Raw genomic sequence first — 57671 nt, forward strand, 5'->3', positions numbered from 1 at the left:
TCTGGAAAATAACAAGCACGCGGGCTTGATTTTTTCCGGGACCGATGTGACCCTGTAACCGACCGCAGCACCGAGGCTGCGCCGACCGCGCTGTGACAGCGCAGGTGCACAGGGAGGCCCGCCATGAGTCAGCTCGCCGACACTCCGGATCTGATTCGGATCGGCAACTGTTCCGGGTTCTACGGCGATCGCCTCAGCGCCATGCGGGAGATGCTCGAGGGCGGGCAGCTCGACGTGCTCACCGGCGACTATCTGGCCGAGCTCACCATGCTGATCCTGGGACGCGATCGCATGAAGGACGCGAACCTCGGCTACGCCAAAACCTTTGTGAAGCAGCTGGAGGGCAGTCTCGGCCTGGCCCTCGAGTCCGGGGTGAAGATCGTCGCCAATGCGGGCGGGCTGAATCCGGCCGGGCTGGCCCAGCGGGTGCGGGAGGTGGCCGAAAAGCTCGGTCTCGCACCGAAGGTCGCGTACGTGACCGGTGACGATCTGCTGGCGCGGGCCGGAGAGCTGGGGCTGGGTGCGCCGCTCACCGCGAACGCCTACCTGGGCGCGTGGGGCATCGCCGAATGCCTGACCGCGGGCGCGGACATCGTGGTGACCGGGCGGGTCACCGACGCCTCGGTGGTGGTCGGTCCCGCGGCCGCGCATTTCGGCTGGGGCCGAACCGATTACGACGCGCTGGCCGGTGCGGTGGTGGCGGGGCACGTCATCGAGTGCAGCACCCAGGCCACCGGCGGCAATTTCGCCTTCTTCACCGAGATCGCCGATCTGGGGCGGCCGGGCTTCCCGATCGCCGAGGTGCGGCGCGATGGCAGCAGTGTCATCACCAAGCATGCGGGCACCGGCGGCGCGGTCACCGTGGACACGGTGAAAGCCCAGCTCATGTACGAGATCCAGAGCGCGCGCTACGCCGGGCCGGATGTCACCACGCGACTCGACACCCTCGAGGTGAGCCAGGAGGGCCCCGACCGGGTGCTGATCAGTGGCGTGACCGGGGAGGCCCCGCCGCCGCAGACCAAGGTGTCGACCAATACCATCGGCGGATTCCGCAACGAGATGGAGTTCATCCTCACCGGTCTGGATATCGAGGCCAAAGCCGAACTGGCGCAACGGCAGCTGGAGTCGTGGCTGCCGGCGTGGCCCGCCGAGCTGGAGTGGACCCTGGCGCGGCTGGACCGGCCCGACGCCGACACCGAGGAGCAGGCCAGCGCCCTGCTGCGCTGTGTGGTCCGGGACCCGGATCCGAACAAGGTGGGCCGCGCGTTCTCCAGTGTCGCAGTGGAATTGGCTCTGGCCAGCTTCCCCGGCTTCTCGCTGACGGCCCCGCCCGGCAATGGCGGTCCGTACGGGGTGTTCACGCCGGGATACGTGGATTCCAAGGAGATTCCGCATACGGCGGTCCTGGCGGACGGCACCGAGGTGGCGGTCGCGCCGGCCGGGGAAACCCTGGAGCTGGCTGCGGTCGCGGAACCGGAACTGCCGCAGCCGCTTCCGGCCGGAGCCACCACTCGCGCCCCGCTGGGCGCGATCGCGCTGGCCCGCAGTGGCGACAAGGGCGGCAATGCCAATATCGGCGTCTGGGTGCGCACCGAGGAGCAGTGGCGCTGGCTGGTGCACACGCTGACCGTCGACGAGCTGCGCCGCCTGCTGCCCGAGACCGCCGCGCTGCCGGTCACCCGGCACGTGCTGCCGAATCTGCGGGCGCTGAACTTCATTGTCGAGGGCCTGCTCGGCGAGGGCGTGGCCTATCAGGCCCGCTTCGACCCGCAGGCCAAGGGGCTCGGCGAATGGCTGCGCGCCCGGTACCTCGACATCCCCGCGGAGTTGCTGCCGTGAGGCGGCGCGGCGGACCTGCGCTACGGCCGTGGACCGGCCGAGCCGGCGACAGGCGAGGGTTCGGCCTCGCGGAAGGGAACGAGGCGGTATGAGCGCCGGATATGCAGACCCGTGGCAGACACCCGAACGCCGCGAATTGCGCGCCACCGTGCGCGGTTTCGCGGAGCGGGAGGTGCTGCCGTATCTGGACGAGTGGGAGCGCAACGGCGAGATCCCGCGTGAGCTGCACAAGAAGGCGGGTGCGCTGGGGCTGCTGGGCATCCAGTTCCCGGAATCCGCCGGCGGTTCCGGTGGCGACGGCATCGACGCCGCCATCGTGGCCGAGGAGCTGCACTACGCGGGCTGCTCGGGCGGCCTGTTCGCCTCCCTGTTCACCTGCGGTATCGCGGTGCCGCACCTCATCGCCTCGGGCAATGCCGAGCACATCGAGCGCTGGGTGCGGCCGACGCTGGCGGGCGAGAAGATCGGGTCGCTGGCCATCACCGAGCCGGGCGGCGGTTCGGATGTCGGGCATCTGCGGACCACGGCGGTCCGGGACGGCGACGACTTCATCGTGAACGGGTCCAAGACCTTCATCACCTCCGGTGTGCGCGCCGATTTCGTGGTGACCGCGGTGCGTACCGGCGGTCCGGGCGCGGCGGGTGTGTCGCTGCTGGTGGTGGAGAAGGGCACGCCCGGGTTCACCGTCAGCCGCAAGCTGGAGAAGATGGGCTGGCTGTGCTCGGACACCGCCGAACTGTCGTATGTCGATGTGCGAGTGCCGGTCTCGAATCTGGTGGGCCCGGAGAACAGCGGATTCGCCCAGATCGCACAGGCTTTCGTGAGCGAGCGGGTGGGGCTGGCCGTGCAGGGGTACGGGCACGCCCAGCGCTGCCTGGACCTGACGCTGCAGTGGTGCCGGGACCGGGAGACCTTCGGCCGCCCGCTGATCAGCCGCCAGGCCGTGCAGAACACGCTGTCGGAGATGGCGCGCCGCATCGATGTCGCGCGCGTGTACACGCACGCGGTGGCCGAGCGCGCCGCCCGCGGTGAGACCGATCTGATCGCCGAGGTGTGCTTCGCCAAGAACACCGCCGTGGAGACCGCGGAATGGGTTGCCCACCAGGCGGTGCAGCTCTTCGGCGGCCTCGGCTACATGCGTGAGTCCGAAGTCGAGCGCCACTACCGCGATGTCCGCATCCTCGGCATCGGCGGCGGCACCAACGAGATCCTGACCAGCCTCGCGGCCAAGCGATTGGGGTTCCAGTCTTGAGTATTCTGCGCACGTCCGTAGACCCGAATTCGGCGGACTATCAGGCCGCCGCCGAGGCCATGACGGCCAAGCTGGCCGAGGTGGAGGCCGAGTACGCCAAGAACATCGCCGGCGGTGGCCCGGACAAGATGGCCCGGCACCGCAAGCGCGGCAAGCTGACCGCGCGTGAGCGCATCGAACTGCTCATCGACGAGGATTCGCCGTTCCTGGAGCTGGCCCCGCTCGCGGCCTGGGGCAGCGACTTCCATGTGGGCGCCAGCGTGATCGCGGGCATCGGCATTGTCGAGGGCGTCGAGTGCATGATCGTGGCGCCGGATCCGACCGTGCGCGGCGGTACGTCGAATCCGTGGACGCTGCGCAAGAACCTGCGCATGAACGACATCGCGCTGGAGAACCGGCTGCCGGTGATCGGCCTGGTCGAGTCCGGCGGCGCGGATCTGCCGACGCAGAAAGAGGTCTTCGTTCCCGGCGGGCGCATGTTCCGGGACCTCACCCGGCTGTCGGCGGCCGGCATCCCCACCATCGCACTGGTTTTCGGCAACTCCACCGCCGGTGGCGCGTACGTCCCGGGCATGTCCGATTACACGGTCATGATCAAGGAGCGCTCCAAGGTGTTCCTGGGCGGTCCGCCGCTGGTGAAGATGGCCACCGGTGAGGAGTCCGACGACGAATCCCTCGGCGGCGCCGAAATGCACGCCCGCATTTCGGGTCTGGCCGACTACCTGGCCGTGGACGAGCAGGACGCGATCCGGCTGGGCCGTTCCATCGTCAAGCGGCTGAACTGGCAGAAGCAGGGTCCGACCGCGCGCCCGGTCGCCGAGGTGATCGAGCCGATGTACGACTCGGAGGAACTGCTCGGCATCGTGCCGACCGACCTCAAGATCCCGTTCGATCCGCGCGAGGTCATCGCCCGCGTGGTCGACGGCTCCGACTTCGACGAGTTCAAACCGCTCTACGGTTCCAGCCTGGTGACCGGCTGGGCGGAACTGCACGGCTACCCGGTCGGCATTCTCGCCAATGCCCGCGGCGTGCTGTTCTCCGAGGAAGCGCAGAAGGCCACCCAGTTCATCCAGCTGGCCAACCAGTCGAACACGCCACTGCTGTTCCTGCACAACACCACCGGCTACATGGTCGGCAAGGAGTACGAGCAGAAGGGCATCATCAAGCACGGCGCGATGATGATCAACGCGGTGTCGAATTCGAAGGTGCCGCACATCTCGCTGCTCATGGGCGCGTCCTACGGCGCCGGCCACTACGGCATGTGCGGGCGCGCCTACGATCCGCGTTTCGTGTTCGCCTGGCCCAGCGCCAAATCCGCCGTCATGGGCGGCGCGCAGCTGGCGGGCGTCATCTCCATCGTGGGCCGGGCCGCGGCCGAGGCCAAGGGCATGCCCTTCAACGAGGAGGCCGATGCCGGGATGCGCGCCATGATCGAGGCGCAGATCGAGGCCGAATCACTACCCATGTTCATGTCGGGCCGCCTCTACGACGACGGCGTCATCGACCCCCGTGACACCCGCACGGTGTTGGGAATGGCGTTGTCCGCCATCCACAATTCCCCGATCAAGGGCGCCGAGGGCTTCGGCGTCTTCCGGATGTGAGGCCAGAGATGAGCATTGCGACCCCAATGGGCACAGTGATTACCAACGTTCTGGTCGCCAACCGTGGCGAGATCGCACGACGGGTGTTCGCCACCTGCCGTCGCATGGGTATCGCGACCACGGCGGTCTATTCCGACGCCGATGCGAACGCTCCCCATGTGGCCGAGGCGGATGCCGCAATTCGCCTGCCGGGCAACACCCCTGGCGAGACCTACCTGCGTGCCGAGCTGATCATCGAGGCGGCCCTGGCCGCCGGTGCCGACGCCATCCACCCCGGCTACGGATTCCTCTCCGAGAACGCCGAATTCGCCAAGGCCGTGCAGGCCGCCGGCCTGGTCTGGATCGGCCCGCCGGTCGCGGCCATCGAGCAGATGGGCTCCAAGGTCGAGTCCAAGAAGATGATGGACGCCGCCGGTGTCCCGGTGCTGAAGCAGCTGGATCCGGCCGAGGTCACCGCCGACATGCTGCCGGTGTTGATCAAGGCGTCCGCCGGCGGTGGCGGTCGCGGCATGCGCGTCGTGCGCGAACTGTCCGAGCTGACCGGTCAGATCGAGGCGGCACAGCGGGAAGCCCAGTCCGCCTTCGGCGATCCGACCGTTTTCTGCGAGCGCTACCTGGAGACCGGGCGCCACATCGAGGTGCAGGTTATGGCCGACACCCACGGCACCGTGTGGGCGGTCGGCGAGCGCGAGTGCTCGATCCAGCGCCGCCACCAGAAGGTCGTCGAGGAGGCTCCGTCGCCGCTGGTCGAGAAGGTCGACGCCATGCGCGCGTCAGGCTCGGAGGAGCCGCTCCACCTCCCAGCGCTTGCGCAGCGTAACCACGGAGAGCCCGCGCGCATGGCCGATGGGCAGAGCATGCGGGCGCGGTTGTTCGAAGCGGCGCGGCTGGCGTCGGAGGCCATCGGCTACGAGGGTGCGGGCACCGTCGAATTCCTGGCCGACGAGAAGGGCGACTTCTTCTTCCTGGAGATGAATACCCGTCTGCAGGTGGAACATCCGGTCACCGAGCAGGTCACCGGCCTGGACCTGGTGCGCCTGCAGCTGCAGGTGGCCGCCGGTCGCGCGCTGCCCGCGCGGCAGCCGGAGATGCGTGGCCACTCGATCGAGGTGCGCCTGTACGCCGAGGATCCGGCCCACGACTGGCAGCCGCAGTCCGGGCCCGTCCACAAGCTCGACATCCCGGGCACCCTGGGCGAATTCACCGTGCTGACCGAGCCGGGTGTGCGCCTGGACACCGGCGTGGTGGACGGCTCGGTGGTGGGCGTGCACTACGACCCCATGCTGTCGAAGGTCATCTCCTTCGCCGAAACCCGGGACGAGGCGGCGCATCTGCTGGCGAGCGCGTTGCAGCGGGCCAAGATCCACGGTCTGGTCACCAACCGCGACCTGCTGGTGCGGGTGCTGCGGCATCCGGCGTTCCTGGCGGGCGACACCGATACCGCGTTCTTCGCGACCCATGATCTCGAGAAGCTTTCGGCGCCACTGGTTTCCGAGGCCGGCGAGCAGCTGTCCATCGTGGCCGCCGCGCTCGCCGACGCCGCCGCCAACCGGCGCGCGGCCCGGGTCGGCAGCGGCCTGCCCAGCGGCTGGCGCAATCTGCCGTCGCAGCCGCAGTCCAAGTCCTACGAGTCGCGCCTGACCGGCAAGCACGAGGTGCGCTACCGCCTGACCCGCACGGGTGTCGAGGTCGAGGGCCACGACGGGATCGAATTGCTGGAGGCCACACCGGATCTCGTGGTGCTCCAGGTCCCGGGGGAGCGCGGCCCGGTGCGCCGGCGCTTCGAGATCGCCCGCTACGGCGACCTGGTCGCGGTGGATTCCCCGCTCGGCCCGGTGGCCGTACGCCGCCTGCCGCGCTTCGAAGACCCGGCCGACCAGGTGGCCGAGGGCTCGCTGCTGGCCCCGATGCCGGGCGCGGTCATCCGCCTGGGCGCGGCGGTCGGCGACCGGCTCGAGAAGGGCCAGCCCATCCTGTGGCTGGAGGCGATGAAGATGGAGCACACCATTGCCGCACCCACCGCCGGCGTGCTCACCGAATTGAACGTTTCCGCCGGCCAGCAGGTCGAGGTCGGCGCGGTTCTCGCCGTGGTCCACAGCGAAGATCAGGAGTAGGCAATGAGTTTCATCGAGACCGACGAGCAGAAGGCGCTGCGGGCCGCGGTCGCCAAGCTGGCCGCCAAGTACAACTTCCGCGACTACGCCGGCCCCAAGGCTCGCCGCAACGAGCCCTTCGACGAGCTGTGGGACGAGGCCGGCAAGCTCGGCTTCCTGGGCGTGAACCTGCCCGAGGAGTACGGCGGCGGTGGCGCGGGCATCTACGAACTCGCGCTCGTGCAGGAGGAATTGGCGGCGCAGGGCTGCGGCCTGCTGCTCATGGTGGTCTCGCCCGCCATCTGCGGCACCATCATCACCAAGTACGGCACCGAGGCACAGAAGCAGTACTGGCTGACCAAGCTGGCCGACGGCTCGTCGAAGATGGTCTTCGGCATCACCGAGCCGGACGCGGGCTCCAACTCGCACAAGATCACCACCACCGCCCGCCGCGACGGCGAGGACTGGATCCTCAACGGCCGCAAGATCTTCATCTCCGGCGTGGACCAGGCCGAGGCGGTGCTCATCGTGGCCCGCTCCGAGAACGCCAAGACCGGCAACCTGCAGCCCGCCCTGTTCATCGTCCCCACCGACGCCCCCGGCTTCGTGAAGACGAAGCAGGAGATGGACATTCTCGAGCCGGACAACCAGTTCACGCTGTTCCTCGACGATGTGCGGCTGCCCGCCACCGCCCTGGTCGGCCAGGAGGACGCGGCCATCGCGCAGCTGTTCGCGGGCCTGAACCCGGAGCGCATCATGGGCGCGGCCATGGCGGTCGGCATGGGCCGCTACGCCATCGACCGGGCCGTGGCCTATGCCAAGGAGCGCGCGGTGTGGAAGGGCGCGCCGATCGGCGCGCACCAGGGCATCTCGCACCCGCTGGCGCAGGTGAAGATCGAGCTGGAACTGGCCAAGGTCATGATGCAGAAGGCCGCGTTCCTCTACGACTCCGGCGACGACTTCGGCGCCGCCGAGGCCGCCAATATGGCGAAATACGCTGCGGCCGAAGCCAGTATCAAGGCACTCGACCAGGCCATCCAGACCCACGGCGGTTCCGGCCTGACCTCGGACGTGGGCCTGGCGGGCATGCTGGCCGCCGCACGCATCGCCCGGGTGGCGCCGGTCAGCCGCGAGATGATCCTCAATTTCGTGGCCCAGCACTCGCTGGGTCTGCCCCGGTCCTACTGACCGGGGCGACGAGTGGCGGCGGTGTGCGCGGCCACCGCCACTCGTCCCTCCCGCACCCGAAAGCCACACAGCAGCAGGAGTATTCGATGACCGACACAGCCGGTGCCGCCACGGACGCGCCGTTCGTGCGCTACGAGGTGCGCGACGGATTCGCGGTACTGACCCTGGACTCCCCGCACAATCGCAACGCCCTGTCCTCCCGGCTGGTCACCGAACTGCTCGCGGGCCTGGCGCGGGCGACCGGGGACGACGCGGTGCGCGGGGTGGTGCTCACCCACACCGGCAACACCTTCTGCGCGGGCGCGGATCTCAAGGAGGCGGTGGACGCCGACCCGGCGGCCGCCGCCGACATCCGCACCCGCTGGATGATCTCGGTACTGCGCGACATCCTCGCCATGCCCAAGCCCGTGGTGGCGCAGGTGGACGGCAACGTGCGGGCGGGCGGCATGGGCATCATCGCCGCCTGCGACCTCGTGGTCGCCGGGCGGAACAGCAGCTTCGCGCTGACCGAGGTGCGGATCGGCCTGGCCCCGTTCATGATCTCGCTGACCCTGCTGCCGCGCATGACCGGCCGATCGGCGGCCCGCTACTTCCAGACCGGCGAGACCTTCGACGCGGCCGAGGCCGAACGCATCGGCCTCATCACCATCGCCGCCGACGACCCCGCGGCCGAGACCGCCCGGCTGCTCGGTGAACTCCGCAAGGGCGCACCGCAGGGCCTGGCCGAAGCCAAACAGCTCGTCAACGCGGACCTGCTCACGGCCTTCGACCGCGGGGCCGAGGACCTGGCCAAACGCTCCGCGAGCTTCTTCGGCACCCCCGAGGTGATCGAGGGCATCACGGCCTTCATGCAGCGCCGCCCACCCAGCTGGGCAGAATAGGCAACCATGGCGACACCCCACGAACCCAAGCAGGACCGCAGCCGGGCCACCCGGCAGCGGCTGCTGGAGGCGACCATCGACTGCCTGGCCCAGACGGGCTGGGCGGCCGCCACGGTCGCGGTGGTGGCCGAACGGGCCGGGGTGTCGCGCGGTGCGGCCCAGCATCACTTCCCCACCCGTGAGGATCTGATCACCGCCGCCCTGGAGTACATGTTCGACACCCGGATGGACCAGGCCAAGGCCGACGCCCTCGCGGTCGCCGACGTCGCCGAGGGCGTCGCGCGCACCGAGGCGGTGGTGGCCGGCCTGGTCGAGTCCTACACCAGCCCGCTGTTCAAGGCGGCGCTGCAGGTCTGGACCCACGCGGCCGCCGACCCGGCCCTGCGGGAACGAATCGTCCCCATGGAAGCCCGCTTCGGCCGCATCTCGCATCGGATGGCCGTCGAGGCGCTGGGCGTGGACGACTCGGATCCGGTCGCCCACCACCTGGTGCAGGCCACCCTCGACCTGGCCCGCGGCCTCGGCCTCGCCGATGTCCTCACCGACGACTCCCTGCGCCGCAAGGAAATCGTCCAACAGTGGGCCGCCACCCTCCACACCGCCCTGGCCGCCCGCCACTGACCATCCGCCGACGGCCGCCACTCGAGACCGAGCGCTGAACAGTGGCGATCCGGCTGCTGGGAACGGCGTTGATGGCTAGCGGTCCGGCTGTGCGGGGCGGTCGAGGAGGATCGCGGCGGCGCGGGCGAGGACCTGGGCGCGGGTGCGGCCGGGATGGTCGGCGGCGAGGAACTGGTTTCCGATGGCCAGGCAGAAGGCGAGCAGGCTGCGGGCCTCGATCTCGTCGGGGTCGGAGCAGAAGGTGCCGATGGTCTCGCGTAGCAAGGCCATTCGACGGTCGTCGACGCGGCGCAGCCGGGCGGCGACCGATTCATCGCGGCGGGCCCAGTCCCGGACGGCCAGGTCGATCGCCAGCAAACGGTTGGGCGACAAGGTCAATCGGCCGGCGAGCGTGATCCTGTCCCGCGGGTCGTCTTCGAGCGCAATGGTTTCGAGCACTTCGTCGGTGCTCTCGCGCTCCCAGACATCCAGCATTGCCTCCAACAGGGCGGCGCGGTCGGGGAAGTACCCGTAGAACCCGCCCTTGGTCACGCCCAGCTGCTTGGCCAGGACTTCGATGCGGACCGCTTCCACGCCGCTGTCGACGAGTGTCTGCAAGCCCTGCTCGATCCACGCCTCGCGCGGGGTGCGGGCCACGCCCATATGGTGACTCCTCTCACGCCTGGCCTTCTATACGGCACCGTATATCAGGGCTACTGTCGCTGTTGTACGCCACCGTATAACAAGACTGGCGGGGGAACGAGACACGCACCCCCGCAGGAGAAATGGGGAGTTCGGATGATCAAGTGGGCTGGTCGGCTCATCGTATTCTTCGGAGCCGCACACACCGTGGGCGCGTTGACGATCGAGCACGCGGCACGCCACGCCGGAGCGTGGTTCAGCGGGGAGCTGTGGGGTGACGACTTCGCCGCCATGAGTCCGGCGGACAGCGCCTACTGGCTCTCCCTGGACAGCTTCGGCATTCCGCTGATCGTGCTCGGCCTGACGGTGCTCTGGCTCGACAACCGGCACATCACGCCACCGCCCTTCATCGCGTGGATTCTGGGGATTTGGACGGTGATCGGCGCCATCGTCCTCGCGCCCACCCCCTGGCCGATCATGGCGCTCGCGACAATCCTTCTGTTCGTCGGAGCCCGCCGCACCGCACCCCACGACAGCCCGATAAATGCTGGATCGCGAGGGATCGGGTAGCGCGTATCTCGGTTGGGCACTCGGTGCTGGTCAGAAGGGGTGGAGCCAGAAGCGGCCTACGGTGATGAACAGGGCCAGGGCCAGGTAGAGCACGTTGGCGATCAAGGCGGCTCGGTCGCCGTGGCGGAGGTGGGTGATCATGGCGCCGATCATCAGGAGGATCCAGCAGATGGCGGTGACCGGGACCATGAACGGGGCTGTGTCCAGGGCTGCGGGGAGGGTGAGGCCCAGGGCGGCCAGGACTTCCAGGGCGCCGAGGGTTTTGACGAATGTGGCGGTGGCGTCGCCGGTCCAGCCGCCGCCGGGGGCGCCGGCCAGCTTCTCCTTGGGGACGATGATCTTCGTGAGGCCGCCGAAGAGGGCTACGGCTGCCAGTAGTCCGGCGCAGATCCACAGGGCGATGTTCATGGTGGCGACTCCTTTTCAGCGATTCGCACACAAGAGTCGGAATCGTCCGGTCTTGTGACATCACCTGCGAATGACCTGCGTCACGGGCGGCGGAGTCGATCGGGGCGTCGCCGCCGATTCGGATGGTCAGGCGTGGTAGTGGGATGGGTCCCACGAGGGGAAGGGGTCGGGGTAGCTGAGCCATTCCTGGTGGCCCGCAGCGAGTTCGGCGTCGGTGAGGAGGGCTGAGGTCAGGAGGTCGTGGACGTGAGGGCGGTCGAGTCTGATGCCGATGAAGACGATTTCCTGGCCGGGCTGCATGTCGAGCGCGTCCCAGTGGGCGCCGGCTTCGAAGGTCAGGTTCGGACCGGCCTGGGACCAGATGGCAGCCAGGTGGGGGCGGCTCGCCAGCCAGAAGAAGCCTTTGCTGCGGAGCAGTCTCTGTAACTGGGCGAGGGCGGCGTCGAGGCGTTCGGGGTGGAAAGGGCGGTCGGCGGTGAAGGTGAGGCTGCTGATGCCGTATTCCTCGGTTTCGGGGGTGTGGCCGCCCGCCAATTCCTCGTCCCAGCCCTCGAATTGGGCGGCGAGATCGGGGTGGTAGCGGCCGGTGCCGAGGACTTCGGCGAGGTCGACGACGCCGTGCGCGGCGCGCAGGATCCGCGCGCCCGGGTTCAATCGCCGGATCGTGGCCTCCACGGTTCCGACGGCATTCGCGCTCACCAGGTCGGTCTTGTTGAGCACCAGCACATTCGCGAACTCGACCTGATCGACCAGCAGGTCGGCAATGGTGCGCGCATCCCCTTCTCCCGCTTGCAGATTCCGCTCGGCCAGGGCCTGCCCCTTCACCACTTCGGCGAGGAAGGTGGAGCAGTCCACGACCGTCACCATGGTGTCCAGGCGCGCGAGTTCACCGAGCTGAAAGCCGTCCTCGAACTCCCACTCGAAGGTGGCCGCCACCGGCATCGGCTCGGAGATCCCGGTGGATTCGATGACCAGCTGGTCGAAACGCCCCTCCCGCGCCAGCTTTCCCACCGATTCGATGAGGTCCTCGCGCAGCGTGCAGCAGATGCAGCCGTTGGTGAGCTCGACCAGTCTCTCCTCGGTGCGGTCCAGGTGCCCCTGCCCCGCTACCAGCGCCGCGTCGATGTTCACCTCGCTCATGTCATTGACGATGACCGCCACCCGGCGGCCCTCCCGGTTGGCCAGGATGTGGTTGAGCAGGGTCGTCTTGCCCGCACCGAGGAATCCCGACAGTACGGTCACAGGCAGCTGAGTTGAAGTCACCATTTAATGATAATGATTTTCAATATCCGCGATCGATCGCCCCCAAGGTTCGAGACCTCCAGGGCCGCGAACCCGCCCGGAGCGAAGCGGAGGGCAAGATAAGCGCCGTGCAACTCTTACCGCTTGCCCCGAACGGCACCACCCCGGTCCGCGCCCTCACCATCGCGGGCACCGACTCCGGCGGCGGCGCGGGCATCCAGGCCGACTCCCGCACCATGGCCCTGTGCGGTGTGCACGCGTGCGTGGCGGTCGCCGCGGTGACCGTGCAGAACACCGTCGGCGTCAGCGGTTTCCACGAGATCCCGCCGCAGATCGTGGCCGACCAGGTGCGAACCGTGGTCGGCGACATCGGAATCGGCGCGGCCAAGACCGGCATGCTGGCCTCCACCGCCATCATCGAGGCCGTGGCGGCGGTCTGCCGCGAGGTCGGCATCGGACGCCAGGGCAGCATCCCGCTGGTGGTCGATCCGGTCGCCGCCTCCATGCACGGCGACGCCCTGTTGCACGCCGAGGCCCTGGATGCGGTGCGCCACACCCTGATTCCGCTGGCCACCGTGGTCACCCCCAACCTCGACGAGGTCCGTCTGATCACCGGCATCGACGTGATCGACGACGCTTCCGCCCGCAAGGCCGCCGAGGCGCTCATCGCGCTGGGCCCGCAGTGGGCCATCGTCAAGGGCGGCCACCTGCGCACCTCGGAGCAGTCCACCGACCTGCTCTTCGACGGTGACACCTTCCACGAGCTCCCCGCCCGGCGCCTGGTCACCGGCAACGATCACGGCGGCGGCGACACCCTGGCCGCGTCCATCTGCTGCGCGCTGGCCCACGGCTACTCGGTCCCCGACGCCGTCGCCTTCGCCAAGGAATGGACCTTCCGCTGCCTGGAAGCGTCGTACGACCTGGGTAAAGGACACGGACCGGTCTCCCCGCTGTGGCGGCTGCATCTCGGACCGAGCTAGCGCGATCACGGCGGGGCCCGCGCGATCTCGATCCGGGCTCGTGCATCGCACGAAATCGACGCCGAGGCAAGCGGCTCCCAGGAACCTCCCAGGCAGGCCGCAGACTGATGTGAGTCTGGTGATCGAGATTGGTCACCATGAACGACACCGTAACCGCCGTGCGGGCGGCGGAACCCGCAGAAGCAGTGACCGCGCCCGTCGTGGACGTGGTCGTTCCGGTCTACAACGAAGAGGTCGACCTCGGCCCCTGCGTGCGCAGACTGCACGCGTTCCTCACGCTGAACTTCCCCTTCACGGCGCGCATCACCATCGCCGACAACGCCTCCACCGACAACACTCTCGAGGTGGCCCGGCAGCTGGCCGACCAGATGGACGGCGTGCGGGTGGTGCATCTGGACCGCAAGGGCCGCGGCCGCGCGTTGCGCGAGGTCTGGCAGGCCTCCGACGCCCAGGTCGTCGCCTACATGGACGTGGACCTGTCCACCGACCTCAACGCGCTGCTACCGCTGGTCGCGCCACTGGTGTCCGGGCACTCCGACGTCGCCATCGGCACCCGGCTGGCCTCCTCCTCACGGGTGGTGCGCGGGCCCAAGCGCGAGATCATCTCCCGCTGCTACAACCTGATCCTGCGGGCCTCGCTGCAGGCCAAGTTCTCCGACGCGCAGTGTGGCTTCAAGGCCATGCGCGCCGACGTGGCCAAGCTGGTGCTGCCGCTCGTCGAGGACGGCGAATGGTTCTTCGACACCGAACTGCTGGTGCTGGCCGAGCGCATCGGGCTGCGCATCCACGAGGTGCCGGTGGACTGGATCGACGATCCGGACTCGCGGGTGGACATCATCGACACGGCCCGCAAGGACCTGCTCGGCGTCTGGCGGGTCGGCCGCGCGCTGACCACCGGCCGGCTCCCCATCAACGAGCTGCGCGCCGCCATCGGCCGCGAGCCGCTGGTGGAGGGCGTGCCGCTGGGCATGGTCGGGCAGCTGGTCCGCTTCGGCATCGTCGGCGTCACCTCGACCCTGGCCTACCTGCTGCTCTACGTCCTGCTGCAGGGCATCACGGGCGCGCAGGCCGCCAACTTCCTGGCCCTGCTGGTCACCGCGATCGGCAATACCGCCGCCAACCGCGCCTTCACCTTCGGGGTGCGCGGGTCCAGTCAGGCGGTGTCGCACCACTTCCAGGGGCTGGTCATCTTCGGCGTCGGTCTGGCGCTGACCAGTGGTTCGCTCTACACCCTGCACCATTGGGCCCCGGATGCGGCGGTGCACCTGGAGCTGCTGGTGCTGGTGATCGCCAACCTGGTCGCCACCCTGCTGCGCTTCGTCGGCCTGCGCTGGGTCTTCCGCAATGCCGGAAAGCATCCCGTGCCCGAGGCGGTCCGGTGACCACGATCCTCCCTGCGCCACAGGCGCTTCCGAACGACGGCTTCCGGCTGGTGCGAGTGGACTTCCCCGGCTGCTGCCACCCCGAACACGGCGACCTGCCGTACTGGACCACCCCGTCCGACACCCCCACTGATCGAGCTGACCGAGGAGGCGACCGATGACCGCGACTCTGACCGAGCCCCGGCTCGCCCCATCCCCGGCCGAGCCGCCCGCGGCCCGCACCGGCCGCCGGGAGTACCTGGCGCTGGCGGCCCTGCTGATCGGCACCGCCATCGCCTACCTCTGGAACCTGTCCGCCAACGGCTGGGCCAACTCCTTCTACGCGGCCGCCGTGCAGGCGGGTTCGGTGTCGTGGAAGGCCATGTTCTTCGGCTCCTCCGACGCGGCCAACTCCATCACCGTGGACAAGACGCCACTGTCGTTGTGGCCCATGGAGATCTCGGTGCGGATCTTCGGCCTGCACAGCTGGAGCATGCTGCTGCCGCAGGCCCTGCTCGGCGTGGCCTCGGTGGCGCTGCTGTGGGCCATCGTGCGCCGCAGCTTCGGCGCGAGCGCCGGACTGCTGGCCGGCCTGGTGCTGGCGCTGACTCCCATTGCCGCCGTGATGTTCCGGTTCAACAACCCGGACGCCATGCTGGTGTTCCTCATGCTGGCCGCGGCCTGGGCCATGACCCGCGCGATCGCCGACGGCCGCTGGCGCTGGGTGCTGCTCACCGGCGCGTTCATCGGACTCGGCTTCCTGGCCAAGCAGCTGCAGGTGCTGCTGGTGGTGCCCGCGCTGGCGCTGACCTACCTGATCGCGGGCCCGCCCAAGCTGGGCAAGCGCATCGCGCAACTGTTCGGCGCGGCCGCGGCCATGGTGGCGGGCGCGGGCTGGTGGGTGCTGCTGGCCGAGCTGTGGCCGGCCTCGGATCGCCCGTACTTCGGCGGCTCGCAGCACAATTCGATCATCGAACTCACCCTCGGCTACAACGGTCTGGGCCGTCTCGACGGCAATGAGCGTGGCAGCGTCGGCGGTTTCGGCGGGGGCGACCAGCTGCCGACCGGCGGTGGCGGCATGTGGGGCACGCCCGGTATCGGGCGGCTGTTCGAACCGGCGCAGGCCGGTCAGATCGCCTGGCTCATCCCGGCCGCCCTGGTGCTGCTGGTGGCGGGAATCGCCCTGCGCGGCAAGCTGGCCCGCACCGATCCGCAGCGCGCCACGCTGATCCTGTTCGGCGGCTGGCTGGTGGGCACCGGACTGGTGTTCAGCTTCATGAAGGGCATCTTCCACCCGTACTACACGGTGGCGCTGGCCCCGGCCGTGGCCGCGGTGATCGGCGCGGGCTCGGTGCTCGCCTGGCAGCACCGCGATCGGCTGTGGGTTCGTCTGGCCGCCGTGCCGGCGATGGGCCTGACCACGGCCACGGCGTGGATCATTCTGTCCCGCAGCACGTCCTTCGTGCCGTGGCTGCGCTGGGCGGTCCTGGTGGGCGGCATCGTCGCCACCGTCCTCCTGCTGATTCGCCTGCCCCGCAAGGCCGGTCTGGCCGTCGCGGCGGCCGCGGTGCTGGTCGGTCTGGCCGGTCCTACCGCCTACGCCGTGGACGGCATCGCCACCGCACACCAGGGGCCGATGCCCTCGGCCGGACCCGCGGTGCGCGGCGGCTGGGGTCCGGGCGGGCCGCGCGGCGGTGACCACGGCATGCCGAACGGCCGCGCCGGCAACGGCGGACCGGGTGGCATTGCGGGACCCGGCAATGGCATGCCCGGCGGGCAGCCGGGTGGCGGTCAGCACGGCATGGGCATGAACCACGGTGACACCGCGACCGGCGGACCCGGTGGAACCGAGGGCGGTCCAGGCGGATTCGGCGGCGGCGCGGGCAACATGATGATGGCGAGCAACCCGAGTGACAAGGTCACCGCGCTGCTGAAGGCCGACGGCTCCGAGTACACCTGGGTGGCGGCGACGGTCAGCTCCAACTCGGCGGCCGGATTCCAGCTGGCGACCCAGCTGCCGGTCATGCCGATCGGTGGCTTCAACGGCAGCGACCCCTCGCCGACCCTGTCCCAGTTCCAGGAGTACGTGCAGGTCGGCCGGATCCACTACTTCATCAGTGGCAATCAGATGGGCGGCGACCGCGGCGGCGACGGCGGCAACCAGAGCCAGAGCTCGCAGATCACGGCGTGGGTGAAGGAACACTTCAACTCGCAGGAGGTGGACGGCATCACCCTCTACGACCTGACCTCGCCGAAGACCACCTGACCGGCGGGCTTGCCACCGCCACCACAGGACCGAGCGCTCGTACCCGATGGGGGACGAGCGCTCAGTTCTTTCCGTCGCACACAAGTGGGTGTGCGACTCGGCCGCAAGTGATCTACCTCGTCGTTAGAATCGATGTGACGGTCGTCACGATCCAGGGAATCCGCCATGAGCACGCCGCATCCCCTCAGCGATGAGCATCGAGAAGCCTTCTGGCGCAGGGCCGGATGGGATCCGTACCTCCCGGATGCCGAGCGCACGGCCATAGAAAGCCGCTGGGACGACGAATCCATCTCCATGGCGGAGGTTTTCGGCTTCTGATCGGCGGCACCGCGGGTCAGTTCGAGATGCCCGGGGTGCGACGGACGTAGGTGCCGTCGGTGAGCTGTGCGACGAGGAAATCGGCGATGTCGGCGCGTGAGATCTTCAGCGACAGACCGGTTTCCGTGGCCGGGAAATCCCGGCGGTAGTTCCCGGTGGCCGGTCCGTCGGTGAAGGCGCTGGGCCGCACGATGGTCCAGTCCAGATCGCTGGCCAGCACGTACTCTTCCTGCCGCACGTGATCGGCGTAGGCCTGCCGCAGCAGCATGCCGAACATGACGTACTTCCAGACGAAGTTCAGATTGCCGCGGCTGTCGCCGACACCCAGCGAGGACTGGCAGATCAGCCGCTTCACCCCGGTCCGAGCCATGGCCTCGATGATGTGGCGGGTGCCCTCGGCGCGCACCACGCCCTTGCGGCCGGCGCCGAGGGTGACGATCACCGCGTCCTGCCCGATCACGGTGCGCTCCACCGCGGCCGGGTCCAGCACATCGCCGACCTCGACGCGCAGCCGCTCGTGGGGTGCGGCGGTCAGGTTGGCGGGATCGCGGGTCAGTGCGGTGACCTGATGCCCGGCCGCGAGGGCACGGGCGACGACGTGGCGACCGACGGTTCCGGTGGCTCCGAAAATGGCGACCTTCATGGCTCTCACCTCGTGTAATTCGTTGTTGCGATGATGAATTCAGTACATCAGCGAGAGCCTCCGGGAACCATCGCCGCGCGTCTCGCGAACATGCGGGAGGATCCAGGCCGGCCCGTGGGATGAACCGGGCCGGCCCTCGAGCAGAACCAGGCGAATCAGCGCAGCCCGGCGAAGAATTCGCGAATATCCGCCACCAGCACGTCGGTCGCCTCGCGCGCGGCGTAGTGTCCCGCCGCATCATTGGCGCTGGTCGAGCCCGAGTTCACGTCGTAGGCGTGCCAGCTCACGATGTTCGCGTGATCCCGCTCGGCGAAGCGGCGGATGGACTGGAAGTCGCCCTTGAACATGGCCAGTCCGGTCGGGGTGGTGGTGGGGCCCTGCGGCACCTCGGAGGCGTGGGCGTCCTCGTAGTAGAAGCGGATCGACGAGGCGGCGGTGCCGGTCAGCCAGTAGAGGGCGACATTGCCGATCACGAAGTCCGGGTCGGCGCTCTCCGGGAACAGCTGGGAATTCCAGCCCAGCAGACCCACCGGTGAATCCGCGAGCGCGAAGGCCAGGGTCTGCGGCTGCTGGCTCTGCAGGGTATTGAAGGCCATCTTGTTGTCGTAGAACCACTTCAGATGGGCCAGCCCCGCCTGGTCCTCGGCGGACAGGTCGGCCATTTCCGCCGGATCGCCGGAGGGGAACGAGAACAGCTGCGTCACATGGACTCCCACCACTCGATCGGGCGCGATCCGGCCGATTTCGGGGGAGATCATGGAACCCGCGTCATTGCCGATGGCGCCGTAGCGTGCATAGCCCAGCCGCTCCATCAGCTCCGCCCAGGCCCGGGCGGTGCGCCACCGGTTCCAGCCGGTGGACCGGGTCGGGCCGGACCAGCCGTAGCCCGGCAGGGACGGGATCACCAGGTGGAAGGCGGGATCGTCCGCGGACTCGGGCTCGGTGAGCGGCTCGATGACGTCGAGGTATTCCAGGACGGAACCGGGCCAGCCGTGGGTCAGGATGACCGGGGTGGCATCCGCGCGGGAGGACCGGATGTGCAGGAAGTGGATGTCCTCGCCGTCGATCTCGGTGGTGAACTGCGGATAGGCATTGAGCTCGGCTTCCATTGCCCGCCAATCGAATTCCTTCAGCCAGTACTCGGCGAGGCCGCGGACGCGGTCACCGCTGACGCCGTACGCGTCGCCCGCGCCCGGCAGCTCGTTCGGCCACAGCGCCTTGCGCAGCCGCTCGGCCAGATCGTCCAGCTGGGCCTGGGGGACGTCGATGCGGAAGGGGCGGATGGCGTTCATCATTCTCTCCTAAGTGGAACGGAATGCTTCGTTCTGTTCAAACAGTAACGGAACGGATCATTCCGTTCAAGTGGTAGGCTCGGATTCATGTCGAAGACAGCCGAACCCGCAGCTCAGCGCGCCCTACCCGGCCGCAAGGCGCAGGCCGCGCGCAATGACGAACTCATCCTGGCCGCCGCCCGCGACGTGTTCCTGGCCGAACCCAAGGCGCCGATCTCGGCCGTCGCCGAGCGCGCGGGGGTGGGCATCAGCGCGCTGTACCGCCGCTATCCGAGCAAGGAGGAGCTGCTGCGCACCCTCTGCTACGACGGACTGCGCCGCTACAACGCGGAAGCCGAAGCGGCCCTGGAGAATTCCGACGGCTGGGCGGCGCTGGTCGACTTCCTGCACCGCGTGGTCGACGCCGATGTGCACTCGCTGACCGTGCATCTGGCCGGCACCTTCACCCCGGACGAATCGATTCTCCCGGACGTCCGGCGCTCGGCCGAACTCAATGACGAAATCCTGCGCCGGGCCCGGGAATCGGGGCGGCTGCGTCGCGGGGTCACCGTCGCCGACTTCGGCCTGATCCTCGAAGCCTGCGCGACGATTGCACTGCCCGATCCCGAACGCACCGCCCAGCTGCGCCGCCGGGTCCTGGCCCTGCTGATCGACGGCCTCACCGTCACCGGCGACCTGCCCGGCCCGCCACCGGTGCCGGGCGAATTCGCCCAACGCTGGCAGCGTCGTGACCAGTGAACGGTAGCGTTCGCCGCGGGCGTGCCGGCATTCGTTCCCGAACCATGATGAATTCCGCGGCTCGGCTCCGACTTCCGCAAGAGCACTCGAATCGGAAGGAACTGTCATGAACTGGACACTCGAAGTGGTCATCGTCCCCGTGTCGGACGTGGACCGCGCCAAGGACTTCTACAGCACCAAGCTCGGGTTTCATGTAGACCACGACGTCCGGCCCGCGGAGGGCACGCGGATCTGTCAGCTCACGCCGCCGGGGTCGGGCTGTTCGATCGTCATCGGCGAGGGCGTGGTGCCGAAGATGGAGCCGGGATATCTCAAAGGGCTGCAGCTGGTCGTGCCCGATCTGAAGCGTGCCCACGCTGAACTGGTCGAGCGTGGAGTAGAGGTCAGCGACATCCAGGTGCTGCCGGGGCCGCCGTCCGCGGGCGACCCGCTGGACAACAGCGGATTCATCTTCTTCGACGATCCGGACGGCAACAGCTGGGCCGTCCAGCAGATTTCGAGCCGGGCCTGAGGCGACGAGGCCGGGCCGGAACACGATTCGGGGCGAGCAGCTCGAAAGCCGCCCGCCCCGAATCGGATTCGCCTACCGGATCCGGTCCTAGGACACGACCGGCAGGTACACCTGGTTACCGGTGGAGGCGAACTCGGCGGACTTCTCCGCCATGCCCGCTTCGATGGCGGCGATATCGGTGAGGCCCTGCTTCTCGGCGTAGTCGCGCACGTCCTGCGAGATGCGCATGGAGCAGAACTTCGGACCGCACATGGAGCAGAAGTGCGCGGTCTTGGCCGGCTCGGCCGGGAGGGTCTCGTCGTGGTACTCGCGGGCGGTGTCGGGGTCCAGCGAGAGGTTGAACTGGTCGGTCCAGCGGAACTCGAAGCGCGCCTTGGACAGTGCGTTGTCGCGGTCCTGGGCGCGCGGGTGCTGCTTGGCCAGGTCGGCGGAGTGGGCGGCGATCTTGTAGGTGATCACGCCGACCTTCACGTCGTCCCGGTTGGGCAGACCCAGGTGCTCCTTGGGCGTCACGTAGCAGAGCATGGCGGTGCCCGCCTGCGCGATGATGGCCGCGCCGATGGCCGAGGTGATGTGGTCGTAGGCCGGCGCGATATCGGTGGCCAGCGGGCCGAGCGTGTAGAAGGGGGCCTCCTCGCAGAGCTCCTCCTCCAGCTTCACGTTCTCGACGATCTTGTGCATGGGCACGTGGCCCGGGCCCTCGATCATCACCTGCACGCCATAGGATTTCGCGATCTTGGTGAGCTCACCCAGGGTGCGCAGCTCGGCGAACTGGGCCTCGTCATTGGCGTCCGCGATGGAACCCGGGCGCAGACCGTCACCCAGCGAGAAGGTGATGTCGTACTTGGCCAGGATCTCGCACAGCTCGGCGAAGTTGGTGTACAGGAACGATTCCTGGTGATGCGCCAGGCACCACGCCGCCATGATGGAACCGCCGCGCGACACGATGCCGGTGACCCGCTTGGCGGTCAGCGGCACGTAGCGCAACAGCACGCCGGCGTGCACCGTCATGTAGTCGACGCCCTGCTCGGCCTGCTCGATCACGGTGTCGCGGTAGATCTCCCAGGTGAGCTTGGTGGGATCGCCGTTCACCTTCTCCAGCGCCTGGTAGATCGGCACGGTGCCGACCGGGACGGGGGAGTTGCGCAGAATCCACTCACGGGTCTCGTGAATGTTCTTGCCGGTGGACAGATCCATGATGGTGTCGGCGCCCCAGCGGGTGGCCCACACCATCTTCTCCACCTCCTCGGCGATGGAGGAGCTCACCGCCGAATTGCCGATGTTCGCATTGATCTTGACCGCGAACTTCTTGCCGATGATCATCGGCTCGGACTCGGGGTGGCGGTGGTTGGCCGGGATCACCGCGCGACCGGCGGCCACCTCGTCGCGCACCAGCTCGGGCGCGACACCCTCGCGCGCCGCGATGTAGCGCATCTCGTTGGTGATGATGCCCTGGCGGGCCCAGGCCAGCTGGGTCGGCGGGCCGTCGACCTGCGGCTTGTCCCAGGTGTCGCGGAGCTTGGGCAGCCCCGCCTCGAGATCGATGGCGGCGGTGTCGTCGGTGTACGGACCGGAGGTGTCGTACACGTCGAAGTGCTCGCCATTGGTGAGATTGATGCGCCGCACCGGAACCCGCAGCGTCGTGCCGTCGGCCTCGACCTGCTCGTAGTGCTTGACGCTGCCCTCGATGGGACCGGTTGTCACGGTGTCGACGGGCGCGGAGTTGCTCGGGACACGACTCGATGGCATGGGTGAATCCTCCCTACGCCGGCATTACCCGGTCAGGTTCATACGGTCGACGGCCCACTAGCCGTCCTCTCAGCCCGCTGGTGCGAGCCCCCGTTGGCATACGTACTTTTCCGCAGTGACCATACCGCGCTGCACGGCACGCACGCTCCGAGACCGCGGAATATACGATTCGGTCTGCTCGGGGGATGGATTCGGCCGGGTGGGGTTCAGCGGGTAGGCGGGTCTCAGCGCTCCTGCGGGCCGATAGGCCAGCCCAGTGCGCCGAACGCGGCGTTCAGCTCGATCTCGGTCTGGGTGGCGAGGGCGTCGAGGCTGCCGAGCATGGTGATCACATCGTCGGTGCGGCAGCCGGACGGGTCGGCCGCGCCCGGGGCGAGGCGGGACTTGATCCAGTTGAAGGCGTCGGCCATGCCGAGGGTGGTCAGGGTCAGGTGCTCGCTGAGATGATCGCGCTTGTAATAGACGGAAGCACCCCCGTCGCACCACCGCTGGACCATGCGGTCGTTGGTGTACCACGGCACGGCCTCGTCGTAGACGCCCTGATAGACCATGGTGGGCGCGGTCGGCGGATTACCGCCCAGCACAGTCGAATCGAAGACCTCCTCGATCTCCGGCAGTGCCAGGTAGTCGGCGATCGGGATGGTCAGCATGCGCTGGTAGTCGGTGAACATCAGGTTCAGCGCATTGCGCACCAGGCACTGGTTCGCGGTGCGGTCCATGACCGCGCGGCCCTCGGTTGTCAGGTACTTCTCGGTGGTCTCGGCGAACCTGGGGTACGCATTGCGCAGCGAGGCGATACCCACACCGATGAGGCTGGCGAACATCGAACCGTTGACGTGCAACAGGGATTCGACATCCGAAACCGGTGCGCCCAGGGCGATGCCCTCGACGTTCAGCTCCGGCGCATAGCGCGGCTGCATCTCCGCCGCCCAGCCGCTGCCCATGCCGCCGCCGGAGTAACCCCACAGGGCCACCGGCGTATTCGCGCCGTCCAGGCCCAACGGCTGGAAGCTCTCGGCGGCGCGCACGCTGTCGAGAATCAGGTACCCGGGCTCCTCGGCGACCGCGAGATGCCCGTTCAGTCCCTCGTAGTCGGGCACATTGATGGCGTACCCCTGGCTGATGGAGGCTGCGAGCTCCAGGTACTCGACGGTGGAGTGCACGCCCTCCAGCGCGGGTAGCCCGCCGCCCTGCTGCAGCACGTAGGACGGCGCGCACGCGGGCGAGGTGCTGTCGTAGAAGAACTGGTGCGAGACCAGCGGCCGACTGTGAGAAGTGTTGGCCCCCTCCGGAATCGCCACCGTGGTGGCCGCGACCGCCGGCTGCCCGAACAGGTCGGTGGTGCGGTACAGCAGTTGCCACGATCGCACGTGCACCGGCAGCACGGTGAGCACCGCCAGCTGCACCTCGCGGCTGCGCAGGATCGTGCCGGGATCGGTGGATTCGAACCCGTCGGGCGCTCGATAGAACGGGTCGATGTTCACCGGGAGTGGTTGCGCGGCAACCGTTCCCGCGGTGACTCCCCCCAGTAGCACGGCCGAGGCGGTCGTCAGTGCCGTCGCGAGCGCGGCCGCGAGCAGCCGCCTCCCACGCCCGCGATCCCCAGTGATTGCCACGTCTCTGTTCCCTTCGCATCGACGTGACAGCGATTACAGCACGGCATCCGATTACCAACAAGATGTCTTTCTGAAACGAGCTTGGCTATCGTCTAGGCATGTCCCGCAGCAAATCTGCCGCGCCGACCGACCGGACCCCCGTGCGGCGTCGCATCCGCGGCCTCGACGCCGACGAGCGCAGCGCGCAGCGCCGCCGTCAGCTGCTCGCCGCCGCCACCGAACTCTTTGCCCGGCAGAGCTATTCGGGCACCTCCATCGAACAGATCTGCCAGCACGCCTACGTCGGCACCAAGGGCTTCTACGACCACTTCGACAGCAAGGAGGCCTGCTACACCGCCCTGCTGGAACAGATCACCACGGGCATCCAGCAACGGGTGGCAGAGGTGGCCGTCGAAACCGCCGACGCGGACTGGGCCACCCGCCGCGCCACCGTCCTGGCCGCCTTCGTCCACGCCATCGCCGACGACCCGCGCCTGGCCAAGGTCACCTTCGGCGAAGCCGGCGGCATCTCGCCCACCGTCGAAGCCATGCGCCGCTCCAACCGCCGCTGGTCCGCCGAATTCCTGAAACACCAATGGCTGCAGGCCGATCCGCGCGACGACCCGCACCTGCTGGCCCTCGCCCTCGCCACCATCGGCGGCATGTTCGAACTGGTCGCCGACTGGCTGCACCACCACGACGACGGCGGCGCACCGGATTCCGTGGACACCCTCGTCGCCGATCTGAACCACTTCGTGGCGGTGGTCGACGCGGGCCGGGTCGCCGCTCGCTGAGTGGGGGCGCTCAGTCGCGCGGGCGGGCGGCGAGCATGATCTCGCGCAGGGTATCGCGGAGCCAGACATGGGCGGGGTCGGCGTCGTTGCGGGGATGCCAGGCCAAAGCGTATGGCAGCGGCGGGGTTTCGATGGGCAGGTCGAACACGGTGAGGCCGAGTTGCTCGGCCATGGGGGCGGCGCAGGCGGGGAGGTTACCGAGCAGATCGCTGTTGCGGAGGAAGAACAGCGAGCCGGTGATGCCGGCGACCGAGGCGGTCACCTCCCGGCGCAGGCCGTGGCGGGCGAGGGCGTCGTCGATCGGACCGGAGCGCCGGCCGCGCCGGGAAGCGGCCAGATGGCGGGCGCGCACGTAGTCCTCGAGCCGGATCGTGGTGCCGCGCAGCAGCGGATGCCCGCGCCGGGCGGCGCCGACCATGCGGTCCTCGAACACCGGCGCGACCTGGATTTCCGGTGCGCGGTCGCCGATGATGCCCAGCTCGAGATCGGCCACACCGTCGCGCAGCATGGGCGCGTCGGTGTGGCCCTCATTGAGGAAGCGCAGCGTGATGCCGGGGGCCTCGGCGGTGGCGCGTTCGACCAGGGCGGGGCCGAATACGGCGGCCATGGTGTAGTGGGCCAGCACGGTGAGATCGCGGTTGACGGTGCGAAGGTCGGTGCTGTGAGCGGCCGAGAAGAGGCGCTGCACCCGCTCGACCAGCTCGCGCACCTCGGGCTCGATGGCCAGCGCGTGCGGGGTCGGAACCATGGCCCGGCCCGCGCGCACCAGGATCGGATCCCCGATGGTCCGCCGGATGCGTCCCAGTGCACGGCTGACCGCCGGCTCGGACAGTCGTAGGCGCTCGGCCGCCCCGGTCACGCTGTGCTCGGTGAGCAGAGCGTCCAGGGCGACGAGCAGGTTCAGGTCCAGGCCGCGAAGGTCGGTGTGTTGCGTCTGGCGCATGTATTCCATGATAAAGATGCATTTGAGTAATGTGTCTGCCCGCCCTACCGTTGAATTCGTTGCGGTGAACGCGGGTGAAAACTCTGAATGTCTTCGCCGATGACCTTGCACCGCAACATATTTCCGGCCAGGGCCCGGCTCGGAAGGTGTACCGGCACCGCTTCGCGACGTCGTCGAGGTGGCGTCGCTTCCCCTTATCCCGATTTCCAGGAGTTCTCGCATGTCCACCGTCGTGTCCGCCGTTCCGGTCGCCGACTCCCGAGCCGCCGGACCGCCGCGCGCGGTCCTGCTCGCCCTGTGCGCCTGCGTCATGGTGGCGCAGAGCATGGTGGCCGCCATCAATCTCGCGATTCCCCTGCTCGCCGCGTCTCCGCTGCATCCGAGTTCGTCGGAACTGCTGTGGGCGGTCGACGCCTATGTGATCGTCTTTGCCGCCCTGCTCATCCCGGCCGGCGCGCTCGGCGACCGGTACGGGCGCAAGGGCGCGCTGCTGGCCGGGCTCGGACTGTTCGCGGCGGGTGCGCTCACCAGCGCGCTGGCTCCGCACGCGGCCGTGCTGATCGCGGGCCGGGCGGTCTCGGGTGCGGGCGCGGCGCTCATCATGCCCGCCACCCTGTCGATTGTGGTGCAGCTGTGCCCGGACGCCCGCACCCGCGCGAGTGCGCTGGCCGCGTGGACCCTGTCGCTGGGTCTGGGTGGCGCACTGGGCAATATCGGCGGTGGATTGCTGCAGCAGTATCTGCCGTGGCAGGCCCTGTTCTGGGTGATGGTCCCCGCCGGTCTGGTCTTGCTGGCGGTGGCGGCGGTGGTGACGCCGAAAACCCCACGGCGCGAGGCGGATCAGGATCCATGCGGGGCGACGCTGCTCATGGCCGGATCGACCGCGGTGCTGTACGGCATCATCGAGGGCCCGGCACACGGCTGGGGCGCTGCGGAAGTGCTGGCCGGATTCGGGCTCGGCGCGGTGCTGCTCGCGGTGCTGGTCCGGCATTCGCTGCGTTCGCCGCATCCGCTCATCGATCCACGGGTGTTCCGGTCCCGGCGGTTGAGCGTGGCCGTCCTGGGCACGGGCACAACGTTTTTCGGATTGTTCGCGTTGTTCTTCGTGAACTCGCAGTACCTGCAGTACGTGAAGGACTTCTCGGCGGGCGCGGCGGGACTGGCCATCGTGCCGCTCACCCTCGGCATGATCCTGGTGCCCCGCTACGCGGTCCGGCTGGAAGCCCGGCTGGGCCCGCTGATTCCGGCCGCGGGCGGGCTCGCCGTCATCGGCGCGGGCCTGCTGGCGGTCGCGACCGCGGACGCGGGCACCCCGTATCCGCTGTACGCGGTCTATCTGGTGGTGCTGTCCGTCGGCATGGGGTTCGCCGCACCCGTACTGACGCACGGCGTCATGGCGAACCTGCCGGTCGATCGCGCCGGGATGGGTGCCGGATTGAACTCCGCCGCACGGGAATTCGGTGCCGCCGGCGGCGTCGCCGTGATCGGCACCGTGATGGCCTCACACGCCGGAGACGGCACCCACCCGGTCGCCTTCGCCGACAGCATGGGCCTCGGTCTCGGCGTCATCGGCGTCCTGGTGCTGCTCGCCGCCGGTGTGGTCGCCCTCGGCTACCGCCGCGGCTGACTCCTCCTCCAGCCCGATCCGCTTGTGCAGCGCCGCAAGCGGTTTCGGTGCCCACCAGTTGCTGGTGGACATCAGGCGCATGAGGGCCGGGGCCAGCAGGCCGCGAATGATGGTGGCGTCGGAGACCACGGCCAGCGCCAGGCCGATGCCGAACAACTTCATGGGTGCGACCTCGGAGGTGGCCACGGCCAGCAGCACCACCGCCATCAAACCCGCTGCGGCGGTGAAGATCCGGCCGGTGCGGGCCACCCCGAGAGCCACCGAGCGGGTATTGGCCGCCCGGCCGCGATCCGAGGCCAGCCATTCCTCGCGAATCCGGGACAGCAGGAAGACCTCGTAGTCCATGGACATGCCGAAGGCCAGGCAGAACATGAGGATCGGCATGAACAGGTCGATGCTGCCGGTCGGGGTGAACCCCAGCAGACCGGACAGGTGGCCCTGCGCGAAGACCCAGATCATGGCGCCGAAGGTGGCGGTCAGCGACAGCATGTTGAGCAGCAGCGCCTTCACCGGGAGCACCACGCTGCCGGTGAACAGGAACAGCAGGATCAGGGTGATGACGGCGATGAGCGCGGCCGCCAAGGGGATCCGGCTGATGACCGAGTCCATGGTGTCCTCGTTCAGGGCCGCCGCGCCGCCGTACCGCACCTCGCCGGGAGCCGGGACCGCCCGCAGTGCCGCGAGCTGCTGTTTGCCCGCGGCGGAGTAGGGCGCGACCTTCGTGCCGACCGAAAGGTAGGTCCCGTTCGGGCCGGCCATCTGCGGGAGGCCGGCCGCGACCCGTTTGCCGGTCGGCGGAACGCCCTCGGCGGACGGCGACGCCAGGTAGACGCCCTCGCTGGACAGCACCGCCGCGACGCCCGGCACCTCCGACAGGCTCTTGGCATACGCGCCGATGTCCGCTGCGCCGCCGTGGAATCCGGGCAGCACGATCACCGTGCTGGAGGCCATGTCGGCATTGAAGTCCTGCCGCAGCGCGTCACCCACCTGACGGCTGGACGCGAAGGTGCCGATCACGCGATCGTCCGGGGTGCCGAAATGTGCCTTCAGGAACGGGGATCCGAGCGCCAGTAGCACCGCCGCCGCGATCACCGCGACCGGCAGCGCCCGCCGCATGACCGCGGTCACCAGCCGGTACCAGAAGGTGGTCCCGACCGGCTTGGGCGCGGGCTCGCCGCGACCCAGCAGGCGGCGCACCGGTTTCCGCAGATCCCAGGCGTTCCGCTCCGCCTCCCCGCGCTTCCGATCGCCGAGCAGCGCCAGCGCGGCGGGCAGCAACAGCACCGACGCGCCCACGGCCGCGGCCACGACCGCGACACCGGCGTAGGCGAAGGACTTGAAGAACGGCTGCGGGAACACCGCCAGCGCCGCCAGGGCCAGGGCGACGGTCAAGCCGGAGAACACCACGGTGCGGCCCGCGGTCTGCACCGAACGCAGTATGGCCGCCCGGGTATCGCGGCCATTGGCCAGCTCCTCGCGATACCGGCTGACAATGAACAGGCTGTAGTCGATGGCCAAGGCCAGCCCCAGCGCGCTGGTCATGTTCAGCGCGAAGATGGAGACATCCATGACCGTGGTCAGCCCGCGCAGAATGCCCAGCGTCGCTGCGATCGCGAACAGTCCCACGCCGACCGGCAGCAGCGCCGCGACCACGCTGCCGAACACCAGCACCAGCAGCAGCGCCGATACCGGCACCGCGATGGCCTCCGCCAGCAGCAGGTCCTTCTCGACCTGGTGATTGATATCGGCGAAGGAACCGGCCATGCCACCGACCCGGACCTGCACGCCGTCGCTGTCCCCATTGAGCTGGTTCGACAGCTCGGCGGCCCGGTTCTGCACCTCGGTGTCGGTGCCGGTGACCGTGGCCATGATGAGCCCGCGCTGCCCGTCCTTGCTCTTCAGCGCGGAGGCCAGGTCGGGCCGGGCGGCGAGGCTGGTCCAATACGACTGCACGCCGGTCACCGTCGGGTCCTGGCTCAGCTCGTCGGTGACGCGCTGCGCCTCGCCGCGCACCTGCGGGCTGTTGACGCCCCCGGCACCGCTGACCATGACGATGAGGTTGGGATTGCCGCCGGGGAAGTTCTTCGTGATGAAGTCATTGGCGCGCACCGACTCCAGCGAGTCGGTCAGATAGCCGCCGCCGACCATGTGGGATTTCACGGTGGCGCCGAAGCCGCCGCACACGAGCATCAACAGGAGCGCGGCCACCAGGACCGCGCGCGGGCGCGCCATGGCGAACCGGGCAGTACTGGTCAACATTGACGCCACCCTCCGAAGTCTTCAGACGTCCGGAACGGTAACGTTCCTGACCTACCGGTCGGTAGGGTCAGTGATGATGTTCATGGTAATGCGATTCGACTATTACTCGGCCTTCGCGATGCGCCCGCGCACCTCACCCAGCTCCAGGTGACCGCCCCCGATGGCGGGTGCGGTGGCCGTGATGACCACCTCGTCGCCGTCCTGCAGAAAGGTTCGCTGGCCCCCGTTCAACTCGATCGGTTCGGTACCGCCCCAGCTCATTTCCATCAGCGACCCACGCTCGCCACGACCGGCCCCCGAGATGGTGCCGGAGGCGAACAGATCGCCGGTGCGGGTCGACGCGCCGTTGACCGTCAGATGCGCGAGCATCTGCGGCCCCGACCAATACATACGCCGGAACGGCGGAGTGGAGATCACCTGGCCGTTCCACTCCACGGTCAGCGTGATGTCCAGTCCCCAGGACGTGTCGTCCCGCAGATACGGCAGCGGCTCCGGATGCTGCGGCGGCAGCGGAATCCGCGCGGCGGCCAGAGCGTCGAGCGGAGTCACGAACGCCGACAGGCTGGTCGCGAAGGACTTGCCGAGGAATGGGCCCAGCGGTTGCCCCTCCCAGGCCTGGATGTCCCGGGCCGACCAGTCGTTCACCAGCGCCACCCCGAAAACGTGCTCGGCGAACTCGCCGGTCCCGACGGGCGTACCGAGCCGCGAGCCCGCGCCCACCACGAAGCCCAGTTCGGCCTCGATATCGAGGCGACGGCTCGGCCCGAAATCCGGTGTGCCGGAATCGGTCCGGCGCTGCCCGTGCGGCCGGACGACATCCGTGCCCGACACCACCACCGTGCCCGCGCGCCCGTGATACCCCACCGGCAGATGCCGCCAATTCGGCAGCAGCGGTTCACCGGCCGGCCGCAGCATCCGGCCCATGGCGGTGGCGTGATCGAGGCTGGCGTAGAAGTCGACGTAGTCGCCGATCTCCACCGGCAGGTCCAGCCGCACCGCCCGCACCGAATGCACCGCCGCCGCGGGCAGTTCCGCCTCGGCCGCCGCACCCACCCGCTCGCGCACCTCCCGCCAGCACTGCGGGCCCTGGGTCATGAAGGCATTCAGGCTGGGCTGCGCGAACATCGGATCATCCAGCGCCACCGCCAGATCGATGATCGAATCGCCCAGCCGCGCCCCCACCCGCGGGTCCCCGCCCAGCGGGCGGAACACGCAGTACGGCAGGTGTTCCGGCCCGAATCCGGAACCCGCGGGCACCTCGATCCGCACCCGGCTGCTCATTTCCCCACCACCCGATCCCATGTCACCAACCCCTGCGCCGTCGCACCACTCGGACTCAGATCCACTCGGACGGCCCTCGCCCAGACCAGGTCCAGGCATACCGCGCGTCCTCGCACGCCAGCGCGCCCTCACCCAGCTGCAGCGGGTGGAAGGTGTCCACCATGACCGCCAGCTCGTCGAAGAAATCGATGCCGATGCTGCGCTCGTAGGCCCCCGGCTGCGGCCCGTGCGCGTACCCGCCCGGATGCACCGACACCGAGCCCTGCCCGATCCCGGATCCCTTGCGCGCCTCGTAGTTTCCGCCGCAGTAGAAGAGGATCTCGTCGGAGTCCACATTCGAGTGGTAGTAGGGGACCGGTATCGACAGCGGGTGGTAGTCCACCTTGCGCGGCACGAAATTGCAGATCACGAAGTTCTGCCCCTCGAAAGCCTGGTGCACCGGCGGCGGCTGATGCACGCGGCCGGTGATCGGTTCGAAGTCGGCGATATCGAAGGTGAACGGGTACAGGCAGCCGTCCCAGCCCACCACGTCGAAGGGGTGGCGGGCGTACACCATGCTGGTGCCGACGATCTCACCGGCGGGACGGTGCTTGACCAGCACCTCCACGTCCTCACCGTCGACCTGCATCAACTCTGTGGGCCCGTGCAGATCCCGCTCGCAGTAGGGCGAGTTCTCCAGGAACTGGCCGTATTTCGAGAGATACCGCTTGGGCGGGGTGATGTGGCCGGTGCCCTCGATGACATAGGCGCGCAAGGGTTCGGGGCCGTCGGGAATCCAGCGATGCGTGGTGGCGCGTGGCAGCAGCACCTGATGCCCCTGCCGCACCGGCAGCGGCCCGAAGACGGTTTCCACCCGCCCCGAACCGGATTCGATGTAGACGAGTTCGTCGCCGACGGCATTGCGGTACAGCGCCGATTCCCGCAGCGCCGCCACGTAGGAGATGCGCACATCGGCATTGCCCAGCAGCAGCCGCCGCCCGGTCACCACATCGCTGTCGGCCGGCTTGTCGCCCAGGAACAGTTCGTGCAGCTTCAGATGCCGGTGCCGCAGTGGATGATTCGGGTACAGCCGCTGCTCGGGCAGTATCCACACCGACGAATCCACAATGGCCGGAGGCAATCCCCGGTGATAGAGCAGCGAGGAATCACCGGAGAAGCCCTCTTCGCCCATCAGCTCTTCGTAATAGAGCGTGCCCCGCTCGTCCCGATGCTGCGTGTGCCGCTTGGGCGGCACCGAACCAACCTGCCGATAGAACGTCATGGCGGCCTCCCGCTGACCGATGGTCCCTTTCCCATCGTAGCCACCGGATAACGGCAGGACCCCGGATTCTCAAGCGTGGCGCAGGGCCCGATACACCGCCGCGCCGACGAACTCACCCAGTGTGTCGGGGGTCCACTCGCCCGGATCGGTGAGCAGGGTGCGCACCGCGCCCTCACCGGCCGAGACCCACAGCTCCACCAGGGCCGGCAGCTTGCGTTCGGCCTGCGCGGTGCCCCAGGCCTTCAGGGTCGGGCGCAGCCGCCGGGTGCAGCGCTCCACGGCCAGCAGCCGGCCCTTGCCGAACGAATCCGCCACGGCCGGATCGGGATTGCCGTACAGCAGGCGCCAGGTGTCGGGCCGCTGGGACACCGTGTGCAGCAGGGCGCGGAAGCCCTCCACGAAGACCGCCTCGTCGGCTTCGACCCGGCGGCGCGGCAGCGTGTCCATGACGCCCTGCACCAGGTAGTCCTCCTCGCGGCGGATGAGCGCCTCGAGGAGTTCCACCCGATCGGCGAAGCAGGCGTAGACGACCGGGCGGGTGACCTTCATACGGTCGGCCACGGCGGCGATGGTCACCGCTGCGATGCCGTCGGCGACGGCGATCTCGAGGGCGGTGTCGAGAACTTGCGGGCGACGTCGTTCGGGACCCAGATGCCGCGCGCGCTGGCGTGGTCGTATCGCCGAATCGATGCCCATGCGCACCGACGATAGCAGTGCGCGCGGAGGGTGGACCCGCTGGTCCGAGCCGGTAACAAGATCGTTTCCTACATCGGTGCACGAAAATGCTACATTCACGAAGGAAACCACTCGGAGGAGCCGGGGACGCCCCCCGGACCGGAGGAGACGAATTCCGATGAATCAGACCCTGTTCAATCCGAAGACCTGTGAATTCGCCGAATTCGACGCCGAGACCAGGCGGCTGCTGCGCGCCACCGTCGACTACTTCGAGACCTTCGGCAAGACCCGGCTGCTCGCCGAGAGCCGGGACCGGGTCTGGTACGCGGATTTCCTGGACTTCATCAAGCGCGAACGGGTCTTCGCGACCTTCCTGACCCCGGCCGCGCAGGCCGGCGGCGACCCGAACAAGCGCTGGGACACCGCGCGTATCGCCATGATGAGCAAGATCCTCGGCTTCTACGGCATGCAGTACTGGTACGTGTGGCAGGTCACCATCCTCGGCCTCGGCCCGATCTGGCAGAGCGCCAATGCCGAGGCCAAGGCCCGCGCCGCCGCGCTGCTGGAATCCGGCGAGATCTTCGCCTTCGGCCTCTCCGAGAAGGAGCACGGCGCCGACATCTACTCGACCGACATGGTGCTGGAACCGAAACCGGGCGGCGGCTACACCGCCACCGGACGCAAGCACTACATCGGCAACGGCAATCTCGCGGGCATGGTGTCGGTCTTCGGCCGCCGCGCCGACAAGCCGATCATCGACTCCTCGGACTTCCTGCGGAAGATGACCGACGAGGAGTACTCGGGCTATCTGTTCTTCGCCGCCGACTCCCGGCACAAGAACTACAAGCTGCGCAAGAACGTCGTCGACTCCCAGATGTACGTCGCCGCTTTCGATCTCGACCAGTACCCGGTCGCCGAATCCGACATCCTGCACACCGGGCGCGCGGCCTTCGACGCCGCCATGAACACGGTCAATGTCGGCAAGTTCAATCTCGGCTTCGGTGCGGTCGGCGCGTGTGAGCACGCCATGTTCGAGGCGGTCGGCCACGCGTACAACCGAATCCTGTTCGGGCACCGGGTGACCGAGTTCCCGCAGGTGAAATCGCTGTTGGCGGACAGCTACGCCCGCCTGATCGGCATGAAGCTCTACAGCGAGCGAGCCATCGACTACCTGCGCTCGGCCAATGAGAACGACCGGCGCTACCTGCTTTTCAACGCCATCGAGAAGATGTCGGTCACCCGGCACGGCCAGCGGCTGTACGAGGACCTCGCCGACGTCATCGCGGCGCGCGGCTTCGAGAACGACATGTACTTCCCGATGGCCATGGTCGGCATGTTCGGCCTGCCGCGGCTCGAGGGCACCGTCCACGTGAACATGGCCCTGTCGCTGAAGTTCATGCCCAACTTCATGTTCCACCCCGCCGACGCCGGACTGGCCGCGCTGCGCTACCTGCCGGGCGCGGGCGTCGCGCCCAAGGGCGCGGTGCGCGCGGTGTCCGGCGCGCTGAGCTGGACCAGCCGTCGTGCCAGCGGCCCGGCCGCCAAGGCGGTGCCCACGCTGAAGAGCGAATTCGCCCGGGCCGCACACGCTCCCGTGCCCACCCGCCGCGACGCCGCCGACGACGAATTCCTGTTCCGTCAGGGCCCGAGCAGCGGCCTCGGCAAGATCCGCTTCACCGACTGGCGACCGGTCTTCGAGAAGTTCGCCCACATCCCGAATGTCGCGGTCTTCCTGGAACAGGCCCTCGCCTTCCAAACCCTGCTCGCCGCCGCCACCCCGACCGCCGCACAGCAGCAGGACGTCGACTTCCTCTTCGCCCTCGGCGAGCTGTTCACCACGCTCCCGTACGCCCAGCTCATCCTCGAGCAGGCCGAGATCGCCGGCGCCGACGAGTCGGTGCTCGACCAGCTCTTCGACCTGTTCGTCCGCGAGTTCTCCAAGCACGCCCTCACCCTGCACACCAAGCCGACCGCCACCAAGGCCCAGCAGATCCGCGCGCTGGATCTGGTCCGCCGCCCGATCTCGGACCAGTCCCGCTTCGACCGCGTATCGGCTCAGGTCGAAGCCCTGGCCGGGGTCTACGAAATGAATCCCTGACGTTGTTCCCTGCGGCCCGGCCGGCCCGGGCCGCAAATGCCACATTTGCCGGCCGTCTGCTCGGGAGCACATGCGAGCCGCGGTTTCCACGAATCCCGTGACCGTCACTCCGCAGCAGGCCAAGGGGCTGTATGCCCGCGGGTCCCGGTCCAGCGCATAACGGCGGGGTTAACTTTTTGGGATTCTTCCCGGTCGAACGGGGCTTTCCGGGTAAAGAGGCGTACCTACGCTTGCGTAACAGGACAGGCGTACGGCAACCTCGCCTTGATCTTCGAGATGCTCGACCAGATCTTTCGACATCGCTCCACCAGTTCAGACTCAGCCGAGGAGGCCCTTCCGTGTCCCATTACAAGGCGAACCTACGAGACATCGAGTTCAACTTGTTCGAAGTACTGGGTATCGGGGAACTGCTGGACCAGGGCGCCTACGGCGACCTGGACGCCGACACCGCGCGGGAGATGCTCGCCGAGGCGAAGCGCCTGGCGGAGGGGCCGATCGCGGAATCGTTCGTCGAGGCCGATCGCAACCCGGTCGAGTTCATTCCGGACCAGCACACCATCACCGTGCCGGAATCGCTGAAGAAGACCGTGGCCGCGGTCAACGAGGCCGGGTACTCCGGTCTGGGCATGGCCGAGGAGATGGGCGGCGTGCCCGCCCCCAACGCCCTCATCTGGGGCATCCAGGAAATGCTGGTCGCCGCGAACAACTCGGCCTCGTTCTTCAACATGGGTCCGCTCATGCACAAGGTGCTCTTCGACGAGGGCACCGAGCAGCAGCGGAAGTGGGCCACCCACGCGTGGGAGAACCGCTGGGGCGGCACCATGGTGCTCACCGAGCCGGACGCCGGCTCCGATGTCGGCATGGGCCGCACCAAGGCGATCCAGCAGGCCGACGGCACCTGGCACATCGAGGGCGTGAAGCGCTTCATCTCCGGTGGCGACGTGGGCGACACCGCCGACAACATCTTCCACCTGGTGCTGGCCCGACCCGAGGGCGCCGGCCCGGGCACCAAGGGCTTGTCGCTGTTCGTGGTGCCGCGTTTCCTGTTCGACACCGAGACCATGGAACTCGGCGCCAAGAACGGCGCGCTGGTCACCGGCGTCGAGCACAAGATGGGCATCAAGTCCTCGCCCACCTGTGAGATCACCTTCGGCGGTGACATTCCGGCCGTCGGCTACCTGGTCGGTGACCAGCACAATGGCATCGCGCAGATGTTCAAGGTCATCGAGAATGCGCGAATGATGGTGGGTACCAAGGCCACCGGCGCGCTGTCCACCGGGTACCTGAACGCTCTGGAGTACGCCAAGCAGCGCGTGCAGGGCGCGGATCTGACCCAGATGGCCGACAAGGGCGCGCCGCGCGTCACCATCACCCACCACCCGGACGTGCGTCGTTCGCTGGCCACCCAGAAGGCGTACGCCGAGGGTCTGCGCGGGCTGTACATGTACTGCGCCTCGTACCAGAACGCCGATGTGGCGCAGGCCAATTACGGGGTGGACGCCGAGCTGGCGGAGAAGGTCAACGACCTGCTGCTGCCGATCGTCAAGGGCTGCGGTTCGGACCGGGCGTACGAGAGCCTGACCGAATCGCTGCAGACCCTGGGTGGTTCCGGCTACCTGCAGGACTACCCGATCGAGCAGTACATCCGCGACTGCAAGATCGACTCGCTGTACGAGGGCACCACCGCCATCCAGGCGCAGGACTTCTTCTTCCGCAAGATCATTCGCGACAAGGGCGTGGCGCTCGCGCACGTCGCCGGCCTGATGCAGCAGTTCATCGACGGCGGCCCGGACCAGTTCAAGATCGAGCGCGGGCTGCTCGGCGCGGCGCTGGCCGACGTGCAGGCCATGGCGGCCACCCTCACCGGCTACCTGATGGCCGCGCAGCAGCAGATCGACGAGATCTACAAGGTCGGTCTGGGTTCGGTCCGATTCCTGTACGCCGTGGGCGATCTCGTCATCTCCTGGCGACTGCTGGAGCAGGCCGCCATCGCCCAGGCGGCGCTGGACGCCGGTGCGGCCGACAAGGACAAGAACTTCTACACCGGCAAGGTCGGCGTGGCGTCCTGGTTCGCGAAGAACAAGCTGCCGCTCATCAGCGGCGTGCGCTCGGTCGTCGAGAACATCGACAACGACATCATGAAGCTGGACGAGGCCGCTTTCTGACCCACCCGCATCCCCCGGCCCCGCACCTGTCCGGTGCGGGGCCGGTTTGCTTCACGCCACCCGGCTCGCTGGTCCCCGATCGGCGGGATCACGACGTCGGTGCCGTCCGCCCGCGGCGGTGGCGACCACGGGATTGGGAAGCACGATGGTCGGTGCGTCCAGCACGGCGTGTAGGTGGGCGCTGAAGGCGTCGAGGCTGCCGTAGCGCGTGAGGATCTCGTCGAGTACCTGGTGCGCACTCGAGCCTGTCGGATTGTTCATCTCGCCCCTCCGAGGTCCGCCACCGGCCGGGGCCGGGTGTTGACCGGCATTCTGCACGAGATATTCGAACGCGTAGCTACTTTGGGGATAACTGTGACCTTCCGTGCCTCGAGCACTCTCGATTCGTGCCATCGGCGTGGATCTGGGCCGCTCCAGCACCAGATTGCCCTATTGTCCGGTACGGGTGACCGGAGTGAGGAACGGTGGCGGGGCTCGGGAATGGTTATCTCGCCGCACCCCTGGTCCGGATCACTCTGTCGCGGTGCCCACGCTTCATCAAACCCGGGTGGTGCACCGTGCGCGGAAAGTTGCTCGACGGCCGGGTGGGTCAGCCCGCAGACTCCCCGATCCACCCGGCCCCGAACGAGTTCCTGTGTGTCGTGTCGGCGAGGCGCGACTCGCCGATGTGACACGCACATTCGATGTGTGACGGCGCCGTGAAGTGTCGTCCCCAGCGGGTACAACTACGGCATGGTCTTCCCGGTTACCTTCGGCTGGATCCAGATGCTGCTGCTGGTACTCGGCATCGCGGCGATCGGATTGCTCGTCACGGCTGTTCTCAGAGCGCGCAAGGTGGGGTGGCGGGCGCTGGCCGGCCGGGGCGCGGGTGCGGCCGGGCTGGTGCTCGTCGCGGTCGTGATCCTGTGGATCACCACGCTGCTGCAGACCTTCCTCGGGCTCACCGGGGAGGTGAAGGCGGCGCACATCGAGGCCAAACCCGTTGCGGGGCAAGAGCACATGATGAACGTGGAGCTGACCCTCTACGGCGACAAGGACCACGGCGACCAGCACAAGACCTATCAGGTCGAGGGCGACCTGTGGGTACTGCAGGCCAATATCGTGGAACTCGAACCGTGGGTGAACGCGCTCGGCTTCAACTCCGGCTACAAGGTGACCCGGCTCTACGGCCAGCGGCTGGACGGCATCGCCACCAAGCAGAATCAGATCTTCCTCAATGGCAGCGACGCCGACTTCTTCCAGGACATGAAAAATCAGTCCTGGTACACAAGGCCTTTCGTGCGCTCGGCCTACGGCAACGCGGTCATCGCGGCCGCGGGCAGCTACGACGTCTTCATCTCCCGCGACGCCATCAAGAGCCGGTCCGTCTAGTCGGCGAGTTCGGCCACCACGGGCGCATGATCGCTGGCGCCCTTGCCCTTTCGCTCCTCGCGGTCCACGTTCGCCTCGGTGACCCGGGCCGACAGGGCGGGGGAGCCGAGGATGAAATCGATGCGCATGCCCTCTTTCCGGGGGAAGCGCAGCTGCGTGTAGTCCCAGTAGGTGTAGACGCCCGGGCCCGGGTGGAAGGGCCGCATCACGTCGCTGAAGCCCACCTCGCCGAAGGCGTCGAAGGCGTCGCGTTCCCGGTCGGACACATGCGTCTTGCCCTCGAAGAATTCCGGCGACCACACATCCAGATCGGTCGGCGCGATATTCCAGTCACCCACCAGCGCGATCTGCGCGTCCGGATCCTCCGACAGCCACTTGCTACCCGCACTGCGCAGGGCGGCAAGCCATTCCAGCTTGTAGGTGTAGTGCGGATCGTCCAGGGCGCGGCCATTGGGCACGTACAGGCTCCACACCCGCACCCCGCCGCAGGTCGCGCCGATCGCGCGGGCCTCCACCACCGGAGCGCTGAGCAGCGATTCCCCGGCGTCCTTGTCGAATCCGGGCTGATCCGGGAAGCCGATCGCGACATCCTCGATCCCGACCCGGGAGGCGATGGCCACACCGTTCCATTGGCTGTAGCCGACGTGCGCGACCTCGTACCCGGCCGCCTCGAAGGCCTCGAACGGGAACTGCTCGTCCTTGCACTTGGTTTCCTGCATGGCCAGCACGTCGATATCGGCGCGGTCCAGCCACGCCAGCACCCGATCCTGCCGGGTACGAATCGAATTCACGTTCCAGGTAGCGATGCGCACGAGTGGTGAACCTTTCAGAACTAGTGTCTTGCGAAAGCGAGTGGCACGCAATCAGGGCGCGGCGTACCGGTAGCGGTGGTGTTCGACGAACCCCATCTCCTGGTACAGCGCCAGCGCAGCGTCATTCTCGTCCGACACCTGCACGTACGCGTGCGTGGCCCCGTGCGAATGCCCCCAGCGGATCATCTCCGCGCACACCAGCGCGCCCAGCCCGTGCCGTCGATGCCCGTTCGCCACGGCGACGCAGGTCAGACCCGCCCAGCAGCGGCCGTCCGGGGCCGTGGTGACCGCGACCCGGCCGATGGCCAGCGGCGACTGCAACCCCAGCGTGGCGAAGGCGACCTGACCGTCACGCACCGCCGTCAGTACCTCCACCACCGGGGTCGACCCGAGTTCGGCGTCCCCGCCGCGATGCCGGTGCATGGACAGCCAGGCCCCGTCCGGATCCGCGGTGAAGCGCACCATCGGCGGCCCGGACGGCAGCGCCATGGTCGCGATATCGACGGCCAGCACCTGGGTTTCGTTCCACCTGCGCCAGTCCGCGGGCACGGTGGCCAGCCGGTCGGGCAGCTGGAACTGTGCGGGCAGGCCGTGCGCGGTGTACCACTCGGCGATCCGATGCAGGGTCTCGGTGTCCATCAGGGCGGGTCCGTCCGTACCGCCCAGCGGCACCGCGGAATTCGCGCGATTGGTGTATCCGTCCCCGGCGCGCAACAGCCAGCCACCGATCCAGGACCGCCGCAGGCCCGGCCAGCCGTCGGCCGCGGCGGCCTCCAGGGCGCGGATCTCGCTGGTCCGAATGGGCCTGGGCCCGAGCGGTTTCCAGGCCACCACCCGATCCCAGGCGATCGACACCACCTGGCCGTCGGCGGTGCGCACGGTCAGCGGATCGGTCTCGGTGAGTTCACCGATCACATCCGTCAGCGGTTGCGGATAGCCCGCGGGCAGGCGGTAGCGAACCACCACCCGCTTACCGATCGGCGGGAGTTCGGAATCGGTCATACCCGATCAGTCGTCGAGATCGTCGTCGTCGTGTCCGAAGGGATCCGGCACGGTGCCCGGCACCCAGCTCAAACCCGGCTTGCCCCAGCCGTTTCGCTTGATGGACTTCTTCGCCGCCCGGGCATTGCGCCCGATCAGCATGTCGACGTAGAGGAAGCCGTCCAGGTGCCCGGTCTCGTGCTGCAGCATGCGGGCGAAGAAGCCGCGGCCCTCGATCTCGACCGGTTCGCCGTGCTCGTCGGTGCCGGTGACCTTCGCCCAGTCGGCGCGGCCGGTGGGGAACTGCTCGCCGGGCACCGACAGGCAGCCCTCCTCGTCATCATCGGGATCCGGCATGGTTTCCGGGATCTCCGAGGTCTGCAGCACGGGATTCACGACGCAGCCGCGGCGGCGGACCATCGTCGCGCCGTCGGTGTCGTCCGGGCAGTCGTAGACGAAGATGCGGGGCGAGACCTCGTCCTCGTCCTTGATGATGACCTGATTGGCGGCCAGGCCCACGCCATTGGCGGCGTCCATGGTCTCGTACATGTCCGCGATCAGCTCGGCCAGCTCCTCCGGGGTCTGCGTGACCGGAGTGGTCGCGCGGTGCAGAACCGGGTCGCCGACAATGCGAATCGGGAGAATAGCCATGCTGAGCAGCCTACTGGGCTGCCATTTTGTAGGAGATCACCCCCTGGACACCGCCCGCAGGTTCGCGGCCGTCTCGATTCTGGACTGCGGCTGGAATAGACCTCCGCCTTGGAGCGGGGGAGCGGAGGAGGGAAGAATCGAGACCTCAGGGCCGCGAACCCCGCCCCGGAGCGAAGCGGAGGGGCAGAACAAGCACGACACGCCGGAGGGGCGTCGCAGAACACGCCGATCGGTACGCATCGGGACGACTCCGCCGCGTGGTTGAATGATCGGCGACGCACAAGCACCATATTCGTCTGGTGACCACTCGGCGAGGGAGCACTATGGACAGCGCAGCGGCACGCGACATCCCCGCAAGCGAGGACGGCCCTTCCGGCGAGGATGGCGCACACGGGCTTTCCCGCCGCGAGCTCGACATTCTCGACTTCGAGCGCAAGTGGTGGAAGTACGCCGGTGCGAAGGAAGAAGCCATCCGTGAGCTCTTCGACCTCTCACCCACCCGCTACTACCAGGTCCTGAACGCGGTCGTCGACAAGCCGGAGGCGCTGGCCGCCGACCCCATGCTGGTCAAACGCCTGCGCCGGCTGCGCGCCAGCCGCCAGAAGACCAGGGCGGCACGCCGTCTCGGTTTCCAGGTGTGAACCACGCCCGGAATGTGCCGCAGCTTCCAACACCGCGTGCGTACGCGCTTGATCCCGCGCGGGCGCCCCATCACCCATTAGGCTCGACGCCGTGAGCAACCCGAATTCGCCGGCCGGCGGCCCGCCGCTGCGGGCCCTGGCGATGGTCCTGATCGCGCTGGCCATCGTGTTCGCCGGGCTGGGCGCGATGTCGCTGTCGAGTTCGGACTCCTCGAGCAGCAGCGCCGACTCGGCCTCGCAGTCAAGCACCGCCGCGGCCACCAGCACTGCGGCACAGCAGAATTCGGCCCAGGCCACCACCACCCCACCGGTCGCGCCCAGCACCACGGCGGCGCTGCCCACGACCACCACCGCGACCACCACCGCGGCCGCGGGCGTCGACAAGACCCTTCCCGTACGGGTTTACAACAACGGCACCGTGCCCGGCCTGGCCAAGAAGACCGGCGACCAGCTCACCTCCGACGGGTACAACGTCGCCGAGGTGGGCAACTACGCGAACGGCGTCATTCCGAAAACCACCGTGTACTACGGCAGTTCGCCCAAGGAGCAGGCGCTGGCCCAGGCCATCGCCGCGCAACTGGGCTGCTCGGCAGAACCCCGATTCCCCGGAATCTCGGACTCGCCCACCGGTGTCATCGTCATCGTCACCGGTAACTGAATCGCTGTTGACAAGGCACTGAATCGCTGGCGGTAAGGCACTGTCGGGTCGCTCGAAAGAAACCGTCCGGCCCCTCCACGGCACACACGCACGTCTCTGGCATCATCTTGTCCGGTACGAAGTATGTCCACCCTGCTTTCCCGATAAACTCGGACTCGTAAAGGAGTTCCCCGATGGCCTCGTCCACAACTCGTCGCCCGTCCTGGTGGACTGTTGCTCCGGTGCTCGCGGTCGCAGCCCTCGGTCTCACCGCCTGCTCCAACAGCCAGGAGTCGAGCGACGTCAAGGGGACGACCCCGCCGGTGTTCACCAGCTCGCAGGCCCCTGCCGGCACGCAGGGGACCGAGGGCGGCAATGCTCCGGAGGACTCGTCCAGCGTCACGCTCAAGGACCCCAGCGGCGGCACCGTCGGGACCGCCACCATCGCGAAGGTGGGCAACCACCTCCAGATCACCGTCGAGGCGCACGGGCTGAAGCCCGGCTTCCACGGCCTGCACGTCCACCAGGTCGGCAAGTGCGAGCCCAACTCCACCGCGCCGGCGGGCGGCGCGCCCGGCGACTTTCTCTCCGCCGGTGGCCACCTGCAGGTCGGCGACCAGAACACCCACCCGGCCAGCGGTGATCTGACCTCGCTCGAGGTGCTCAAGGACGGCACCGCCAAGTTGGTGACCACCACCGACGCCTTCACCCTGGACGAGGTCAAGGGCAAGGCGCTGATCATCCACGCCGGCGCCGACAACTTCGGCAACATTCCCACCCGGTACGCGCCCGCACCGGATGCGGACACCCTCGCGACCGGCGACGCGGGTGCACGGGTCGCCTGCGGCGTCGTCGCCTGAACCCTCTCGAGGTGAGCCATGGCCGGGGCAGGCAGAACGAAGGTCCCCTTCAACTCATCGCCCCGGCACACGCTCGGCGTGGAATGGGAGGTCGCGCTCGTCGACAAGCGCACGCGCGACCTGTCCAACACCGCCGCAGCGGTTTTCGAAGCCTGCGGTGATCTGCGCGCCTGGGACGGCACCCCGCAGATCACCAAGGAACTGCTGAAGAACACCGTCGAACTCGTCTCCGGCAAGCACGACACCGTGAGCGAGGTGGTCGACGAACTGCGCGCCACCCAGGACGTCGTGCGCCGCGCCGCCGACCAGGTCGGCGTCGACCTGTTCTGCGCCGGCACCCATCCCTTCGCGCAGTGGTCCACCCAACAGCTCACGCGCAGTGCGCATTACGACGAGCTCATCGAGCGCACCCAGTGGTGGGGCCGCCAGATGCTCATCTGGGGCGTGCACGTGCACGTCGGAATCTCCCACCCGGACAAGGTCTTCCCCATCCTCAACGGGCTGCTGCCGTCCTATCCGCATCTGCTGGCGCTGTCGGCCTCCTCGCCCATGTGGGCGGGCGTCGACACCGGATACGCCAGCAACCGGGCGCTCATGTTCCAGCAGCTGCCCACCGCCGGACTGCCCTTCCAGTTCGAGAACTGGGACCAGTTCGAGGGTTTCGTGCACGACCAGATGAAAACCGGTGTGATCGAACAACTCGGCGGCATGCACTGGGACATCCGGCCCGCGCCCAAATGGGGCACCATCGAGGTCCGCGTCTGCGACGGCACCCCCACCAAGGCCGAACTGGCGGCCATCGTGGCGCTGATCCACTGCCTGGTGGTGGATCTCGACCGCCGAGTGGAATCCGGCGAGACCATGCCGGCCATCCTGCCGCCCTGGCACGTGCAGGAAAACAAGTGGCGCGCAGCGCGATACGGGCTCGACGCCATCGTCATCACCGACGCCGACAGCAATGAGCGACTGGTCACCGACGACCTGATGGAACTGCTCAACCGGCTGGAGCCGACCGCCAAGAGCCTCGGCTGCGAGAACGAGCTCGCCATGGTCGCCGACATCCCGAAGAAGGGCGCGTCCTATCAGCGTCAGCGCCGGGTGGCCGCGACCGCGCAGGGCGATCTGGTCGCGGTCGTCGATTCGCTGGTTCACGAACTCGAGTACTGAGGTCCACGAACTCGCGCACCGCGGAACCGTCTTGCACGGTTGTGATTTCGATTACGACCGGATCCGTACGGTGTACGCGTGGCCAGGAGTGATGCCGCGCTGACCGGGGCCTGTTCATCTGGTGAGATGGGCGGCGTTCAACTACTCACCGAGCTGGCGTTCATGCGGCGTTTACTATGGCTGGATGCTGCTCGACGATCCGTACTCCCGAATCGGCGGCGAGACACGCCGAACCGGGTTACGGATGTTGTCGCCGCGCGCCGGCCTGACGGCCGCGCTGTCGGTGGGGGCGGCGCTGCTCATCGTCCTGCAGATCGTGGCCTCGCACCACCACTTCACCGGCCCGCTGGAAAGCATCTGGGCCGACTTCGCGGGTAATGCCAAATCCTTCACCGTGCCGTGGGCCGGGCTCGGGCTCGCGCTCATCGGGCTGAGCTGGCGGCGGCGGTTCCTGGCGGTCGGCGCGGCGCTCGGCATCGACCTTGTGTACCAATCGATTCGGACGCTGTCCGGTGGACCACTGGCCATGGGCAACGGCCCCGTCCTCGTGCTGCTCGCCCTCATCGGGCTCGCGTGCTGGAAGTGGCAGGGCAAGGACCGCACCAATGCGCTGCACGCCGCCGCGCTCGGCATCCTGCTGGTGCTGTCCAGCAAGGTCGCCGACGTCTGGCTGGGCATCACCGTGCTGGCCGGGCCCCGGGTGCTCGACGAACACATCGTGCTGGTGGACCACGCCCTGGGCGACCCCTCCTGGCTGATGGGGCAGCTGCTGGACTGGCTGGGGCCGATCGCCTCCGCCGTGCTGCACTGGGTCTACATCGAACTGCCCGTCGGCGCGATGATCGTGACCATCTGGCAGTTGCGCACCGTGGTCACGACGGGGGACTGGCCCAAGCACTACCTGGTGCGCACCTTCCTGGTGCTCGGCCTCATCGGCCCGGTCTTCTATGTCGTATTCCCCGTCGTCGGGCCGATGTTCGCGTTCGGCGCGGACGGGCACGTCTTCTCCCTGGGTAGCTACTGGCCGAATGTGGTGCCGCCGGTGGACCTCTCGCCGGGTTCGATCGCCTTCGACCACTACACCCCGCGCAACTGCATGCCGTCATTGCACACCGCGTGGGCGCTGTCGATCTTCATCCACTCGCGCCGCGACCCCTTCACGGGTGCGCCCGCGCCGGTCTGGCTGCGCTGGGGCGGGACCTTCTGGCTCGTCGCCACCCTGTCGGCCACCCTGGGCTTCGGCTACCACTACGGCGCCGATCTGGTGGCCGGCGCGGTGCTGTGCCTGACCATCGAATCCGCCCTGCGCGCACCGGAACGCGGCTGGGATCGCACCCGCCTGCAACTGGTGTCGGCCGGCGCCGCGCTCTTCGCCGGGCTGCTGCTGTCCTACCGGTACCTGTCGACCGGATTCGCCGAACACCCGGTGCCCGCGGGCATCGTCGTGTTCGGCCTGCTGGCCGGTTACGTGACGGCCTTCTACCGCACCTGGTTCGGCGACGCCGTCACCACGGCCCCCGCGCTCGAATCCGCGGTGCGCGCCTGACCGTTCGCCGGTCACAGCACGGTCAGCCGGAGGTGGCCGCGCCGTTCGGAGATTCGGGCGCGGTGTCGGTCGTCGCCGGGATTCGCGGGCGACTGCGCCGCAGCAGGTAGATCCCGGCCAGACAGCCCCCGGCGACCAGCGCCGACGTCCAGCCCGGGGCCGCGGTGCTGCTGGAGCTCACCGCGCACATCGACGCGCTGTCGGCGGATTGCGTGGCGTAGTGGCCCCGCGAGACATAATCGCGCATGCCCAGCACCGCCGACGGGACGAACAGCACCAGGGTGCCCAGCACCCGGCTCGGCACATAGTGCGGCCGGGTGGACAGCAGGGCGAAACCGATGAGCCAGGACACGAGCGCCGCACTGCCCACGATCAGCCAGGCCCGGGTCGCATCGGCCGTGAACGCCGTGAGCACCCCGAGCGCCATGCCCGCGGCCAGGGAGACCGCAGGACCCCCGCCCCTGCTGCCCACCCACATGCCGACCGCCGACACCGCCGCCAGCAGCGGGATCGACCAGGCCGGCATCTCGGCCGCCACGGTCGCCGCACCCACCGCGCCCAGGCCCACCGCCAGCAGCACGATCTCGCCGTCCCGGCCCGGCAACAGCATGGCCGCGACAATGGCGGTCCCCACCGCGGTCGCCACCGCGAGGACGATGCCCGCTTGGCTGTCGCCGTGCCGGGCCAGCCATTCCGCACTGGCCAGCGTCACCAGCACCAGCACCACGCCCGCCAGGATGGGGGCCAGCGGCAGCTCCGCCGAGAGCCGTTCCTCCGCCTCGCGCTTCCGATGGGTCAGGAACCCGAAGCCGACCAGGACCAGCGCCAGCAGGAGCATCCAGATGGGCAGCACATCGCCGGCGTGCCAGTGATCGCTCGCCGTCGTGTCGATGCCGCCGCCGATCCGCGACACCGGATTCACCGAACCGAGCAGCAGGCTGATCAGAACGCCCAGGGTCCAGCCGAAGGCGGGTAGCCGACGGTGCAGCACCGCCGCCCCCAGCGCGCCCAGGATCAGGCCGCCGGCCAGGGAATCGATGAAGTTCATGGTGGGCAGCGACGAATTCGGTTCGCCGGCATGGCCGAACACGTGATTGGCCAGCAGCACCAGCAGCCCGCCCAGCGTGGTCGCCCACGCTGCCACGGGGCTGCCCAGCGTGGTGATGAGCACCGCCGCGATCATGGCGATGAGCGCGCCCGCCGACACGGCGCGGGGCAGGGTGTAGGCCAGCAGGTCGCGCTGCAAGGCCGACGTCTCCGAGGTCCAGCCGAAGTCGATGGGCAGGGCCAGCGCCAGGCCGGCAACCGTTGCTGCGACCAGCGCCGTGATCGTCTCCGCGGCTACCTGATGCGACCTCACCAGGGCAAAATTACCGGTGATAGGCGGACCGATTGGTACGACTCGCCTACTTTGTACAGATTCGGCGCGCTACCGGCGCGCATGGCGAACGCGCCGCGAAACCATTGACACAGCAGACTAATCGGTCTCGTATGCCCTGGTGGGGAGCGTTCAGACGTAGCCGGACACGTTGCCGGGCGGAGTCGGCGATTCGCGCTGGGCGGCATACAGCCGCAGGGCCTCCACCTGGACCGGATCCAGCGAGGGCCGCACCGCCTTGCGCGCGGCCCCCACATCCGCGGCCGTCACCTCCCCGGCCTCGACATCGCGGCGCATGGCGGCGAGGGCGGCCTCGCGCAGCAGCGCCGAGCAGTCCGCCGCCGAGTAGCCCTCCAGCTCACGCGCCAGCCGCCGCAGATTGACGTCCTTGGCCAGCGGCACGGATTTGGCGGCGGTGCCCAGGATTTCGGCGCGGGCATCGGCATCCGGCGGCGGCACGAACACCAGGCGCTCCAGGCGCCCGGGACGGGTCAGGGCCGGATCGATGAGCTCGGGCCGGTTCGTCGCGCCGATCACGACCACATCCCGCAGCGGCTCGACACCGTCGAGTTCGGTCAGGAGCGCGGCGACAACGCGATCCGAGACGCCCGAATCGCTGGACTGCCCGCGCCGCGGCGCCAGCGCGTCCACCTCGTCCAGGAAGATCAGCGACGGCGCGGAATCCCGTGCGCGCTGGAACAATTCGCGCACCGCCCGCTCCGAGGAGCCGACCCACTTGTCCATCAGCTCCGCGCCCTTCACGGCGTGCACACTCAACTGCCCCGATCCCGCCAGCGCCCGCACCAGGAAGGTCTTGCCGCATCCCGGCGGCCCGTAGAGCAGCACTCCGCGCGGTGGCTCGATACCCAGCCGCTGGAACGAATCCGGATGCTTCAGCGGCCACAGCACGGCCTCGGTGAGGGCCTGCTTGGTCTCCGCCATGTCACCGACGTCGGCGAGGCTCAAACTGCCGATGGCCAGTTCCTCGGACCCGGAACGCGACAGTGGACGGATCACCTCCAGCGCACCGGCCAGATCCTCCTGCAGCAGCATCGGGTCCGACTGCTCGCGACTGGCCCGCGCGGCCGCCCGCAGGGCCGCTTCGCGGACCAGCGCTGTCAGGTCCGCCGCGACGAAACCCGGTGTCCGCGAGGAAATCTCATCGAGCTTCAGCCCATCGGTGGGGACATTGCGCAGCAGTTGCTCCAGCAGCGCCGCGCGCACCCCCGACGTGGGTAGCGGCAGTGACACCTCCCGATCGCACAGCTCCGGAGCACGCAGCCGCGGGTCGATACCCGCCGCATTCGACGTCGTGGCCAGCACCGCGACCGTCTCCTGCGCCACGGCGGCGCGCAACTGGTCGAGGATCAGCGTGGCCACCGGTTCGGCCGGCGTCGGCAGCAGCGCGTCGATATCGGTGATCAGCAGCACTCCGCCTGCGCCGGAACAGATTTCGGCCACCTTGTCGGACACGTCGCGCAGCCTGGGCCCGATGTCGGTCGCACCGACCGCCGGGCCGTCCAGCTCGACCAGCCGCCGCGATCCCGTCACGGCCCGCGCGAGTGTCGCCTTCCCGACGCCCGCCGGACCGGTGATCAGGACCCCCAGATGCGAGGACGCTCCGAGTTTCTTCAGCAGGTCCGGCTCGTCCAGTGCCAGGCTCAGCCACTCCCGCAGCTTCGCGGCCTGGGTCTGGACCCCGGCCAGATCGGCCACCGCCACCACCGACGGCGGTGGCGACGCCGGAGCGCTGACCCGGAGGTCGGTGCGGGTATCCGTGTCGTCCAGGGGAGCCGCGGGCAGGTCCGTCTCGGCGACGCCGAAACCCCAGCCCACCGCGCTGTTGGTACTGACGACCACCGGGCCGGGCTGCGGATCGACGGCCGTCACCCGCAGCAGCTCCGAGGTCCAGGCGATATTGAGGGCTCTCGAAAGCTGCTGGGCCACACCGGATCGGCTGGCCCCGGGTTTGAGATCCATCGGGCGCAGCGAGACGGCGTCCTGGATCGACACCACCTTGCCCTGCAGGGCATGCCGCAGTGTCGTCTCGTCGATGGCGCGCATGACGTCCGGCGAGCCCGTGACCGAAATCCGGGTGGCCCGGCGCGGAATCACCTTCGCGATGGTCACTTTCGAGCCCGCCGCGATGTGCGCGTTCGACATCGTCACCTCGTCGAGCAGCGCCTCGCCGCGCCCGACGGGTTTGCCCTTCACCGGTGTCGCCACCAACGCCGAGGTCTGTCTGCCGCCGGCGATCGAGATCACGTCCCACGGATTCACGCCCAGCAGCGCCAGCGAGTCCGGATGCAATCGGACCACCCCCCGCCGATCGTCGGCGGGGGAGGTGTTCAGGCGAGCGGTGAACTGGAAACCCGGCTGTGAGTCGGTCACGCCGTCAATTCTGCCCGGGCCGGCCGGCCGCCGACGGCAGCGTCGGCGAATCGCGGCCCGGCCGTTGGTTTCAGCGCCCGGGGCGGTTCGACACCCGGTCGCGCTGACCCGGGCGGCGCAGGCGCAGCCGTGCCGTGGACACCGACACCCGCGGCACCCGCCCGGCCAGCGGGCGCTGGCGGCGCTGCGCCTTGCGCTGGGCGCGGCGCTCGGCCGGCTTGTGGTTCCAGGTCTCGGGCCGGGCCGCCACCCAGCGCGCGGAGTGCACCGCGAACGGGATGTGGCCGAGGTACAGCACGACCAGCGCCATCATCAGGATGAGCGGGTAGGTGACCAGCAGCGCGGCGGCCAGCGCGACCAGCACCAGCAGGATGGGCGCGGTGCGCGGGGGCACCGACACCGACTTGACGGCCAGGGTGGGCAGCGTGCTCACGCACAACAGGCCGGTCAGCACCGTCCACACCGCCACCACCGGGAAGCTCACCCACCAGCCGTCGCCGAACTGCTCGGACAGCGCGATGGGCGTCAGCACGATGAGCGCGCCCGCCGGGGCGGGCACGCCGGTGAAGTACTCACGCTGCCAGTCCGGGCGGTTGTCGTCGTCCATCAGGGTGTTGAAGCGGGCCAGCCGCAACACCATGCAGACGGCGAACATCAGCGCCAGGATCCAGCCGATGCTGTCGGCGTGCAGGAAGGTCACGTACAGCACCAGGGCGGGCGTGACGCCGAACGCGATGGCGTCCGACAGCGAATCCAGCTCCGCGCCCATCTTGGTGGTGGCATCCAGCATGCGGGCGATGCGCCCGTCCAGCATGTCGAAGACCGCGGCCGCGCCGACCAGCGCCAGCGCGATCCCCAGCTTGCCTTCCATGCCGAACTTCACCGCGGACAGGCCCGAGCACAGTCCCAGGATGGTCACCATGCTCGGCAGCAGTCGGATGGTGCGGTTACGGCGACGCCCGTTCGGTTCGGGCGCGAGTTGTTCCATCATGAATCCAGTTCGGCCAGCACCGTTTCCGCACCGATGGTGCGCTGCCCCGGGGTGACCAGCAGCCTGGTCCCGGCCGGGAAGTAGGTATCCACGCGCGAACCGAACCGGATCAGGCCGTAGGTGTCACCGATGTTCAGCTTGTCGCCGGCCTCGGCCTCGCAGATGATGCGGCGCGCCAGCAGCCCGGCGATCTGCACCACCACCACGCGCTGCCCGGAGGCGGTCTCGATGACCATGCTGTTGCGCTCGTTGCGGTCGCTGGCCTCGGGCAGATCGGCGGAGACGAACTTGCCCTTCTGGTAGGCGACCTGTTCCACCAGGCCACTCACCGGCACCCGCTGCACGTGCACGTCCAGCACCGACAGGAAGATGCTCACCCGCGGCAGCGGTGCGTCGCCCAGGCCGAGTTCGGCCGGCGGCACCGCGGTGTCGACCAGGGCGACCTCGCCGTCGGCGGGGGCCACCACGACACCGGGGCGGTTCGGCGGCACCCGGTGCGGGTGCCGGAAGAATCCGGCGCAGGCCGCCGCCGCCAGCAAACCGGTGCGGCGCAGCCACTTCCGCCGATAGCCGAGGGTGGCCACCGCCAGCGGTGCGGCCACGAACGGCAGACCTGCCGGATGCAGCGGCGGAACGGCTTTGCGGACCAGGTCGGCGACGTGGCCGAGGCCGGTCTGTTCCGGAGTGCCGGGCGGGGTGGGTCGGCGGGCCACAGGCTCCTCTTTCATGCGCGGATAGATACGGTCAGGGACCGCGATCACACGATACGTGAAGTGGGTTCGACGCTCGCGTTCTCGGTGACCGAACACCCGCGGCCGGGCCTCCCGGATCGGAGGTGCGCCGCCCGGCATTGACCCCTCGATTGTGATCAGTAGCACTGGCATGAGAGGCTATCGCGATTAAGATGAGGGAGCCTCATGTCTGCGGCATTGTGGGTCCGCGGGGGGTGAGGAACCCGATGAAGGTCACGTTCGACGCGCGGTACGCAGTACATAGGAGAGAACCAATGTCTGCTCGAATTGCTTCGATCAACGGGGCAGAGCACACGGCCATGCTCGGGCTCGGTGTGTACCGGCCGGAGCGAATCGTCACCAATGACGAGGTGGCGGGGCCGATAGATTCCAGTGACGAGTGGATCCGGACACGTTCCGGCATCCGCAACAGACGCTTCGCCTCTCCCGAGGAGACGATCGTCAGCATGAGCGCCGCGGCTGCCCGCGACGCCATCGAAGCAGCGGAGATCGACGCGGATCAGATCGATTGCGTCATCGTCGCAACGTCCACCTGGCTACTGCTCACGCCCGCCGCGGGCCCGCAGATCGCCACTGCGCTCGGTCTGAACAATGTGGCCGCCTTCGATGTCTCGGCCGGTTGCGCCGGCTTCTGCCACGGGGTCGCCATGGCGTCGGATCTGGTGAAGGGCGGCACCGCCCGGCACGTGCTGGTCATCGGCGTGGAAAAGCTCACGGACACGGTCAATCCGAGGGATCGTGGCACCGCCTTCCTCTTCGCCGACGGCGCCGGCGCGGTGGTGATCGGCCCCTCCAGCGAACCGGGCATCGGCCCGACCGTCTGGGGATCGGACGGCACCCAGCACCACGCCATCCGCCAGGACAAGGACTGGCTGCAGTTCTTCAACGAGATCGACGAGAAGGGCCTCGATGCTGTCCGGCCCTACCTCGCCATGGAAGGAACAGCTGTCTTCCGTTGGGCCGCACACTCTTTGGAGCAGGTGTGCCGCGAGGCCATCGAGCGGGCGGGCCTGACCACGGACGATCTGGACGCGATGGTCCCGCATCAGGCCAACGGTCGCATCATCGAGATCATGGCGCGGGTGCTGAAGCTCCCCGAGCGGTGCGCCCTGGCCAATGACATCGAGGAGGCCGGCAATACCTCGGCGGCTTCGATCCCGCTGGCCATGGAGGCCATGATGCGCGCGGGCGACGCCAAACCCGGCGGTACCGCACTGCTCATCGCCTTCGGTGCGGGGTTGTCCTGGGCGGCGCAGGTGGCCCAGCTGCCGAACTGGAAGTGAGCGCCGCTGCGCGCTGCCACCAGGCGGCGCGCAGCGGACGAGCTATCCCATATCCCAGTCGACGGTCACGGTGAATGTGACCGTCTGCTGGCCTGGTTCGAGGGTGATGTTGGGTGCCGCGCCCGGGGCGGTGTCCCGGTACTTCGGCGTCGGCGTTGTGCCGCTGCCGTTTTCGCTGATGGTCTTGACCGTCTTCAGTTTCAGCCCGGACAGGCCGGCGTACTGCTCGGCGCGGCTCTTGGCGTCGTCGAAGGCTCGCGCGCGGGCGTCGGACAGCAGCTTGGTGTTGTCCTCCAGCCCGAAGGCCACCGAGTTGATGCGGGTGTCGTTGCCGCCCGCCTGCACCGCCGCCGACAGGATGCCCGAGGCCTTCGGCAGGTCCCGCACGGCCACGTGCATGGTGTTGGTGGCGCGATAGCCGGTGATGTTGTGGCCGTCGGTGCCGTAGGTGGGCTGCACGGACAGGTCGCTGGTCTTGATGTCCTCGCGCTTGGCCCCGGCCGTGACCATGGCGTCGGTGATCGCCTTGGCCTTGTCGCCGGCCTGGTTCACGGCCGCGGACACGTCGGCCGCGCTCACCTCGGTGCCCAGATCGGCATTGAGCACATCCGGTGTGCCCTGGACCTTTCCGGTACCGGTGACGGTGACCGTGCGGTCGCCGGAGGAGTCGGAGCTGCCGCAGCCGGTGAGTACGAGCGCCACACCGGCCGTGGCGGCGCAGAGCGCTGTCAGTCGTCGCATAGGCCGAACCTACGCTCAGCGCTCCACGGTTTGCTTGATCTTCCCGAGGGTCACCTGCATGCCGTCCTCGAGCGCGCCTTCGAAGGGCTGCTCACCGCCGAAGACGTTGTCGATGGTGAACTGCAGCCACCGGGGCAGCTTGCCGCTGGGGACGTCGCGCCGCTGGACCAGCTTGGTGCCGCCGTCGGCGGTGGGCTCGAGGGTGTAGCTCCAGATGGTCCGGTTCTCGTTCATGCGGAAGGCGATCGCGCGATTCGGCTCGAATCGCACCACCCGGGAGGTGGTCGGGTAGATGTAGCCCTTGGCCTTGTTGAGGTTCACCGTCCAGGTGCCGGTGTGCACTACGCGACCCAGCGGCTGCATGCGCAGGGTCTGCGGGCTGAACTCGGGAATGCGCTTGAGGTCGGCGACAACGCTCCAGACCCGCTCGGGTGCTGCCGCGATATCGATGCTGGCTTCGAGAGTTTTCGGCAACGCTGCCTCCGGGGACGTAACGATCGGTACCACGCATCCTAGTTCGGGTGGCGTGGATCACCTCGGCTCCGTGGTGTGGATCACCACACCCACCTGCACGTATGGGCATGTGCCGCCGGTTCATTCCGCGATTGAAAATCAACTAGATCACATTCTGGAGGTGTTGATGTCCGAAATGTAATGCTCGGCGCACAATGTCGATAGACGAAGCAACAGACACTGCCACCAGCTTTCCGATTGGGAAACGTGAGGTGATCGGCCGTGAACCTGCGTTCGCTCCTGCATCTCGAGACCAAGACGGTCCCACTCCTCCCCGCTGAAGAGTCCGGTACCGATGCGGAGTCCCCGACGCTTGACAAATCGACGAAACGCTTCCGCCGCAAGGCCAACGGCGACCTCGAAGAGCGACTCGAGCGATTGCTCACCCCTACCGAGATGGATTTCATTGAGCATCACCGGATTTGAATCGGTGTGCCCAGGATGTTCGAGCAAGGACGCAGGTCTGTTCCGCCTGACGCGAACATGGCACGGTCTGGCCTTCGCGGTCTTGCCTCGTCAGCCCATACTCGTTAGGTGACTTCACCAGCTGCCGCGAAGCCGGCCATCCTCAGCGTCGACGACGATCCTGGCGTCTCGCGCGCGGTCGTGCGGGACCTGCGCCGCCGGTACGGGGCGGACTACCGGATTCTGCGGGCGGAGTCCGGCGCCGATGCGCTCGAGGCCCTTCGCGAGATGAAACTGCGCGGCCACCCGGTCGCGGTGATCATCGCCGACTACCGGATGCCCGGGATGAACGGCGTCGAATTCCTCGAGCAGGCCATGGACCTGCACCCGTACGCGCGCCGCGTGCTGCTGACCGCCTACGCGGACACCAATGCCGCCATCGAGGCCATCAATGTGGTCGACCTGGACCACTACCTGCTCAAGCCGTGGGATCCGCCGGAGGAGAAGCTCTACCCGGTCGTCGACGCCCTGCTGGAGGCCTGGCGCGGGGACGAGCACAAGCCGGTGACCGAGACCAAGGTGGTGGGCCACCGCTGGTCGGCCCGCTGCTCGGAGGTGCGGGAGTTCCTGGCGCGCAACCAGTTGCCGTATCGCTGGTACCAGGTGGACGAGCCGGAGGGGGCGCGGCTGCTGACCGCGGCCAATGCCACCGAGGACCAGTGTCCGGTCATCATCAACCCCAGCGGCGAAGTGCTGATCATGCCCACCGACGCGCAATTGGCCGAGGGCGTGGGCCTGAACACCGACGCCTCCAGCGACTTCTACGACCTGATCGTGGTCGGCGGCGGCCCGGCCGGTCTCGGCGCGGCGGTTTACGGCGCGTCGGAGGGTCTGCGCACCGTGCTGGTGGAACGCACCGCCACCGGCGGCCAGGCCGGGCAGAGTTCCCGCATCGAGAACTACCTGGGCTTCCCCGACGGCCTCTCCGGCGCGCAGCTGGCCGACCGGGCTCGCCGGCAGGCCGTGAAATTCGGGGCCGAGTTGATCACCGCGCGGGAGGTGGTGGCCCTCGAGGCCTGCGGTTCCGCGCGCGTGGTGCGGTTCGCCGACGGTGGCAGCATCGCGGCGCACTCGGTGCTCATCGCCACCGGCGTCAACTACCGCCACCACCCGGCCCCCGGTGTGGACGACTTCACCGGCCGCGGCGTCTACTACGGCTCGGCCATGACCGAGGCCAGCGACTGCGCCGACAAGGACGTCTACATCGTCGGTGGCGCGAACTCGGCGGGCCAGGCGGCGGTGTTCCTGTCCCGGCGGGCCCGGACCGTGCACCTCGTGGTGCGCGGGCCGTCGCTGGAAGCGTCCATGTCGCACTACCTGATTCAGCAGATCGCGCAGATCCCGAACATCAAGGTGCACACCCGTACCGAGGTGGTGTCCGCCGATGGCGACGACCACCTGGAATGGATCGTGCTGCGCAACAACGAGGCCGGCACGGAAGAAAAGGTGGACGCCGAGCGTTTGTTCTTGTTCATCGGTGCGGCGCCGGAAACCGACTGGCTCGAAGGCACCGTCAAGCGCGACGACAAGGGCTATGTGCTGGCCGGACCGGACCTCATGGTCGAGGGCGAACGGCCCGGGGGCTGGGAGCTACCTCGTCCCCCCCAGCATCTGGAGACCAGCGTGCCCGGCGTGTTCGTGGCCGGCGACGTGCGGTCGGAATCGGCGAAGCGGGTGGCCTCCGCGGTCGGCGAGGGCGCGATGGCCGTCATGCTGGTGCACCGCTGGCTCGCGAAACAGTAGGAGTAGGTGAATGGGTAACACCCGATTGATCTGCGACCCGAACGAACTGCGGCAGCTGTTCCTGTTCGAGAAGCTTGACGACGATCAGCTGGCCTGGCTGTGCAAGGACGGCCGGGTCGAAATGTTCGAGCCCGGAATGGTTTTCCGCGAGGGCGACCCGGCCACCTGCTTCTACGTCCTGATGGACGGCGAGGTGCGGCTGACCAAGATGTCGGGCGGCGAGGAGATCGAGCTCGTCCGCACCGAGCACGTCGGCTCCTACTCGGGCGCGTGGACGGCCTACATGGGCGACAAGGTCGAACAGACCTATACCGCGTCGTTCTACGTGACCCGGCCGTCGAAGTTCTTCGTGCTGGACGCCGGCACCTTCGCGAAGATGATGCAGGAATGGTTCCCGATGGCACTGCACCTGCTGGAGGGCGTCTTCTTCGGCAACCGCAATGCCAATGAGCGCATCGGCCAGCGGGAACGGCTGCTGGCGCTGGGTTCCCTCTCGGCGGGCCTCACCCACGAGCTGAACAATCCGGCCGCCGCCGCGGTGCGTGCCACCTCCTCGTTGCGCGAGCGGGTCGCGGGCATGCGGCACAAGCTGAAGATGATGGCGCACGGCAAGTTCAACTCCGAGACCCTGGAGGCGTTGGCCCAGCTGCAGGAGGAGGCGGCCGCCCAGGTCGCCAAGGCCCCGACCCTGACGCCGCTGGAGGCCGCCGACCGCGAGGACGAGCTGGGCGACTGGCTTGAGGACCACGGCGTCGCCAACGGCTGGGACATCGCGCCGAACTTCGTGCAGGCGGGATTCGACATCGACTGGATGGAGAAGGTGCACGGCACCCTGTCCGGTTGCGGCGCCGATGTTTTCGAGGCGGCCATGCGCTGGCTCAACTACACGGTCGAGACCGAGCTGCTGATGAACGAGATCACCGACTCGACCAACCGCATCTCCTCGCTGGTGAACGCGGCCAAGCAGTACTCGCAGATGGACCGGGCCCCGTTCCAGGTGGTGGACCTGCACGAACTGCTGGACAGCACGCTGGTCATGCTGGCCCGCAAGATCGGCGACGACATCGTGGTGGTCAAGGAATACGATCTGGCGCTGCCGCCGGTGCCGTGCTACGCCGCCGAGCTCAACCAGGTGTGGACCAATCTGATCGACAACGCGGTCTCCGCCATGTCCGGGCGCGGCACCCTCACCGTCCGCACCTATCGTGAGAACGACTGCGCCGCAGTGGAAATCGGCGATACCGGGCCCGGCATCCCGGAGGAGATCCGCACCCGCATCTTCGAACCGTTCTTCACCACCAAACCGGTCGGCGAGGGCACCGGGCTCGGGCTGGACATCTCGTTCCGGATCGTGGTGAACAAGCACCACGGCGACATCCGGGTCGAATCCGAGCCCGGGAATACGCGTTTCATCGTCCGACTGCCGCTCGAGGCAGCCGCTCCCGACGCAGCGCAGTCCACTCTCGAAGCAGCGCAGTAAACGACGGAAGGCAACTGATGACCCAACAGATCGAAGGCATCGACCCCAGCATCGCGCCCAGCGGATCCGGTTGCGTCGAATGCGATGCCGCCGGCGGCTGGTGGGTGCACCTGCGCCGGTGCGCGCAGTGCGGGCACATCGGCTGCTGCGACATGTCGCCGAACCAGCACGGCACCAAGCACTTCGAGAGCACCGGGCACCCCTTCATCCAGAGCTTCGAGCCGGGTGAGGACTGGTACTACAACTTCGAGAACAAGGAGATGTACGAGGGCGGCCCGGAACTCGCGCCGCCGCACGCGCATCCGCTGGACCAGCCGGTGCCCGGCCCGCGCGGCCGGGTGCCCGCGGACTGGCAGCAGCATCTGCACTGACGAAAACCGCGGGCCGGAACTTTTT

Annotated in this window: 50 protein-coding genes, 1 pseudogene and 1 riboswitch; of the genes and pseudogenes, 29 read left to right on the top strand and 22 right to left on the bottom strand. The window is 68.4% G+C overall.

All coding sequences use genetic code 11. From position 1 onward, the window contains the following. Positions 1–123 precede the first annotated feature (123 nt). From ACWEKS_RS20955 to ACWEKS_RS20985, 7 genes are all read left to right on the top strand, one after another. Positions 124–1839 carry an acyclic terpene utilization AtuA family protein gene (locus ACWEKS_RS20955; protein ID WP_452341629.1) on the top strand — a complete coding sequence of 572 codons (1716 nt, stop codon included), beginning with the start codon at positions 124–126 and terminating at the stop codon, positions 1837–1839. An 88-nt stretch (positions 1840–1927) separates the two neighbouring features. Beyond that, complete coding sequence (locus tag ACWEKS_RS20960) at positions 1928–3091, top strand: acyl-CoA dehydrogenase family protein (RefSeq protein WP_379388616.1); 1164 nt, start codon at positions 1928–1930, stop codon at positions 3089–3091. Then, positions 3088–4692 (top strand): acyl-CoA carboxylase subunit beta, encoded by a 1605-nt coding sequence (locus ACWEKS_RS20965; RefSeq protein WP_452341630.1) that lies wholly within the window; start codon positions 3088–3090, stop codon positions 4690–4692. The genes ACWEKS_RS20960 and ACWEKS_RS20965 overlap by 4 nt, the downstream gene beginning before the upstream one ends. Positions 4693–4718: 26 nt before the next feature. Beyond that, entirely contained in the window at positions 4719–6806 is a 2088-nt protein-coding gene (locus ACWEKS_RS20970) for an acetyl/propionyl/methylcrotonyl-CoA carboxylase subunit alpha (protein ID WP_452341631.1), read from the top strand. A gap of 3 nt (positions 6807–6809) precedes the next feature. Next, positions 6810–7973, top strand: a complete 1164-nt coding sequence (locus ACWEKS_RS20975; protein ID WP_452341632.1) for an acyl-CoA dehydrogenase family protein — start codon at positions 6810–6812, stop codon at positions 7971–7973. Between the two features lie 86 nt (positions 7974–8059). Next, positions 8060–8854, top strand: coding sequence for an enoyl-CoA hydratase family protein (locus ACWEKS_RS20980; protein WP_452341633.1), 795 nt, complete (start codon positions 8060–8062; stop codon positions 8852–8854). Between the two features lie 6 nt (positions 8855–8860). Continuing rightward, the gene (locus tag ACWEKS_RS20985; protein ID WP_357004891.1) at positions 8861–9475 is read left to right on the top strand and encodes a TetR/AcrR family transcriptional regulator; all 615 of its coding nucleotides are present in this window, start codon (positions 8861–8863) and stop codon (positions 9473–9475) included. Between the two features lie 75 nt (positions 9476–9550). Here the strand turns inward: ACWEKS_RS20985 and ACWEKS_RS20990 are convergent, their stop codons facing one another. Then, positions 9551–10117, bottom strand: a complete 567-nt coding sequence (locus ACWEKS_RS20990; protein ID WP_452341634.1) for a TetR/AcrR family transcriptional regulator — start codon at positions 10115–10117, stop codon at positions 9551–9553. 135 nt (positions 10118–10252) lie between these two features. Here ACWEKS_RS20990 and ACWEKS_RS20995 point away from each other — a divergent pair, with 135 nt between their 5' ends. Then, positions 10253–10666, top strand: a complete 414-nt coding sequence (locus ACWEKS_RS20995) for a DUF6463 family protein (RefSeq protein ID WP_452341635.1) — start codon at positions 10253–10255, stop codon at positions 10664–10666. Positions 10667–10696: 30 nt separating this feature from the next. On the opposite strand, the gene ACWEKS_RS21000 is transcribed toward ACWEKS_RS20995, so the two are convergent. Further along, the gene (locus ACWEKS_RS21000) at positions 10697–11074 is read right to left on the bottom strand and encodes a DoxX family protein (RefSeq protein ID WP_452341636.1); all 378 of its coding nucleotides are present in this window, start codon (positions 11072–11074) and stop codon (positions 10697–10699) included. A 126-nt stretch (positions 11075–11200) separates the two neighbouring features. After that, positions 11201–12340 (bottom strand): GTP-binding protein, encoded by a 1140-nt coding sequence (locus tag ACWEKS_RS21005; RefSeq protein ID WP_452341637.1) that lies wholly within the window; start codon positions 12338–12340, stop codon positions 11201–11203. A gap of 104 nt (positions 12341–12444) precedes the next feature. Between ACWEKS_RS21005 and thiD the strand changes: the two genes are divergently transcribed. From thiD to ACWEKS_RS21025, 4 genes are all read left to right on the top strand, one after another. Further along, a complete protein-coding gene (gene thiD, locus ACWEKS_RS21010) occupies positions 12445–13296 on the top strand; it encodes a bifunctional hydroxymethylpyrimidine kinase/phosphomethylpyrimidine kinase (protein ID WP_354843653.1) in 852 nt (283 codons plus the stop codon). A 137-nt stretch (positions 13297–13433) separates the two neighbouring features. Further along, positions 13434–14678, top strand: coding sequence for a glycosyltransferase (locus tag ACWEKS_RS21015; protein WP_452341638.1), 1245 nt, complete (start codon positions 13434–13436; stop codon positions 14676–14678). Positions 14679–14835: 157 nt separating this feature from the next. Further along, positions 14836–16923 carry a glycosyltransferase family 39 protein gene (locus ACWEKS_RS21020; RefSeq protein WP_452341639.1) on the top strand — a complete coding sequence of 696 codons (2088 nt, stop codon included), beginning with the start codon at positions 14836–14838 and terminating at the stop codon, positions 16921–16923. 165 nt (positions 16924–17088) lie between these two features. Continuing rightward, positions 17089–17241, top strand: a complete 153-nt coding sequence (locus tag ACWEKS_RS21025) for a hypothetical protein (protein WP_452341640.1) — start codon at positions 17089–17091, stop codon at positions 17239–17241. Between the two features lie 16 nt (positions 17242–17257). Here ACWEKS_RS21025 and ACWEKS_RS21030 read toward each other — a convergent pair whose 3' ends face one another. Together ACWEKS_RS21030 and ACWEKS_RS21035 are read right to left on the bottom strand one after the other, a co-directional pair. After that, a complete protein-coding gene (locus ACWEKS_RS21030; protein WP_452341641.1) occupies positions 17258–17884 on the bottom strand; it encodes an NAD(P)-dependent oxidoreductase in 627 nt (208 codons plus the stop codon). 155 nt (positions 17885–18039) lie between these two features. After that, positions 18040–19179, bottom strand: a complete 1140-nt coding sequence (locus ACWEKS_RS21035) for an epoxide hydrolase family protein (protein ID WP_452341642.1) — start codon at positions 19177–19179, stop codon at positions 18040–18042. Positions 19180–19263: 84 nt separating this feature from the next. Here ACWEKS_RS21035 and ACWEKS_RS21040 point away from each other — a divergent pair, with 84 nt between their 5' ends. Then, positions 19264–19914, top strand: coding sequence for a TetR/AcrR family transcriptional regulator (locus ACWEKS_RS21040; protein WP_452341643.1), 651 nt, complete (start codon positions 19264–19266; stop codon positions 19912–19914). A gap of 106 nt (positions 19915–20020) precedes the next feature. Next, positions 20021–20425 carry a VOC family protein gene (locus ACWEKS_RS21045; RefSeq protein ID WP_354843524.1) on the top strand — a complete coding sequence of 135 codons (405 nt, stop codon included), beginning with the start codon at positions 20021–20023 and terminating at the stop codon, positions 20423–20425. 87 nt (positions 20426–20512) lie between these two features. On the opposite strand, the gene thiC is transcribed toward ACWEKS_RS21045, so the two are convergent. After that, on the bottom strand, positions 20513–22174 hold the full coding sequence (gene thiC / locus ACWEKS_RS21050; protein ID WP_452341644.1) for a phosphomethylpyrimidine synthase ThiC: 1662 nt from the start codon (positions 22172–22174) through the stop codon (positions 20513–20515). Beyond that, positions 22168–22278, bottom strand: a riboswitch (TPP riboswitch). (Overlaps the previous gene by 7 nt.) Before the next feature lie 120 nt (positions 22279–22398). After that, positions 22399–23790 carry a lipase family protein gene (locus ACWEKS_RS21055; RefSeq protein WP_452341645.1) on the bottom strand — a complete coding sequence of 464 codons (1392 nt, stop codon included), beginning with the start codon at positions 23788–23790 and terminating at the stop codon, positions 22399–22401. 98 nt (positions 23791–23888) lie between these two features. On the opposite strand from ACWEKS_RS21055, the gene ACWEKS_RS21060 reads away from it, so the two are divergent. After that, the gene (locus tag ACWEKS_RS21060; RefSeq protein ID WP_452341646.1) at positions 23889–24563 is read left to right on the top strand and encodes a TetR/AcrR family transcriptional regulator; all 675 of its coding nucleotides are present in this window, start codon (positions 23889–23891) and stop codon (positions 24561–24563) included. Positions 24564–24573: 10 nt separating this feature from the next. Here ACWEKS_RS21060 and ACWEKS_RS21065 read toward each other — a convergent pair whose 3' ends face one another. Beyond that, entirely contained in the window at positions 24574–25506 is a 933-nt protein-coding gene (locus ACWEKS_RS21065; RefSeq protein ID WP_452341647.1) for a LysR family transcriptional regulator, read from the bottom strand. Between the two features lie 220 nt (positions 25507–25726). Here ACWEKS_RS21065 and ACWEKS_RS21070 point away from each other — a divergent pair. Next, positions 25727–26968: pseudogene (locus ACWEKS_RS21070) on the top strand (MFS transporter); the annotation flags it as partial. Between the two features lie 39 nt (positions 26969–27007). On the opposite strand, the gene ACWEKS_RS21075 reads toward ACWEKS_RS21070, so the two are convergent. The 4 genes from ACWEKS_RS21075 to ACWEKS_RS21090 form a co-directional block, all read right to left on the bottom strand. Next, positions 27008–29392: an MMPL family transporter gene (locus ACWEKS_RS21075; RefSeq protein WP_452341648.1), complete on the bottom strand. Its 2385-nt coding sequence runs from the start codon at positions 29390–29392 to the stop codon at positions 27008–27010. 102 nt (positions 29393–29494) lie between these two features. Further along, complete coding sequence (gene fahA / locus ACWEKS_RS21080; protein ID WP_452341649.1) at positions 29495–30673, bottom strand: fumarylacetoacetase; 1179 nt, start codon at positions 30671–30673, stop codon at positions 29495–29497. A 55-nt stretch (positions 30674–30728) separates the two neighbouring features. After that, a complete protein-coding gene (locus ACWEKS_RS21085) occupies positions 30729–31934 on the bottom strand; it encodes a homogentisate 1,2-dioxygenase (protein ID WP_452341650.1) in 1206 nt (401 codons plus the stop codon). 69 nt (positions 31935–32003) lie between these two features. After that, positions 32004–32630 (bottom strand): TetR/AcrR family transcriptional regulator, encoded by a 627-nt coding sequence (locus ACWEKS_RS21090; protein ID WP_354843547.1) that lies wholly within the window; start codon positions 32628–32630, stop codon positions 32004–32006. A gap of 157 nt (positions 32631–32787) precedes the next feature. Here ACWEKS_RS21090 and ACWEKS_RS21095 point away from each other — a divergent pair, with 157 nt between their 5' ends. Both ACWEKS_RS21095 and ACWEKS_RS21100 read left to right on the top strand, forming a co-directional pair. Next, the gene (locus ACWEKS_RS21095) at positions 32788–34707 is read left to right on the top strand and encodes an acyl-CoA dehydrogenase family protein (RefSeq protein ID WP_452341651.1); all 1920 of its coding nucleotides are present in this window, start codon (positions 32788–32790) and stop codon (positions 34705–34707) included. A gap of 338 nt (positions 34708–35045) precedes the next feature. After that, entirely contained in the window at positions 35046–36872 is a 1827-nt protein-coding gene (locus tag ACWEKS_RS21100) for an acyl-CoA dehydrogenase (protein ID WP_452341652.1), read from the top strand. Positions 36873–36923: 51 nt separating this feature from the next. Here the strand turns inward: ACWEKS_RS21100 and ACWEKS_RS21105 are convergent, their stop codons facing one another. After that, the gene (locus ACWEKS_RS21105; RefSeq protein WP_452341653.1) at positions 36924–37133 is read right to left on the bottom strand and encodes a hypothetical protein; all 210 of its coding nucleotides are present in this window, start codon (positions 37131–37133) and stop codon (positions 36924–36926) included. Between the two features lie 471 nt (positions 37134–37604). Here ACWEKS_RS21105 and ACWEKS_RS21110 point away from each other — a divergent pair, with 471 nt between their 5' ends. After that, complete coding sequence (locus ACWEKS_RS21110) at positions 37605–38243, top strand: hypothetical protein (RefSeq protein WP_452341654.1); 639 nt, start codon at positions 37605–37607, stop codon at positions 38241–38243. Here ACWEKS_RS21110 and ACWEKS_RS21115 read toward each other — a convergent pair. From ACWEKS_RS21115 to ACWEKS_RS21125, 3 genes are read right to left on the bottom strand one after another with little or no spacing between them, the layout of a single operon-like run. Continuing rightward, positions 38240–39055 (bottom strand): exodeoxyribonuclease III, encoded by an 816-nt coding sequence (locus ACWEKS_RS21115; protein ID WP_452341655.1) that lies wholly within the window; start codon positions 39053–39055, stop codon positions 38240–38242. The genes ACWEKS_RS21110 and ACWEKS_RS21115 overlap by 4 nt on opposite strands. A gap of 51 nt (positions 39056–39106) precedes the next feature. Beyond that, positions 39107–40057, bottom strand: a complete 951-nt coding sequence (locus ACWEKS_RS21120) for an N-acetylglutamate synthase, CG3035 family (RefSeq protein ID WP_452341656.1) — start codon at positions 40055–40057, stop codon at positions 39107–39109. A 6-nt stretch (positions 40058–40063) separates the two neighbouring features. Further along, positions 40064–40687, bottom strand: coding sequence for a peptide deformylase (locus tag ACWEKS_RS21125; protein WP_452341657.1), 624 nt, complete (start codon positions 40685–40687; stop codon positions 40064–40066). Positions 40688–41010: 323 nt separating this feature from the next. Between ACWEKS_RS21125 and ACWEKS_RS21130 the strand changes: the two genes are divergently transcribed. From ACWEKS_RS21130 to ACWEKS_RS21150, 5 genes are all read left to right on the top strand, one after another. Further along, a complete protein-coding gene (locus ACWEKS_RS21130; RefSeq protein WP_364619725.1) occupies positions 41011–41328 on the top strand; it encodes a DUF3263 domain-containing protein in 318 nt (105 codons plus the stop codon). Positions 41329–41419: 91 nt separating this feature from the next. Next, the gene (locus ACWEKS_RS21135; RefSeq protein ID WP_452341658.1) at positions 41420–41986 is read left to right on the top strand and encodes a LytR C-terminal domain-containing protein; all 567 of its coding nucleotides are present in this window, start codon (positions 41420–41422) and stop codon (positions 41984–41986) included. 173 nt (positions 41987–42159) lie between these two features. Then, positions 42160–42825 carry a superoxide dismutase[Cu-Zn] gene (gene sodC / locus ACWEKS_RS21140; protein ID WP_364619722.1) on the top strand — a complete coding sequence of 222 codons (666 nt, stop codon included), beginning with the start codon at positions 42160–42162 and terminating at the stop codon, positions 42823–42825. 18 nt (positions 42826–42843) lie between these two features. Next, a complete protein-coding gene (locus ACWEKS_RS21145) occupies positions 42844–43992 on the top strand; it encodes a glutamate--cysteine ligase (protein ID WP_452341659.1) in 1149 nt (382 codons plus the stop codon). 184 nt (positions 43993–44176) lie between these two features. After that, a complete protein-coding gene (locus tag ACWEKS_RS21150) occupies positions 44177–45538 on the top strand; it encodes a DUF5933 domain-containing protein (protein ID WP_452341660.1) in 1362 nt (453 codons plus the stop codon). Positions 45539–45560: 22 nt separating this feature from the next. On the opposite strand, the gene ACWEKS_RS21155 is transcribed toward ACWEKS_RS21150, so the two are convergent. The 4 genes from ACWEKS_RS21155 to ACWEKS_RS21170 form a co-directional block, all read right to left on the bottom strand. Further along, the gene (locus ACWEKS_RS21155) at positions 45561–46898 is read right to left on the bottom strand and encodes a hypothetical protein (RefSeq protein WP_452341661.1); all 1338 of its coding nucleotides are present in this window, start codon (positions 46896–46898) and stop codon (positions 45561–45563) included. 150 nt (positions 46899–47048) lie between these two features. Beyond that, on the bottom strand, positions 47049–49307 hold the full coding sequence (locus tag ACWEKS_RS21160; protein WP_452341662.1) for an AAA family ATPase: 2259 nt from the start codon (positions 49305–49307) through the stop codon (positions 47049–47051). Positions 49308–49377: 70 nt separating this feature from the next. After that, positions 49378–50298, bottom strand: a complete 921-nt coding sequence (pssA, locus tag ACWEKS_RS21165; protein WP_452341663.1) for a CDP-diacylglycerol--serine O-phosphatidyltransferase — start codon at positions 50296–50298, stop codon at positions 49378–49380. Beyond that, positions 50295–51011 carry a phosphatidylserine decarboxylase gene (locus tag ACWEKS_RS21170; protein ID WP_379388707.1) on the bottom strand — a complete coding sequence of 239 codons (717 nt, stop codon included), beginning with the start codon at positions 51009–51011 and terminating at the stop codon, positions 50295–50297. Before ACWEKS_RS21170 ends, pssA begins: the two co-directional genes overlap by 4 nt. A gap of 293 nt (positions 51012–51304) precedes the next feature. Between ACWEKS_RS21170 and ACWEKS_RS21175 the strand changes: the two genes are divergently transcribed. Next, complete coding sequence (locus ACWEKS_RS21175; RefSeq protein WP_452341664.1) at positions 51305–52333, top strand: beta-ketoacyl-ACP synthase III; 1029 nt, start codon at positions 51305–51307, stop codon at positions 52331–52333. Positions 52334–52375: 42 nt separating this feature from the next. Here ACWEKS_RS21175 and ACWEKS_RS21180 read toward each other — a convergent pair whose 3' ends face one another. Both ACWEKS_RS21180 and ACWEKS_RS21185 read right to left on the bottom strand, forming a co-directional pair. Beyond that, positions 52376–53074: an SIMPL domain-containing protein gene (locus ACWEKS_RS21180; RefSeq protein WP_452341665.1), complete on the bottom strand. Its 699-nt coding sequence runs from the start codon at positions 53072–53074 to the stop codon at positions 52376–52378. 15 nt (positions 53075–53089) lie between these two features. Further along, complete coding sequence (locus ACWEKS_RS21185; RefSeq protein WP_452341666.1) at positions 53090–53548, bottom strand: SRPBCC family protein; 459 nt, start codon at positions 53546–53548, stop codon at positions 53090–53092. Between the two features lie 261 nt (positions 53549–53809). Between ACWEKS_RS21185 and ACWEKS_RS21190 the strand changes: the two genes are divergently transcribed. The 4 genes from ACWEKS_RS21190 to ACWEKS_RS21205 all read left to right on the top strand — a co-directional run bounded on the left by ACWEKS_RS21190 (position 53810) and on the right by ACWEKS_RS21205 (position 57646). Continuing rightward, positions 53810–54013: a hypothetical protein gene (locus ACWEKS_RS21190; protein WP_364619699.1), complete on the top strand. Its 204-nt coding sequence runs from the start codon at positions 53810–53812 to the stop codon at positions 54011–54013. A gap of 108 nt (positions 54014–54121) precedes the next feature. Continuing rightward, the gene (locus tag ACWEKS_RS21195; RefSeq protein WP_452341667.1) at positions 54122–55795 is read left to right on the top strand and encodes an FAD-dependent oxidoreductase; all 1674 of its coding nucleotides are present in this window, start codon (positions 54122–54124) and stop codon (positions 55793–55795) included. A 10-nt stretch (positions 55796–55805) separates the two neighbouring features. After that, the gene (locus ACWEKS_RS21200; protein ID WP_452341668.1) at positions 55806–57275 is read left to right on the top strand and encodes an ATP-binding protein; all 1470 of its coding nucleotides are present in this window, start codon (positions 55806–55808) and stop codon (positions 57273–57275) included. A 17-nt stretch (positions 57276–57292) separates the two neighbouring features. Continuing rightward, on the top strand, positions 57293–57646 hold the full coding sequence (locus ACWEKS_RS21205) for a UBP-type zinc finger domain-containing protein (RefSeq protein WP_452341669.1): 354 nt from the start codon (positions 57293–57295) through the stop codon (positions 57644–57646). The last annotated feature ends 25 nt before the right edge of the window (positions 57647–57671 follow it).

The organism is Nocardia sp. NPDC004711 (assembly GCF_053601595.1).

Coding starts and splice junctions, on each gene's coding strand:
- ACWEKS_RS20955 (WP_452341629.1), top strand. CDS start 124: ATGAGTCAGCTCGCCGACACTCCGGATCTGATTCGGATCGGCAACTGT.
- ACWEKS_RS20960 (WP_379388616.1), top strand. CDS start 1,928: ATGAGCGCCGGATATGCAGACCCGTGGCAGACACCCGAACGCCGCGAA.
- ACWEKS_RS20970 (WP_452341631.1), top strand. CDS start 4,719: ATGGGCACAGTGATTACCAACGTTCTGGTCGCCAACCGTGGCGAGATC.
- ACWEKS_RS20975 (WP_452341632.1), top strand. CDS start 6,810: ATGAGTTTCATCGAGACCGACGAGCAGAAGGCGCTGCGGGCCGCGGTC.
- ACWEKS_RS20980 (WP_452341633.1), top strand. CDS start 8,060: ATGACCGACACAGCCGGTGCCGCCACGGACGCGCCGTTCGTGCGCTAC.
- ACWEKS_RS20985 (WP_357004891.1), top strand. CDS start 8,861: ATGGCGACACCCCACGAACCCAAGCAGGACCGCAGCCGGGCCACCCGG.
- ACWEKS_RS20990 (WP_452341634.1), bottom strand. CDS start 10,117: ATGGGCGTGGCCCGCACCCCGCGCGAGGCGTGGATCGAGCAGGGCTTG.
- ACWEKS_RS20995 (WP_452341635.1), top strand. CDS start 10,253: ATGATCAAGTGGGCTGGTCGGCTCATCGTATTCTTCGGAGCCGCACAC.
- ACWEKS_RS21000 (WP_452341636.1), bottom strand. CDS start 11,074: ATGAACATCGCCCTGTGGATCTGCGCCGGACTACTGGCAGCCGTAGCC.
- ACWEKS_RS21005 (WP_452341637.1), bottom strand. CDS start 12,340: ATGGTGACTTCAACTCAGCTGCCTGTGACCGTACTGTCGGGATTCCTC.
- ACWEKS_RS21015 (WP_452341638.1), top strand. CDS start 13,434: ATGAACGACACCGTAACCGCCGTGCGGGCGGCGGAACCCGCAGAAGCA.
- ACWEKS_RS21020 (WP_452341639.1), top strand. CDS start 14,836: ATGACCGCGACTCTGACCGAGCCCCGGCTCGCCCCATCCCCGGCCGAG.
- ACWEKS_RS21025 (WP_452341640.1), top strand. CDS start 17,089: ATGAGCACGCCGCATCCCCTCAGCGATGAGCATCGAGAAGCCTTCTGG.
- ACWEKS_RS21030 (WP_452341641.1), bottom strand. CDS start 17,884: ATGAAGGTCGCCATTTTCGGAGCCACCGGAACCGTCGGTCGCCACGTC.
- ACWEKS_RS21035 (WP_452341642.1), bottom strand. CDS start 19,179: ATGATGAACGCCATCCGCCCCTTCCGCATCGACGTCCCCCAGGCCCAG.
- ACWEKS_RS21040 (WP_452341643.1), top strand. CDS start 19,264: ATGTCGAAGACAGCCGAACCCGCAGCTCAGCGCGCCCTACCCGGCCGC.
- ACWEKS_RS21045 (WP_354843524.1), top strand. CDS start 20,021: ATGAACTGGACACTCGAAGTGGTCATCGTCCCCGTGTCGGACGTGGAC.
- thiC (WP_452341644.1), bottom strand. CDS start 22,174: ATGCCATCGAGTCGTGTCCCGAGCAACTCCGCGCCCGTCGACACCGTG.
- ACWEKS_RS21060 (WP_452341646.1), top strand. CDS start 23,889: ATGTCCCGCAGCAAATCTGCCGCGCCGACCGACCGGACCCCCGTGCGG.
- ACWEKS_RS21065 (WP_452341647.1), bottom strand. CDS start 25,506: ATGCGCCAGACGCAACACACCGACCTTCGCGGCCTGGACCTGAACCTG.
- ACWEKS_RS21075 (WP_452341648.1), bottom strand. CDS start 29,392: ATGTTGACCAGTACTGCCCGGTTCGCCATGGCGCGCCCGCGCGCGGTC.
- fahA (WP_452341649.1), bottom strand. CDS start 30,673: ATGAGCAGCCGGGTGCGGATCGAGGTGCCCGCGGGTTCCGGATTCGGG.
- ACWEKS_RS21085 (WP_452341650.1), bottom strand. CDS start 31,934: ATGACGTTCTATCGGCAGGTTGGTTCGGTGCCGCCCAAGCGGCACACG.
- ACWEKS_RS21090 (WP_354843547.1), bottom strand. CDS start 32,630: ATGGGCATCGATTCGGCGATACGACCACGCCAGCGCGCGCGGCATCTG.
- ACWEKS_RS21095 (WP_452341651.1), top strand. CDS start 32,788: ATGAATCAGACCCTGTTCAATCCGAAGACCTGTGAATTCGCCGAATTC.
- ACWEKS_RS21105 (WP_452341653.1), bottom strand. CDS start 37,133: ATGAACAATCCGACAGGCTCGAGTGCGCACCAGGTACTCGACGAGATC.
- ACWEKS_RS21110 (WP_452341654.1), top strand. CDS start 37,605: ATGGTCTTCCCGGTTACCTTCGGCTGGATCCAGATGCTGCTGCTGGTA.
- ACWEKS_RS21120 (WP_452341656.1), bottom strand. CDS start 40,057: ATGACCGATTCCGAACTCCCGCCGATCGGTAAGCGGGTGGTGGTTCGC.
- ACWEKS_RS21125 (WP_452341657.1), bottom strand. CDS start 40,687: ATGGCTATTCTCCCGATTCGCATTGTCGGCGACCCGGTTCTGCACCGC.
- ACWEKS_RS21130 (WP_364619725.1), top strand. CDS start 41,011: ATGGACAGCGCAGCGGCACGCGACATCCCCGCAAGCGAGGACGGCCCT.
- sodC (WP_364619722.1), top strand. CDS start 42,160: ATGGCCTCGTCCACAACTCGTCGCCCGTCCTGGTGGACTGTTGCTCCG.
- ACWEKS_RS21145 (WP_452341659.1), top strand. CDS start 42,844: ATGGCCGGGGCAGGCAGAACGAAGGTCCCCTTCAACTCATCGCCCCGG.
- ACWEKS_RS21150 (WP_452341660.1), top strand. CDS start 44,177: ATGCTGCTCGACGATCCGTACTCCCGAATCGGCGGCGAGACACGCCGA.
- pssA (WP_452341663.1), bottom strand. CDS start 50,298: ATGATGGAACAACTCGCGCCCGAACCGAACGGGCGTCGCCGTAACCGC.
- ACWEKS_RS21175 (WP_452341664.1), top strand. CDS start 51,305: ATGTCTGCTCGAATTGCTTCGATCAACGGGGCAGAGCACACGGCCATG.
- ACWEKS_RS21180 (WP_452341665.1), bottom strand. CDS start 53,074: ATGCGACGACTGACAGCGCTCTGCGCCGCCACGGCCGGTGTGGCGCTC.
- ACWEKS_RS21200 (WP_452341668.1), top strand. CDS start 55,806: ATGGGTAACACCCGATTGATCTGCGACCCGAACGAACTGCGGCAGCTG.
- ACWEKS_RS21205 (WP_452341669.1), top strand. CDS start 57,293: ATGACCCAACAGATCGAAGGCATCGACCCCAGCATCGCGCCCAGCGGA.